At 57.4% G+C, this 55,588-nt stretch carries 49 protein-coding genes and 2 pseudogenes (1 of these 51 only partly in view); 25 read left to right on the plus strand and 26 right to left on the minus strand.

Features of this window, described 5'->3' with window-relative positions; translation table 11 throughout:
• On the plus strand, nucleotides 1–538 hold the 3' portion of the coding sequence (locus K5D32_RS01310; protein ID WP_221593391.1) for a DNA-3-methyladenine glycosylase. Its footprint begins 134 nt before the window's first position; 538 of the gene's 672 nt are visible here — the last part of the coding sequence; the start codon falls outside the window, past its left edge; the stop codon is at nucleotides 536–538.
• 3 nt (nucleotides 539–541) lie between these two features.
• On the plus strand, nucleotides 542–1,858 hold the full coding sequence (locus K5D32_RS01315) for a bifunctional DedA family/phosphatase PAP2 family protein (protein WP_221599048.1): 1,317 nt from the start codon (nucleotides 542–544) through the stop codon (nucleotides 1,856–1,858).
• Between the two features lie 118 nt (nucleotides 1,859–1,976).
• Here K5D32_RS01315 and K5D32_RS01320 read toward each other — a convergent pair whose 3' ends face one another.
• The 3 genes from K5D32_RS01320 to K5D32_RS01330 are packed head-to-tail and all read right to left on the minus strand — an operon-like array spanning nucleotide 1,977 to nucleotide 3,655.
• Nucleotides 1,977–2,567 carry an LON peptidase substrate-binding domain-containing protein gene (locus tag K5D32_RS01320; RefSeq protein ID WP_025261979.1) on the minus strand — a complete coding sequence of 197 codons (591 nt, stop codon included), beginning with the start codon at nucleotides 2,565–2,567 and terminating at the stop codon, nucleotides 1,977–1,979.
• A gap of 12 nt (nucleotides 2,568–2,579) precedes the next feature.
• Complete coding sequence (locus tag K5D32_RS01325; RefSeq protein WP_025261980.1) at nucleotides 2,580–3,296, minus strand: LrgB family protein; 717 nt, start codon at nucleotides 3,294–3,296, stop codon at nucleotides 2,580–2,582.
• Complete coding sequence (locus K5D32_RS01330; RefSeq protein WP_198728023.1) at nucleotides 3,293–3,655, minus strand: CidA/LrgA family protein; 363 nt, start codon at nucleotides 3,653–3,655, stop codon at nucleotides 3,293–3,295. Before K5D32_RS01330 ends, K5D32_RS01325 begins: the two co-directional genes overlap by 4 nt.
• A 205-nt stretch (nucleotides 3,656–3,860) precedes the next feature.
• Here K5D32_RS01330 and K5D32_RS01335 point away from each other — a divergent pair, with 205 nt between their 5' ends.
• The 3 genes from K5D32_RS01335 to K5D32_RS01345 all read left to right on the plus strand — a co-directional run bounded on the left by K5D32_RS01335 (nucleotide 3,861) and on the right by K5D32_RS01345 (nucleotide 6,838).
• A complete protein-coding gene (locus K5D32_RS01335) occupies nucleotides 3,861–4,316 on the plus strand; it encodes a MaoC family dehydratase (protein ID WP_221558498.1) in 456 nt (151 codons plus the stop codon).
• A 128-nt stretch (nucleotides 4,317–4,444) separates the two neighbouring features.
• The gene (locus K5D32_RS01340) at nucleotides 4,445–6,169 is read left to right on the plus strand and encodes a C13 family peptidase (protein ID WP_221558500.1); all 1,725 of its coding nucleotides are present in this window, start codon (nucleotides 4,445–4,447) and stop codon (nucleotides 6,167–6,169) included.
• 27 nt (nucleotides 6,170–6,196) lie between these two features.
• On the plus strand, nucleotides 6,197–6,838 hold the full coding sequence (locus K5D32_RS01345; RefSeq protein WP_221599049.1) for an oxidoreductase: 642 nt from the start codon (nucleotides 6,197–6,199) through the stop codon (nucleotides 6,836–6,838).
• Nucleotides 6,839–6,902: 64 nt separating this feature from the next.
• Here the strand turns inward: K5D32_RS01345 and K5D32_RS01350 are convergent, their stop codons facing one another.
• Genes K5D32_RS01350 through mpl form a run of 3 tightly spaced genes read right to left on the minus strand, consistent with a single transcriptional unit; the run spans nucleotide 6,903 to nucleotide 9,155 of the window.
• On the minus strand, nucleotides 6,903–7,187 hold the full coding sequence (locus K5D32_RS01350; protein ID WP_221576642.1) for a YceK/YidQ family lipoprotein: 285 nt from the start codon (nucleotides 7,185–7,187) through the stop codon (nucleotides 6,903–6,905).
• Entirely contained in the window at nucleotides 7,180–7,809 is a 630-nt protein-coding gene (gene ubiX, locus K5D32_RS01355) for a flavin prenyltransferase UbiX (RefSeq protein WP_025261986.1), read from the minus strand. Before ubiX ends, K5D32_RS01350 begins: the two co-directional genes overlap by 8 nt.
• On the minus strand, nucleotides 7,806–9,155 hold the full coding sequence (gene mpl, locus K5D32_RS01360) for a UDP-N-acetylmuramate:L-alanyl-gamma-D-glutamyl-meso-diaminopimelate ligase (RefSeq protein WP_221599050.1): 1,350 nt from the start codon (nucleotides 9,153–9,155) through the stop codon (nucleotides 7,806–7,808). Before mpl ends, ubiX begins: the two co-directional genes overlap by 4 nt.
• A 192-nt stretch (nucleotides 9,156–9,347) precedes the next feature.
• Between mpl and K5D32_RS01365 the strand changes: the two genes are divergently transcribed.
• The 10 genes and pseudogenes from K5D32_RS01365 to K5D32_RS01410 form a co-directional block, all read left to right on the plus strand.
• Nucleotides 9,348–10,868: an aldehyde dehydrogenase family protein gene (locus K5D32_RS01365; RefSeq protein WP_201007069.1), complete on the plus strand. Its 1,521-nt coding sequence runs from the start codon at nucleotides 9,348–9,350 to the stop codon at nucleotides 10,866–10,868.
• A 231-nt stretch (nucleotides 10,869–11,099) separates the two neighbouring features.
• Entirely contained in the window at nucleotides 11,100–12,494 is a 1,395-nt protein-coding gene (locus K5D32_RS01370) for an ethanolamine ammonia-lyase subunit EutB (protein WP_221599051.1), read from the plus strand.
• Nucleotides 12,491–13,330, plus strand: coding sequence for an ethanolamine ammonia-lyase subunit EutC (gene eutC, locus K5D32_RS01375; protein ID WP_221576645.1), 840 nt, complete (start codon nucleotides 12,491–12,493; stop codon nucleotides 13,328–13,330). The genes K5D32_RS01370 and eutC overlap by 4 nt, the downstream gene beginning before the upstream one ends.
• 84 nt (nucleotides 13,331–13,414) lie before the next feature.
• On the plus strand, nucleotides 13,415–13,867 hold the full coding sequence (locus K5D32_RS01380) for a GNAT family N-acetyltransferase (RefSeq protein WP_221576646.1): 453 nt from the start codon (nucleotides 13,415–13,417) through the stop codon (nucleotides 13,865–13,867).
• Between the two features lie 170 nt (nucleotides 13,868–14,037).
• Entirely contained in the window at nucleotides 14,038–14,685 is a 648-nt protein-coding gene (locus tag K5D32_RS01385; protein ID WP_221576647.1) for a DedA family protein, read from the plus strand.
• Nucleotides 14,686–14,688: 3 nt separating this feature from the next.
• Entirely contained in the window at nucleotides 14,689–15,501 is an 813-nt protein-coding gene (locus tag K5D32_RS01390) for a zinc-dependent peptidase (RefSeq protein ID WP_221599052.1), read from the plus strand.
• 104 nt (nucleotides 15,502–15,605) lie between these two features.
• Nucleotides 15,606–16,133, plus strand: coding sequence for an inorganic diphosphatase (ppa, locus tag K5D32_RS01395; protein ID WP_201007062.1), 528 nt, complete (start codon nucleotides 15,606–15,608; stop codon nucleotides 16,131–16,133).
• Nucleotides 16,134–16,478: 345 nt separating this feature from the next.
• Nucleotides 16,479–17,210 carry an XRE family transcriptional regulator gene (locus K5D32_RS01400; protein ID WP_200994476.1) on the plus strand — a complete coding sequence of 244 codons (732 nt, stop codon included), beginning with the start codon at nucleotides 16,479–16,481 and terminating at the stop codon, nucleotides 17,208–17,210.
• A gap of 385 nt (nucleotides 17,211–17,595) precedes the next feature.
• On the plus strand, nucleotides 17,596–17,841 hold the full coding sequence (locus tag K5D32_RS01405) for a helix-turn-helix domain-containing protein (protein WP_221599080.1): 246 nt from the start codon (nucleotides 17,596–17,598) through the stop codon (nucleotides 17,839–17,841).
• 282 nt (nucleotides 17,842–18,123) lie between these two features.
• Nucleotides 18,124–18,584 (plus strand): annotated as a pseudogene (locus K5D32_RS01410) (transposase); the annotation flags it as partial.
• Between the two features lie 120 nt (nucleotides 18,585–18,704).
• On the opposite strand, the gene K5D32_RS01415 reads toward K5D32_RS01410, so the two are convergent.
• The 7 genes and pseudogenes from K5D32_RS01415 to K5D32_RS01445 all read right to left on the minus strand — a co-directional run bounded on the left by K5D32_RS01415 (nucleotide 18,705) and on the right by K5D32_RS01445 (nucleotide 27,112).
• Complete coding sequence (locus tag K5D32_RS01415) at nucleotides 18,705–19,844, minus strand: SIR2 family protein (protein ID WP_221599053.1); 1,140 nt, start codon at nucleotides 19,842–19,844, stop codon at nucleotides 18,705–18,707.
• The gene (locus tag K5D32_RS01420; RefSeq protein ID WP_221599054.1) at nucleotides 19,841–21,490 is read right to left on the minus strand and encodes a restriction endonuclease subunit S; all 1,650 of its coding nucleotides are present in this window, start codon (nucleotides 21,488–21,490) and stop codon (nucleotides 19,841–19,843) included. The genes K5D32_RS01415 and K5D32_RS01420 overlap by 4 nt, the downstream gene beginning before the upstream one ends.
• Nucleotides 21,487–22,986 (minus strand): class I SAM-dependent DNA methyltransferase, encoded by a 1,500-nt coding sequence (locus tag K5D32_RS01425; RefSeq protein ID WP_221599055.1) that lies wholly within the window; start codon nucleotides 22,984–22,986, stop codon nucleotides 21,487–21,489. The genes K5D32_RS01420 and K5D32_RS01425 overlap by 4 nt, the downstream gene beginning before the upstream one ends.
• A gap of 34 nt (nucleotides 22,987–23,020) precedes the next feature.
• Nucleotides 23,021–25,363, minus strand: coding sequence for an EcoAI/FtnUII family type I restriction enzme subunit R (hsdR, locus tag K5D32_RS01430; RefSeq protein WP_221599056.1), 2,343 nt, complete (start codon nucleotides 25,361–25,363; stop codon nucleotides 23,021–23,023).
• A 378-nt stretch (nucleotides 25,364–25,741) separates the two neighbouring features.
• Nucleotides 25,742–26,077 carry a transcriptional regulator gene (locus K5D32_RS01435; RefSeq protein ID WP_260407084.1) on the minus strand — a complete coding sequence of 112 codons (336 nt, stop codon included), beginning with the start codon at nucleotides 26,075–26,077 and terminating at the stop codon, nucleotides 25,742–25,744.
• A gap of 443 nt (nucleotides 26,078–26,520) precedes the next feature.
• Nucleotides 26,521–26,622: pseudogene (locus tag K5D32_RS01440) on the minus strand (transcriptional regulator); the annotation flags it as partial.
• 118 nt (nucleotides 26,623–26,740) lie between these two features.
• Entirely contained in the window at nucleotides 26,741–27,112 is a 372-nt protein-coding gene (locus K5D32_RS01445) for a hypothetical protein (protein ID WP_260407085.1), read from the minus strand.
• Between the two features lie 135 nt (nucleotides 27,113–27,247).
• Between K5D32_RS01445 and K5D32_RS01450 the strand changes: the two genes are divergently transcribed.
• The gene (locus K5D32_RS01450) at nucleotides 27,248–27,526 is read left to right on the plus strand and encodes a helix-turn-helix domain-containing protein (protein ID WP_122320543.1); all 279 of its coding nucleotides are present in this window, start codon (nucleotides 27,248–27,250) and stop codon (nucleotides 27,524–27,526) included.
• 180 nt (nucleotides 27,527–27,706) lie between these two features.
• Here the strand turns inward: K5D32_RS01450 and K5D32_RS25830 are convergent, their stop codons facing one another.
• Nucleotides 27,707–37,267 carry a calcium-binding protein gene (locus K5D32_RS25830; RefSeq protein WP_260407086.1) on the minus strand — a complete coding sequence of 3,187 codons (9,561 nt, stop codon included), beginning with the start codon at nucleotides 37,265–37,267 and terminating at the stop codon, nucleotides 27,707–27,709.
• 539 nt (nucleotides 37,268–37,806) lie between these two features.
• A complete protein-coding gene (locus K5D32_RS01535) occupies nucleotides 37,807–38,187 on the minus strand; it encodes a hypothetical protein (RefSeq protein ID WP_221599057.1) in 381 nt (126 codons plus the stop codon).
• A gap of 297 nt (nucleotides 38,188–38,484) precedes the next feature.
• On the opposite strand from K5D32_RS01535, the gene K5D32_RS01540 reads away from it, so the two are divergent.
• The gene (locus K5D32_RS01540) at nucleotides 38,485–39,381 is read left to right on the plus strand and encodes an EamA family transporter (protein WP_221599058.1); all 897 of its coding nucleotides are present in this window, start codon (nucleotides 38,485–38,487) and stop codon (nucleotides 39,379–39,381) included.
• Nucleotides 39,382–39,450: 69 nt separating this feature from the next.
• On the plus strand, nucleotides 39,451–40,284 hold the full coding sequence (yghU, locus tag K5D32_RS01545) for a glutathione-dependent disulfide-bond oxidoreductase (protein ID WP_221593373.1): 834 nt from the start codon (nucleotides 39,451–39,453) through the stop codon (nucleotides 40,282–40,284).
• Between the two features lie 129 nt (nucleotides 40,285–40,413).
• Here yghU and K5D32_RS01550 read toward each other — a convergent pair whose 3' ends face one another.
• Nucleotides 40,414–41,412 carry a YhcG family protein gene (locus tag K5D32_RS01550; protein ID WP_260407087.1) on the minus strand — a complete coding sequence of 333 codons (999 nt, stop codon included), beginning with the start codon at nucleotides 41,410–41,412 and terminating at the stop codon, nucleotides 40,414–40,416.
• 191 nt (nucleotides 41,413–41,603) lie between these two features.
• Between K5D32_RS01550 and metC the strand changes: the two genes are divergently transcribed.
• From metC to dxs, 4 genes are all read left to right on the plus strand, one after another.
• Nucleotides 41,604–42,776, plus strand: coding sequence for a cystathionine beta-lyase (gene metC / locus K5D32_RS01555; protein WP_221599060.1), 1,173 nt, complete (start codon nucleotides 41,604–41,606; stop codon nucleotides 42,774–42,776).
• 90 nt (nucleotides 42,777–42,866) lie between these two features.
• Nucleotides 42,867–43,109, plus strand: a complete 243-nt coding sequence (locus tag K5D32_RS01560) for an exodeoxyribonuclease VII small subunit (protein WP_221576660.1) — start codon at nucleotides 42,867–42,869, stop codon at nucleotides 43,107–43,109.
• On the plus strand, nucleotides 43,106–43,993 hold the full coding sequence (locus tag K5D32_RS01565; RefSeq protein ID WP_221599061.1) for a polyprenyl synthetase family protein: 888 nt from the start codon (nucleotides 43,106–43,108) through the stop codon (nucleotides 43,991–43,993). Before K5D32_RS01560 ends, K5D32_RS01565 begins: the two co-directional genes overlap by 4 nt.
• A gap of 149 nt (nucleotides 43,994–44,142) precedes the next feature.
• Entirely contained in the window at nucleotides 44,143–46,035 is a 1,893-nt protein-coding gene (gene dxs / locus K5D32_RS01570; RefSeq protein ID WP_221593370.1) for a 1-deoxy-D-xylulose-5-phosphate synthase, read from the plus strand.
• Nucleotides 46,036–46,092: 57 nt separating this feature from the next.
• Here dxs and K5D32_RS01575 read toward each other — a convergent pair whose 3' ends face one another.
• The 10 genes from K5D32_RS01575 to nrdR form a co-directional block, all read right to left on the minus strand.
• Nucleotides 46,093–46,512, minus strand: coding sequence for an MFS transporter (locus K5D32_RS01575; protein ID WP_221576663.1), 420 nt, complete (start codon nucleotides 46,510–46,512; stop codon nucleotides 46,093–46,095).
• Nucleotides 46,509–47,126 carry a GTP cyclohydrolase II gene (gene ribA, locus K5D32_RS01580; protein ID WP_221576664.1) on the minus strand — a complete coding sequence of 206 codons (618 nt, stop codon included), beginning with the start codon at nucleotides 47,124–47,126 and terminating at the stop codon, nucleotides 46,509–46,511. Before ribA ends, K5D32_RS01575 begins: the two co-directional genes overlap by 4 nt.
• 104 nt (nucleotides 47,127–47,230) lie before the next feature.
• Nucleotides 47,231–47,740 carry a phosphatidylglycerophosphatase A gene (locus K5D32_RS01585; RefSeq protein WP_201006974.1) on the minus strand — a complete coding sequence of 170 codons (510 nt, stop codon included), beginning with the start codon at nucleotides 47,738–47,740 and terminating at the stop codon, nucleotides 47,231–47,233.
• Complete coding sequence (gene thiL, locus K5D32_RS01590) at nucleotides 47,737–48,702, minus strand: thiamine-phosphate kinase (RefSeq protein WP_221599062.1); 966 nt, start codon at nucleotides 48,700–48,702, stop codon at nucleotides 47,737–47,739. Before thiL ends, K5D32_RS01585 begins: the two co-directional genes overlap by 4 nt.
• Before the next feature lie 18 nt (nucleotides 48,703–48,720).
• Nucleotides 48,721–49,218: a transcription antitermination factor NusB gene (gene nusB / locus K5D32_RS01595; protein ID WP_025262013.1), complete on the minus strand. Its 498-nt coding sequence runs from the start codon at nucleotides 49,216–49,218 to the stop codon at nucleotides 48,721–48,723.
• Entirely contained in the window at nucleotides 49,215–49,691 is a 477-nt protein-coding gene (gene ribE, locus K5D32_RS01600; RefSeq protein WP_025262014.1) for a 6,7-dimethyl-8-ribityllumazine synthase, read from the minus strand. The genes nusB and ribE overlap by 4 nt, the downstream gene beginning before the upstream one ends.
• A 130-nt stretch (nucleotides 49,692–49,821) precedes the next feature.
• On the minus strand, nucleotides 49,822–50,913 hold the full coding sequence (ribBA, locus tag K5D32_RS01605) for a bifunctional 3,4-dihydroxy-2-butanone-4-phosphate synthase/GTP cyclohydrolase II (RefSeq protein WP_200994461.1): 1,092 nt from the start codon (nucleotides 50,911–50,913) through the stop codon (nucleotides 49,822–49,824).
• 17 nt (nucleotides 50,914–50,930) lie between these two features.
• On the minus strand, nucleotides 50,931–51,593 hold the full coding sequence (locus K5D32_RS01610) for a riboflavin synthase (RefSeq protein ID WP_198728196.1): 663 nt from the start codon (nucleotides 51,591–51,593) through the stop codon (nucleotides 50,931–50,933).
• Nucleotides 51,594–51,640: 47 nt separating this feature from the next.
• Entirely contained in the window at nucleotides 51,641–52,786 is a 1,146-nt protein-coding gene (ribD, locus tag K5D32_RS01615) for a bifunctional diaminohydroxyphosphoribosylaminopyrimidine deaminase/5-amino-6-(5-phosphoribosylamino)uracil reductase RibD (RefSeq protein WP_221599063.1), read from the minus strand.
• Nucleotides 52,783–53,247, minus strand: coding sequence for a transcriptional regulator NrdR (gene nrdR, locus K5D32_RS01620; protein WP_025262018.1), 465 nt, complete (start codon nucleotides 53,245–53,247; stop codon nucleotides 52,783–52,785). The genes ribD and nrdR overlap by 4 nt, the downstream gene beginning before the upstream one ends.
• 193 nt (nucleotides 53,248–53,440) lie before the next feature.
• Between nrdR and K5D32_RS01625 the strand changes: the two genes are divergently transcribed.
• The 3 genes from K5D32_RS01625 to trxA all read left to right on the plus strand — a co-directional run bounded on the left by K5D32_RS01625 (nucleotide 53,441) and on the right by trxA (nucleotide 55,507).
• Entirely contained in the window at nucleotides 53,441–53,890 is a 450-nt protein-coding gene (locus tag K5D32_RS01625) for a hypothetical protein (protein WP_221556255.1), read from the plus strand.
• Nucleotides 53,887–54,540 carry a methyltransferase gene (locus tag K5D32_RS01630; RefSeq protein WP_221599064.1) on the plus strand — a complete coding sequence of 218 codons (654 nt, stop codon included), beginning with the start codon at nucleotides 53,887–53,889 and terminating at the stop codon, nucleotides 54,538–54,540. Before K5D32_RS01625 ends, K5D32_RS01630 begins: the two co-directional genes overlap by 4 nt.
• Before the next feature lie 94 nt (nucleotides 54,541–54,634).
• Nucleotides 54,635–55,507: a thioredoxin gene (gene trxA / locus K5D32_RS01635; RefSeq protein WP_025262021.1), complete on the plus strand. Its 873-nt coding sequence runs from the start codon at nucleotides 54,635–54,637 to the stop codon at nucleotides 55,505–55,507.
• Nucleotides 55,508–55,588: the final 81 nt, after the last annotated feature.

A 55,588-nucleotide genomic window follows, 5' to 3' on the forward strand; every position in this document is an offset into this window, starting at 1 on the left:
TTACTGCGCCGACAAGGGCAGCCACGCTTCGCTGGGCTACACCGAAAAACGCAAGGCGCTGTTTCTGGACGGTGGGCACATCTACATGTATTACGCCCGTGGCGGGGACTCGCTGAATTTCAGCGCCCACGGACCGGGCAATGCGGTGCTGATCAAGTCCGGTTTTGCCTGGGTCGATGAACTCAGCGATGCCAATGCCCTGGCACAGATGCAACTCAACAACCCGGATGCCAGCGGAGCGCTTCGTTCACAGGAGCGTTTGTGCGCAGGCCAGACCTTGCTGTGCAAGGCCCTAGGCCTGAAAGTCCCGGCCTGGGACGCCAAGCGCTTCGATCCACAAAAGCTGCTGGTCGAAGACGTTGGCCAGACACCGAAGCTCATCGTTCAAACCACACGCCTGGGGATTCCCCATGGCCGCGACGAGCACTTGATGTACCGCTTCGTCGATGCCGAATACGCCCGCTTCTGCACGCGGAACCCACTACGTCGCGGTCAGGTCGAAGGCCGCGACTATTTTCTAATCCCTCAAGGAAACTGATCCATGGGCGAACTGCTCGATGGCATTACCGGCTGGTTGACTGCTAACCCGTCCTGGGTGGCGATAGCGATATTCGTGGTGGCATTCATCGAATGTGTCGCCATTGCCGGGATCGTCGTGCCAGGCACCGTTCTGATGTTCGCCATCGCGGCCCTGGCAGGCAGCGGCATTCTGTCGCTGAGCGAAGTCCTGCTGCTGGGCTTTCTGGGCGGCCTGCTGGGGGATGCGGTGTCGTACTTCATCGGCAAGCACTTCCATCAGAATATCCGCCAGTTGCCGGGCCTGCGTCAGCACCCGGAATGGCTCACGGGAGCAGAAACCTATTTCCATCGCTATGGCATCGCGAGCCTGCTGGTGGGCCGCTTCATCGGCCCGCTGCGCCCGATGCTGCCGATGATTGCCGGCATGTTCGACATGCCCTTCCCGCGCTTTGCCATTGTCAGCATCATCGCCGCCGCCGGCTGGTCGATCGTTTACCTGATGCCTGGCTGGGCTGCGGGGGCCGCCATTCGCCTGCCGTTGCCTGAAGGGTTCTGGAGCGAAGCGGCCTTCGTAGGTGCAGGTCTGGCCATTCTGTTCGGGCTGAGCATCCAGGCCAGCATGCGCAAACAGCGTCATGCGACCAAGGTGATTGCAGGTCTGAGCGTGGTGATGCTGGCGGCCTTGCTGATCGGCTGGCCGTACCTGAACCATTTCGACCAGGGCCTGATGACACTGGTCCAGGAACATCGCAGCGCAACCGCACAGAATATCGTCCTGCTGGTCACCAGCATTGGCGACTTCAAGGCACAACTGCTAGCTGCGGCGCTGCTGATCATTGTCCTGCTGATCGCCCGGCAATGGCGCCATGCAGCCTTCGCACTCGCCACCACACTGGGCACTGCCGTAGCGAACGGCACGCTCAAGGCATTCTTTGGCCGCGCCCGGCCCGAGGTTTTGCTCGACCCGCTGACCACCTACAGCATGCCCAGCGGACACAGTTCGGCGGCATTTGCACTGTTCATGACCCTGGCGGTGCTGGCCGGACGCGGACAACCGATCAGACTGCGCCTGACCTGGCTGCTGCTGGGCGGCGTTCCGGCGCTGGCCATTGCCTTGTCACGGGTTTATCTGGGTGTCCACTGGCCGACGGACATCCTGGCCGGGATGATGCTGGCGTTCTGTATCTGCGCCGCAAGCCTGACCCTGATCCAGCATCAGACGCCACTGCCAGCCATGTCAGCCAAAGTCTGGTGGCTGATCGTGCCAGCCATCACCGGCCTGCTGGGCCTGTTTGCAGTCAATGCATTGGCCCATGCAACGTTGCGGTATCAGTATTGAGGTAGTGGCTTTCGCGAATGAATTAAATGAAGTTTCCGTAGGAGCGAATTCATTCGCGAGGCGTCATTGAAGGCGATAGATTTTTGGGGCGTCTCGCGAATGAATTCGCTCCTACGACTCAGGCTTGCAGGTCACCCTGCATCTCATCGAGCAGTTCCTGGATCGCATCCAGGCGCTCTTCGGGGTCGTCGATTTCCAGCAGTTCGATCTTGTCCTGCTCGGTAAAGGGCAGCAGGTAGGCCAGTTGGTTGGCCAGTGATTGCTGACCACTGGCCTCAAGCCCCATATTCAGGGACGCGACCATCGGGTGCTCTCCCAAGGCTTCGAGCAAGGCGACCAGATCGGCGTCCTCTTCCTGCAACGGCCGCTCCTGTTGCTCGTCCAGCCACTGAATTTCGGCCAGCAACGACTGGTCACGCTGCACAGTGGCGTCGGTCACCCGGAAACGCCGTCCACCGACGACACGAATCCCCAGCAGGCCGTTTTCCTGCTGCTGGAAATCGGTGACCAGCGCTTCACAACCGATCAGCGAATAACCTTCAGGTGCCAGGCCGACTTCGCTGCCATGGGTGATGCACACCACGCCGAAGCCTTCTCCCTGTTTCATGCAGCGGCTAACCATGTCCAGATAGCGTGCCTCGAACAACTGCAGGTCGAGCACGCAACCGGGGAACAGCACAGCATTGAGTGGAAACAGCGGCAACGTCATAAATAAGTACCCTTAAACAGCCAAAGACACGGCCAACGGCAGAAACAATGCCGTTGCAACACCCATCAGACTCATTGCCAGAGCAGCAAACGCGCCCGCCTCTTCACCTTCCTGCAAAGCCAGCGAGGTTCCCACCGCATGGGCGGTAAGCCCCAGCGCCATGCCGCGGGCCGCATGATTGTGCACCCGCGCCAGTGACAGCAGGCCCGGTCCGAAAATGGCACCGAACACACCGGTAATCAAGACGAAAACCGCAGCCAGCGCCGCAACGCCACCGATCTGCTCGGCCACCAGCATGGCAATCGGAGAGGTAACCGACTTGGGCGCCATGGTCATCAGGATCATGTGATCGGCGCCCAGCAGCCAACCCAGGGACAGGCACAGGCCGGTGGCAAAAACACCACCAATCACCAGCGTAGTTAAGGTTGGCCACAACAACTGACGAATCCGCCGCAGATTCAGATAAAGCGGCACTGCCAGCGCCACCGTGGCAGGCCCCAGGAGAATGCCCAGGATCTCGGTGCTTTTGCGGTATTCGGTGTAATCCAGACCACAGCTGAACAGGATGCCGATCACCACCACCATCGAAACCAGCACCGGTTGCAGGAACAGCCAGCGGGTTTTCTCATAAGCGGCCATCGCCAGTTGATAGGCGCCCAGGGTGATGGCGATGCCAAACAGGGGATGATGAATCACCGACATCCAGGCCCCGTGCCAATCCAGGTTCATGGCTGCTCCTGACGGCGCGACTGACGCTCGATGAGTTTCTGCATCAGCCAGCCGACAAAGGTCAGCGAAACGATCAGCGACAAAAAGAGGGTGCCGAAGATGGCCCAGAAGTCTTCGGCAATGGCAGAGGCATAAACCATCACGCCCACCGCAGGCGGCACCAGCAGCAGCGGCAGGTAACGCAACAGGCTGCTGGCTGCGACGCTGATGGGCTCGCTCACTTCACCACGCCAGATCAGGTACACGATCATGAAGACCAGCCCGATGATCGGCCCCGGCAGTATCGACAAGAACAGATGATTGAGCGCCGTCCCCAGCAGTTGGAACAGCACTAGCCACGTCAGACCCCGTAACAGCATGAGAACTCCAGAAAATAAATGAACCCGGTGAATTCACGGCGCCATTATAAACACGCTGCGTTCAACGCTATGGACAGGTATTCGCCTGCAAGGAGTCACTTGACCAACCGGCAACCCTCTGCTGATCTTGTCACTCGCCCGACAGGCAATGTCCCGGAAGGGATCGGGCATCAAGGTGTAAAACCGAAAGATCAAGGAGAGTGACATGCCTTTTGTACCTGCTACAGAGCTCAAGAACTACATCGGCAAGGAACTGGGACGTTCCGAATGGCTGACCATCGACCAGGAACGCATCAATCTGTTCGCTGAAGCCACCGGCGACTTCCAGTTCATTCATGTCGATCCGGTCAAGGCAGCGCAAACTCCTTTTGGCGGCACCATCGCCCACGGCCTGCTATCGCTATCGCTGATCCCCAAACTGATGGGTGATCTGCTGGTCGTGCCCGAAGGCCTGAAGATGGTGGTCAACTATGGCCTGGACAGCGTGCGTTTCGTTCAGCCGGTGAAAGTCGACTCACGGGTGCGCCTGAAAGTGGAACTCACTGACGCCACGGAGAAAAAACCGGGGCAATGGCTGCTCAAGGCCACGGCCACCCTGGAGATCGATGGGCAGGAAAAACCGGCCTTTGTCGCAGAGCCTTTGACCCTGTGCTTTGTGTAATCCTGCTGAAACATGAAACAGTCGTAACAGACTGTTTCACCCCCATTACTCGCTGCGGCATACTCCCACCGGTGTGACACGAACATCTGCTCAAGCAGAGTCACGGACCAACTCTCTTGGGATCTTAAATGCGCGCGCTTGCTCCTCTGGCTTTGACCCTCCTGATCGCTGGCTGCGGCGACAGCGAATCCCTGTTGCCTCCCGATGGCCTGCTGCCCGATGGCGGACGCTACCGTGGCGATCTGGTCAATGGCCGCTTGCAGGGCGAAGGCCGTATCGACTATCCCAATGGCAGTTGGTACGCCGGCCAGTTCGAGAATGGTCTGCGCCACGGCCGCGGCGAATGGCATGCCAGCAACGGCGACATTTACACAGGTCAGTTCGAGCACGGCCTGTTTCAGGGGCAGGGCAAGCTGACCAGCGCTGGCGGGACTTACGTCGGCAGCTTCAAGCTCGGCCGTCGGGATGGCGAAGGCACCTGGCAGGAAAAGGGCACGCTCTACCGAGGTCATTTCAAGGCCGGTCAATACGATGGACCTGGACGTCTGGAGCTGGAAGACGGCAGCCAGTTCCAGGGCCAGTTCGCCCAGGGCAAACCCAACGGCGAAGGCGTGCGCACCGATGCCAGCGGCAACCAGTTCAGCGGCCCGTTCGTCAACGGTCAGCTCCAGGGTAACGGCAGCTTCGCAAGTGCCGATGGCGATCACTACATCGGCGGCTTTCGCAATAACCTGCTCGACGGCGATGGCCGCTACGAGAACAGCGATGGCGATGTCTGGAACGGCCAGTTCAAGGAAGGGGCGCTGACCGGCCAGGGCGAACTGATCGGATCGGACGGCAGCCGCTACAAAGGCCACTTCAACAATTGGCAGTTTTCCGGCGAAGGCCATCTGCAACTGGCTGATGGCAGCCACTACGTCGGCCAGTTCGCCAATGACACCTACCAAGGCCCCGGCGTGCTGACGTCCGCCGACGGTACCGAACTGCGCGGAGTCTGGGCCAACGGCCAGCGGATTCGTGACGCCCAGGGCAAGTTGCTGCCCGATCCACTGGAAGCCGGTCTGCTCGCCCAGGGCCCGTTGCTGGACAAGGCGCTGGCCGCCGTGCCCGCCTCGACACCCGGCCTGGAGCTGTACAGCCTGGTCGTGGCCGGTGACGGCAAGCAGAGCGTGTTCATGCGCGAGGCCGATTACGTCAACAACCTGTTGGCGTCGCGATTTGGCGCTTCAGGGCAAATCAGCCTGGTCAATCATCGCGACCATATGAGCGACCGCCCTCTGGCGACCCGTGAATCCATCAGCCGCGCTGCCCAGACCCTGGCGCAACGCAGCGGCCCGGAAGACCTGGTGTTCATTTACCTGACCAGCCATGGGACTCAGGATCATGAACTGGTGCTCGATCAGCCGCGTCTGTCACTGGCGGACTTGCCTGCCGACGCGCTGGCCGCCGCACTGGCACCGCTTAAAGACCGCGACAAGGTCATCGTGATTTCTTCCTGCTATTCAGGTGGATTCATCCCGGACCTCAAGGACGAGCGCACTCTGGTCATGACGGCTTCGCGAGCGGACCGTGTATCGTTCGGCTGTTCGGAGGAAGCTGACTTCACCTATTTCGGAGATGCACTATTTGCCAGGGCACTGGTCGAAACCGATGACCTGCAACAAGCTTTCAACGATGCCAAAGCGTATGTCGCACAACGTGAAATCGAAGATGATTTCGAGGCTTCAGAACCGCAAATATGGGCACCCAAGGGCGTCCTTGCCCGCTGGCAACTCTTACGCAAGAATCAGGCAGAACGAGCGCTGAATACGACGTTGAACCGCAAGGAAGCGAAGACCTCCACTAGCCGCTAGGCTATTCAGTATCAAGGGAGAAACACTATGTACTTGACGCCGCAACACATCCTGCTTGCAGGGGCAACCGGACTCACAGGCGAACACTTGCTGGATCGCCTGCTCAACGAACCCACCGTCAGCCGCGTGCTGGCCCCTACCCGTCGCCCATTGGCAGGCCACTCCCGCCTGGAAAACCCGGTGGGCGAACTGGACAGCCTTTTACCCACCCTCGGCGGCAAAGTGGATATCGCGTTCTGCTGCCTGGGCACCACCATCAAACAGGCAGGCTCGCAGGAGGCCTTCCGCGCCATCGACCTGAATATGGTACTGACCGTGGCAGAGCGCGCCCGCGAACTGGGTGCGCGGCATTTTCTGGTGATCAGCGCCATCGGCGCCGATGCCCGCTCCAGCGTGTTCTACAACCGCACCAAGGGCGAAATGGAAGAGGCCCTGCGAGCGCAGGACTGGTCGCAACTGACCATCGCCCGCCCGGCCCTGCTGGTAGGCAACCGCACGGAAACCCGCTGGGCCGAACAGCTCGCCGCACCGATTGCCAAATTGCTGCCCGGTAAATACGGCGCCATCGAAGCCTGCAGCCTGGCTCGCGCCATGTGGCGGCTGGCCCTGGAAGAACAGGATGGTGTGCGGATTGTTGAGTCGGATGAGTTGCGTAAATTGGGGAAATAAACGGGGTGTTCGCGAATGAATTCGCTCCTGCGGGGCGTGTAGGAGCGAATTCATTCGCGAAAAATCAGAGCCCTCCCTGGGCTTGATACCCCACTCCCAGCGCCGTCAATATCGACAACGGCAGCAACAAGGTGTCGAGCAATGCGCTGGCGGGTAAATCCAGGGCCGGGTACTCGGGCGCTTCGGCGCCGAAGCGGTCCTTCTCGCAGCAACCGCCTTGCATCGCATACAGATCGAGTCGTGTACCGGCATACACGACAGGCGCGCCCGGCTGGGCCGCATCCAGCGTCCTGACCGTGGCGCAGCCCGTCATGAGCAGCGCGACGGCGATCAGCAGGAGCTTATTCATCACTCCCCATATGATGCTCCCCCCAACGCGGCAACATGTCCTGAGGGATGTTCAACAGGTTGAGGATCCGAGCAACCACGAAATCCACCAGATCGTCGATGGTCTGCGGCTGATGATAGAAGCCCGGAGAGGCAGGCAGAATCACCGCCCCCATGTTCGACAGCTTGAGCATGTTCTCCAGGTGAATACTGGAAAACGGCGCTTCACGTGGCACCAGAATCAACTGCCGGCGCTCCTTCAAGGTGACGTCCGCAGCGCGCTCGATCAGGTTATTGCAGGCTCCGCTGGCAATGGCCGACAGAGATCCGGTCGAACATGGCACCACCACCATCGCACTGGGCGAGCCCGAGCCCGAGGCCACCGGCGACATCCAGTCATCGCGGCCATAAACACGAATCTGCCCGGCAGTCGCGCCAGTGTATTCGGTCAGAAACGCCTGCATCATCGCCGGTTTGGGCGGCAGCCTCACGTCGGTTTCGGTCGCCATCACCAATTGCGCAGCCTTGGAGATCAGGAAGTGGACTTCCCGGTCTTCACGCACCAGACAATCCAGCAGGCGCAAGCCGTACTGGGCGCCCGAGGCACCGGTCATGGCCAGCGTAATGCGCTCCGGGCCACTCATTTCAAGGCCTCGGCCAGTTTGCCGTGCAGGCCGCCAAAGCCGCCGTTGCTCATGATCACCACATGGGTGCCGGGCTGAGCCTGGCTTTTGACTCGCTCGATGATCCCTTCAAGGGAATCGCTGACGATCGACGGCACCGAACATTGCGCAGCGGTCGCGGCCAGATCCCAGCCCAGATTGGCCGGTGCATACCAGACCACCTGATCGGCCTGCTGTACGCTTTCCGGCAGACCATCGCGGTGCGCGCCCAGCTTCATGGAGTTGGAGCGCGGTTCGATAATCGCAATCACCGGCGCATCGCCGACTTTCTTGCGCAGGCCGTCGAGGGTGGTGGCGATGGCCGTCGGGTGGTGAGCGAAGTCGTCATAGATAGTGATGCCGCGAACCTCTGCGACTTTCTCCATGCGGCGCTTCACGCTCTTGAATGCACTCAGCGCCTCGACACCTTGCGCAGGCACTACACCCACATGTCGCGCCGCTGCCAGAGTCGCCATGGCATTGGCCACGTTGTGCTGCCCAGTCATGTCCCACTCGACCACACCCTGCAACTGCCCCTCGAACAGCACTTCAAAACGCGAGCCGTCTTCACTCAACAGACGCGCCTGCCACTGGCCGTTCTGGCCTGTGGTTTGTACTGGCGTCCAGCAACCCATTTCAATGACGCGCTGCAAGGCAGGCTCGGTGGTCGGGTGAATGACCAGCCCTTCGCTCGGGATGGTGCGCACCAGATGGTGGAACTGGCGCTCGATGGCTGGCAGATCCGGGAAGATATCCGCGTGATCGAACTCAAGGTTATTGAGGATCGCAGTACGCGGGCGGTAGTGGACGAACTTGGAGCGCTTGTCGAAGAAGGCGCTGTCGTATTCGTCAGCCTCGACCACGAAGAACGGCGTGCCGCCCAGACGCGCCGACACCGCGAAGTTCTGCGGAATGCCGCCGATCAGGAAACCGGGACTCATGCCCGCATGCTCGAGCACCCAGGCCAGCATGCTGCTGGTGGTGGTCTTGCCATGAGTACCGGCAACCGCCAGCACCCAGCGGCCCTGCAATACATGGTCGGCCAGCCACTGCGGGCCGGAAACATAAGGCAAACCTTTATTCAGCACGTACTCGACGGCCGGGTTACCACGCGACAGCGCATTGCCGACCACCACCAGATCCGGTGCCGGGTCGAGTTGGGCGGGATCATAGCCCTGAGTCAACTCGATACCCTGAGCCTCCAGCTGGGTGCTCATCGGCGGGTAGACGTTGGCGTCGGAGCCCGTGACGCGATGCCCCAGCTCTTTGGCGAGTACCGCCAGCGAGCCCATGAACGTGCCGCAGATACCAAGGATATGAATATGCATGATGACCTCTTATAACATCCGCGCAGGGTAGCTCAGGACCGCTGAAATGGCACCCGGTCTTTGTCCGGTAGTGCGAAAGTCCGTGCCTGAATTTCATTCCCGAACCGGGTATAAATGGCCTACTCTTGGCTACTCTCTGCCACAGGTTTGACCACGCTGAATTCCCCACAACAAGAATCAGGAGACTTCACCATGCGTTACGCACATCCCGGTACCGAAGGCGCTCTCATCAACTTCAAGGAACGCTACGGTAACTACATCGGCGGCGAGTTCGTCGCTCCGGTCAAAGGCCAATACTTCACCAATACCTCGCCGATCACCGGCAAACCCATCGCAGAATTCCCCCGCTCCACCGCCGAGGATATCGACAAGGCGCTGGATGCCGCCCACGCCGCCGCGCCGGGCTGGGGCACGACCTCCGTGCAAGAGCGTTCGCTGACGCTGCTGAAAATTGCAGATCGTATCGAAGCCAACCTCGAAAAACTGGCCATCACCGAAACCTGGGACAACGGCAAGGCGGTTCGTGAAACCCTGAACGCCGACATCCCGCTGGCAGTCGATCATTTCCGCTACTTCGCTGGCGTCCTGCGCGCTCAGGAAGGCAGCGCGGCAGAGATCGACGGCAATACCGTGGCGTATCACATCCACGAGCCGCTGGGCGTGGTCGGCCAGATCATCCCGTGGAACTTCCCGATCCTGATGGCCGCCTGGAAACTCGCGCCAGCCCTGGCAGCCGGCAACTGCGTTGTCCTCAAACCAGCCGAGCAAACGCCACTGGGCATCAGCGTTCTGGTCGAACTGATCGGCGATCTGCTGCCACCCGGCGTGCTGAACATCGTCCAGGGTTATGGCCGCGAAGCCGGTGAAGCGCTGGCCAGCAGCAAGCGCATCGCCAAGATCGCCTTTACCGGCTCGACGCCCGTAGGCTCGCACATCATGAAACTGGCGGCGGACAACATCATTCCGTCCACCGTGGAACTGGGCGGCAAGTCGCCGAACATCTTCTTTGAAGACATCATGAGCGCCGAGCCGGAGTTCATCGAAAAGGCCGCCGAAGGCGTGGTCCTGGCGTTCTTCAACCAGGGCGAAGTCTGCACCTGCCCTTCCCGTGCGCTGGTTCAGGAATCCATTTATCCACAGTTCATGGAAGCGGTGCTGAAAAAGGTCCTGAAGATCAAACGTGGCGACCCGCTGGATACCGACACCATGGTCGGCGCACAGGCCTCGCAGCAGCAGTTCGACAAGATTCTCTCGTACCTTGAAATTGCACAGTCCGAAGGTGCCGAGCTGCTGACCGGTGGCAAGGTGGAAAAACTGGAAGGCGATCTGGCGACCGGCTACTACATCCAGCCGACGCTGCTCAAAGGCAACAACAAGATGCGCGTTTTCCAGGAAGAAATCTTCGGCCCGGTGGTCAGCGTCACGACCTTCAAGGACGAAGCCGAAGCCCTGGCCATCGCCAACGACACCGAGTTCGGCCTGGGTGCCGGCGTATGGACCCGCGACATCAACCGCGCTTACCGCGTGGGCCGTGCAATCAAGGCCGGTCGTGTCTGGACCAACTGCTACCACCTGTATCCGGCGCATGCGGCGTTCGGTGGTTACAAGAAGTCCGGCGTAGGCCGCGAAACCCATAAAGTGGCGCTTGAGCATTATCAGCAGACCAAAAACCTGCTGGTGAGCTACGACACCAATCCGTTGGGCTTCTTCTGATTGGTAGCTCGCGCCAACGCACCAACGCCGGGCATTCTCCCGAATCCCGGCGCTCCATCTTGAAGCAACACCCGCAAGATCCTCCAGTCACACCCCGCAAATTCGCACTTCCATTCACTATGGAGTATTAATTGCTTACATCGCTTCCCACAGTCGCTTGAACCGGAACGTCACCGGTTTGACCGAAAGACTACGTCCGACGCCAACGGCGGGACGTCATGGAGAATCTGTATGGCAAGCTTTTCCCAGGCTATCGGTGCGCTGACGTACCGTTTCGACAGCCTCAAGGACGTGATGGCAAAAGCCAGTCCTGCCCGTTCCGGCGATTTTCTGGCCGGGGTTGCAGCGCAAAACGATGGTGAGCGAGTCGCCGCACAAATGGCGCTGGCCAATATTCCCCTCAAGCACTTCCTTGAAGAAGCGCTGATCCCCTACGAAAAAGACGAAGTCACCCGCCTGATCATCGACACCCACGACAAACAGGCCTTTGCGCCCGTGAGCCATCTGACCGTGGGCGGTTTTCGTGACTGGCTGCTCAGCGACAAGGCCGACGAAACCAGCCTTCGCGCCCTGGCTCCCGGCCTCACACCGGAGATGGCCGCAGCGGTCTCGAAAATCATGCGCGTGCAGGACCTGGTGCTGGTGGCGCAGAAGATTCGCGTCGTGACGCGCTTTCGCAACACCGTCGGCCTGCGCGGTCGGCTGTCGACACGCCTACAGCCCAATCATCCGACCGACGAGCCGTCAGGCATTGCGGCCAGCGTGCTCGACGGCCTGCTGTACGGCAACGGCGACGCCATGATCGGCATCAACCCGGCCACCGACAGCACTTCGTCCATCGTTGCGCTGCTGGAAATGCTGGATGCGATCATTCAGCGTTATGAAATCCCGACTCAATCCTGCGTGCTGACTCACGTCACCACGTCCATTGAAGTGATCAATCGCGGCGTACCGGTCGATCTGGTTTTCCAGTCCATCACCGGCACCGAGGCCGCCAACGCCAGCTTCGGGATCAACCTGAAACTGCTGCAGGAAGGTTATGAAGCAGGCCTAAGCCTCAATCGCGGGACGCTCGGGCAAAACCTGATGTATTTCGAGACCGGGCAAGGCAGCGCTCTGTCGGCCAACGCCCACCATGGCGTCGACCAGCAGACCTGCGAAACCCGCGCTTACGCCGTGGCCCGACATTTCAATCCGTTTCTGGTCAACACCGTAGTGGGCTTCATTGGCCCGGAATACCTGTACAACGGCAAGCAGATCATCCGCGCCGGGCTCGAAGACCACTTCTGCGGCAAGCTGCTGGGCGTGCCCATGGGCTGTGACATCTGCTACACCAACCACGCCGAAGCCGACCAGGACGACATGGACACGCTGCTGACCCTGCTGGGCGTGGCGGGGATCAACTTCATCATGGGCATTCCCGGCTCGGACGACATCATGCTCAATTACCAGACCACCTCGTTCCACGATGCGCTCTATGCGCGGCAAAGCCTGGGCCTGCGCCCGGCGCCCGAATACGAGGCCTGGCTGGAAAAAATGGGCATCTTCACCCAGACCGATGGCCATGTGCGCTTTGGCGACAGCCTGCCACCGGCCTTTCGCCACGCCTTGGCGCATCTGGCATGAGTGAGCCTTCCATGACCGACGACACACTCCCCAACCCATGGCTGGAATTGCGCCGCCTGACCCCGGCACGTATTGCCCTGGGTCGTACCGGCACCAGCCTGCCGACCAACGCCCAATTGGACTTCCAGTTCGCCCATGCCCAGGCCCGGGATGCGGTGCACTTGCCCTTCGATCATGCAGGGCTGAGCGCACAACTGGCAGAAAAAGGCCGTGAAACCCTGCTGCTGCACAGCGCCGCCGCAGACCGTCACAGCTATTTGCAACGCCCGGACCTGGGGCGACGCCTGAACGAAGACTCGGCCCGGCAATTACAGGATTACGCTGCCGCCCATCCCGGCGGCGTCGATCTGGCCATCGTGGTTGCCGATGGTCTGTCATCCCTGGCCGTTCATCGCCATACCGTCCCGTTTCTGGCGCGCATGGAAGAACAGGCCGCAGCAGAAGGCTGGACGCTGTCTCCAGTGGTTCTGGTAGAGCAAGGCCGTGTCGCCATCGCCGACGAAATCGGTGAGTTGCTGGGCGCGAAGATGGTGGTGATCCTGATCGGCGAACGCCCGGGCCTCAGTTCCCCGGACAGTCTGGGTCTATATTTTACCTATGCGCCCAAGGTTGGCCTGAACGACGCCCATCGCAACTGCATCTCCAATGTGAGACTGGAAGGCCTGAGTTACGCAATGGCGGCTCATCGCTTGCTTTATCTGATGCGTGAAGCCTGCCGGCGACAGGTTTCGGGGGTGAACCTCAAGGATGAAGCCGAATTGAAGACTGTGGAATCGGATGACGCAGCCGATAACAAGGGTAACTTCCTGCTCGCAGGCCCGGTTGAGCCGCTTTAGATTGCGCTTTCTAAAGCCAGTCGGCAGCATCGAACCGTCGCCCGAGCACACTGCATTCGCCCATAGTGAAGTTGAGGCCCAATCATGCGGATCATAAAAGCAACTCTTGAACACCTGGACCTGCTCTGCCCGCTGTTCATCAAATATCGCGAATTTTATGGCGAGTTGCCCTTCCCGGATTCGTCACGCGACTTTCTGGAAAAGCGTCTGCGCCGCGATGAGTCCGTGATCTACCTGGCACTGGCCAAGGATGACGACACTAAAGTGCTGGGCTTCTGCCAGCTCTACCCAAGCTTCTCGTCGCTGTCGCTCAAGCGCGTGTGGATTCTCAACGACATCTACGTGGCCGAAGACTCCCGCCGTCAACTGGTCGCAGACCATCTGATGAAGCATGCCAAACAGATGGCCAAGGAAACCCATGCCGTGCGCATGCGCGTGTCCACCAGCAGCGACAACGAAGTGGCGCACAAGGTGTATGAGTCCATTGGCTTCAAGGAAGATACCCAGTTCAAGAACTACGTGTTGCCGATTAGCTGATTTCTGCGTCTTTTTTGTTCGCGACTGAAGTCGCTCCTACACATTTCGTAGGAGCGACTTCAGTCGCGAAAAACCTGTTGCCATGCTTATCCCTCTATAATGCCGCCCGTAGCGCTCAGTAGTTTCTTCCGCACGCGCCCTGCTCCAAGGGTCTGGCCTCAGGTATACCAATGGAATTCAACCCCCTCGACCTCATCCTGCACCTCGATGTGTACCTCGACTTTCTGGTAGAAAATTACGGCACCTGGATCTACGCCATCCTGTTTCTGGTGATTTTCTGTGAGACCGGGCTGGTGATCATGCCCTTCCTGCCAGGCGACTCGCTGCTGTTCATCGCAGGCGCAGTAGCAGCCGGTGGCGGCATGGACCCGGTTCTGCTGGGAGGGCTTCTGATGCTGGCAGCCATACTGGGCGACAGCACCAACTACATCATAGGGCGAACCGCCGGAGAAAGGCTGTTTCGCAATCCCGACTCGAAAATCTTCCGCCGCGACTACCTGATCCGCACTCAGGAGTTCTACAACCGCCATGGCGGCAAGACCGTGACGCTGGCTCGCTTTCTGCCGATCATTCGTACCTTCGCGCCCTTCGTCGCCGGCGTTGGCCGGATGAACTACCTGCGCTTCCTGGGCTTCAGCGTGCTGGGCTCGATCCTGTGGGTCGGCAGTCTGGTTACGCTGGGGGTCTATTTCGGCAATGTGCCTTTTATCAAGCAAAACCTGACGCTGCTGGTGCTGGTGATCATTCTAATCTCCCTGATCCCCATGATCATCGGCCTGATCCGCAGTCGCACAGGCCGCTCGGCAGACGCACGCTGAGCCATGTGGTCTTTCAGCAACTGGCGCAGGCAGCGCACGCTGGCCAAAAACCCCGTCGCCCCAGAAATGTGGGCACGGGTGCGCCAGCGGCTGCCGATTCTGGATGGTTTGAGCGACGCGCAGGATCAAGCTCTGCGCGAGGCCAGCGTGCTGTTTCTACAAGCCAAGCACCTGACGGCATTACCGGGCGTAGAGCTGGACGATGAACAGCGGCTGTTTCTTGCGGCCCAGGCCCAGTTGCCGCTGCTCAACCTCGGCGATCTGAACTGGTATCAGGGTTTTCATGAAATCGTCCTGTACCCCGGCGACTTCATCAGCCCACAGCGACACCGCGATGCCAGCGGGATCGAACATGAATGGGATGGCGAACACAGCGGCGAGGCCTGGCAACAAGGCCCGGTGATTCTGGCGTGGCCGGGCGTACTGTCCAGCGGCGACTGGGATGCCTATAATCTGGTCATCCACGAACTGGCACACAAGCTCGACATGCTCAATGGCGATGCCAACGGCCTGCCACCGCTGCATGCCGACATGCGGATCATCGAGTGGGCAAGGGTCATGCAAACCGCCTACGACGATCTCAACCGGCAACTGGACAACGACCCGGACATCGAAACCGTCATCGACCCCTACGCCGCCGAAGACCCGGCAGAGTTTTTCGCCGTGACCAGCGAATACTTCTTCAGCGCACCCGACCTGCTGCACAGCAGCTATCCCGAGGTCTACGAGCAACTGAAGGCCTTTTACCGCCAGGATACCCTGGCACGCCTCGAGGCCCTGCAAAAGGGCGACACGGCGTCTCAAAGCCAGCACTGATCCAACGCGATGCGTGTCAACGCCCACAGAATATGCCTATAATCCGGCCCACTTTTTGGCGTTAGTGCCAATATCTGTCTGGTCAACTACGGGGGCAAAACCCAATGAGCTACAGCAAGATTCCGGCTGGTAAAGACCTGCCGAACGACATCTACGTCGCTATCGAAATCCCGGCCAACCACGCGCCGATCAAATACGAAATCGACAAAGAGTCCGATTGCCTGTTCGTTGACCGTTTCATGGCCACCCCGATGTTCTACCCGGCCAACTACGGTTTCATCCCTAACACCCTGGCTGACGACGGTGATCCCCTCGACGTGCTGGTTGTTACTCCTTACCCGGTTGCTCCAGGTTCGGTCATCCGCGCTCGCCCGGTCGGCATCCTGAACATGACCGACGACGGCGGCGGCGATGCCAAGGTTATCGCTGTACCACACGACAAGCTGTCCCAGCTGTACGTCGACGTGAAAGAGTACACCGACCTGCCAGCCCTGCTGCTGGAGCAGATCAAGCACTTCTTCGAGAACTACAAGGATCTCGAAAAAGGCAAATGGGTGAAGATCGAAGGTTGGGGCAATGCTGACGCAGCCCGCGCCGAGATCCTGAAATCGGTTGCAGCCTACAAAGGCTGATCACCCGGTTCGCCGTTTCGGAACACCTGACAGGGTGTTCCGGACACCCTCTGCAAAACGCGTCGCCCTCCTCGCTCCTCCCGCCTCGCAAATCCTCCAGAACATCATCAATAAACAAACGTATAAAAATACATCCGTCATTTAAAACGCGATAAACAAAGCGTGAACCCGGCACAACCGGTTTAAAACAGAACACGGCGTTTATTTAAAATAAACCGATTGCGGAACATGCCTACACAACAACTGTTGCACCTGTAGGTCGCTAACCGTAGGTAATAAGGGAACAGCAGTATTTGAACACCCCGTTCATTTAAACGGATTCGCGACCGCCGTAAACTCGGCTTCATGAATACATCAGGTGATCGACTACGCATCCTCCTGCGGGAGTGCCATCTTTCTGCGACGGACTTTGCAGCCAACCGCAAAGTCACGCCCCAGCACGTGAACAACTGGTTCAAACGCGGCGTACCCATGGCGCGGCTGGAAGAAGTGGCTGAACTACTGACCGTCAACCCCCGCTGGCTGCGCACCGGCGAAGGCCCCAAACACCCGACAGACTCCGCCAACGAGAACAATGGCGGCGACACCCCGATTACGCTTCACCAGGGCAGAAGCCTGCTGCGCGGCGATGTGGAAATTCAGATCTACAAGGAAATCGAATCCACCAACAGCATTGGCAAGACCGTACTGGCCGAAGCGCCCGGACAAAAAATACGTTTGCCCATGCACGTGCTGCAAACCATGAACATCGACCCCAAGAACACCATGTGCGTCGCCATGATCGGCAACAGCATGGCCGACAAGATCCAGGACGGCTCACTGCTGGGCGTCAACCGCGACCTGACCCAAGTCATCGACGGCGAAATGTACGCCCTCGAACACGGCGGAATCCTGCGCGTCAGATACCTCTACCGCCTGCCAAACGGCGGCCTGCGCCTGCGCAGCCACAACAACAGCGAATACCCCGACGAACTCTTCAGCGCCGAAGAAATCGAGCGGGAAAACATCCGCATCCTGGGCTGGATATTCTGGTGGTCCACCCTCAACAGCCGCCGAAACGCCATGCTGCTGCGCTAAACCGGGACAGCCACGTATGAGAAAGTGTTTCAAGACTGGGCATCGGAGGAAAACATCAGTATCCTAACGCCACCATTCGGCACAGACCGCCCAGCGCGACCCGTGCCACACAAGGCGAACGACACGTTCGGTTTGTTACCTTTTTAGCATCCCTTGCGGTTGCACCTGTTGAAGGCGATTGCGGTTTACCAAAAATAAACCAAGACCGTCCCCGAGAAGCCGGCCACAAGCCGGCTTTTTATTTGCCTGCGAAAAGTCAGACACCTGCTCCGGGCAGCGAAAGCCCAAGAGTATGCGCGTCTTGAAAAGCGGAGCAGAGAAATCGCTTTGGGTTAATCCCGAATCAGGTTATTCAGGTTGCCGGACCATCAAACGGCACACCTACGTGAAAACCATCCACAACACCCGCTACCAAGCCCTGCTCCAGCTTTTACTGGAGGCACGCGAAGCAGCCGGTCTGACTCAAAAGGAACTGGCAACCCGACTCGGTCGCCCGCAATCCTTCGTCTCGAAAACCGAGAATGCCGAGCGCAGGCTGGATGTGATTGAGTTTTTGGAGGTGTGTGAGGGGATTGGGGTGGATCCGTATGGGGTGCTTCGGGGGGTGGAGGGTGCGGCCACCTTGGTTTGAGCGAGCAAAAGGGCAGGATCAAGCAGTTAAAGTCTTACACGACAGCATCTGGCGATAATTTCGAGGTGTTTGACAAGGTCCACTGACAAATGCTCAAAGTGTCCTCAGTCCTAGGACAAAGGACAGTTGTGAACTGAGAGCCTCGGAAGAGGCTCAGACGTCCTGCTGCTACTCAAATTGATCTGCCAACTGAAGCGCGAAAGCGAAACGGCAGAGCTGATCAAGCCCTCATAAAGTGCTCACGCCACGCTACGTCGCCTGAGCCGGTATAATCCAAGGCATACCGGGCGGGCCGATGTAGCCCTGAACCTGATCAACAAGCTGTACGGCGTCGAGCGCGAACTCAAGAACGTCAGCGATGAACAACGGTTTATCGGTCGTCAGGAGAAAAACCTGCCGATCCTGGCCCAACTGAAAAGCTGGCTGGATAAAACCCATTCTCAGGTGACGCCGCAAAGTGCATTAGGCAAGGCTGTGCATTATCTGGCAAACAACTGGAGCCGGCTGGAGTGCTATGTCGAAGCGGGTTATTTACCGATTGATAACAACCCGGCAGAGCGTGCAATAAAGCCGTTTGTCATCGGGCGCAAGGCCTGGCTGTTCAGAGATACCGTCAACGGTGCCAGCGCCAGTGCGAAGATTTATAGCGTGGTCGAAACCTGGAGCGGTTACCCCACGCTCAATCGGTAGCCGATTACGAAGCGTTGTTGCCCTGGAATTGCTCACCGGAGATGCCACGGTAAACCGTTAACCCATCGTTGGTCAGGTGGAGTTTATGAAGCGGTTACGCCGAAGCAGCATACGCATTTGGCTAGTTTCAAAGGTGAGCACTGCTCCTGTAAAAAACAGCGGTAGTTAAAGCTTTACAAAGCTGCCTTTCTGTAATTTAGCTCATTTCTCATGCAGCGAAGGATAGTCTCCACCTGCTCATGCTTTGCTTTTGGATACCAAATGGCAGTAATGCCTAGCCTTGCCAACTCGCTATTGCGTGCGATCAAGCTCTTGAGATCATCCGGCATTTGCTCGATACAAAAGTGCTGTGGAAAAGAATAATCACCAGCCTGTGCTTTAACCTCTCGGAATACTTGAATGGTTCGGTCATTATTTAAACTACATCCAACAAATAGCAAGCTGTTGTTTGTAAAATAATAGCGAAGCATCTTTGGTATGGCACGTTCTAAGTCTAATTCAGCTTCGCCATAAGCTTGATCATATTGCAGTTTTCCGAGAATGCACCGAGCAGGGTTTTTGATGTCCCCATGCATTTTGATAATGGTAATTTTGTTAGGGTCAGGAGCTTCCATGGCAGTAACCCCGTTGATCACCTGAACTTCAGAGTCCGACCCGGTATCAAAAACTTGTTCAAGCAACTTGTCGTAATTTGTAGTGATCAGGGTGTCTTTGAACATTCCGGAGATGAGCAATGTAATATATTGGATGCTTCCGCGCTTCCCAAATACGTCACGAATTTCCTGTGCAAACACGTCTCGTCCATGCACCTGTTCAATATGTGCAATTATTTGCTCAAATTCACCTTGTGCTAGCCATGCTTCTATTTGTTTTCCACCAATACCCGCCGTTCGACCCTGCTGACGCAAATGATTGGCCCAAGTAGGGAAACCGCCACCGACTGAAATGCCGGCGCCGACAAACGGCACCACCATTTCTTCTGCAAGGCGATCAATCAACTGGTTAAAACGTTGTTCGTTTCGTTCATACCAATGCAGTCCGTCCTCGGGCCCAAAAGATTCGATCAGGTATTCCCTGCTCAGCGCCTCATGGCGCCTGACAAGGCGATAGGCTCTCAAAGCCTGTTCATAAGCTTCTTTGTCTCCGGCATAGAAGGCTTTACTGGGGCTGGACAGTCCTACCGTGCTGAGTTTTTCAAGCAATGGTAAATCAAGGTCAACCTCGCCCTGATTGATCCAGTCGTTAAAATCCTCAAATAGATCGAAGACGGTGTGCCCATCCTGCTGACACCAGCTTTCCTTAGCGACCATCATGGGAACCTCTTCAATGCCTGCTCTGTAATTGCATCTGCCAAATGCAACTGAGTGGTCTGCGCGTCGCTAAGGCAGGCCTTGAGCTGCTCACACAGCGCCATCAGCTTATTGACTTCAGAAACAGTTTGCTCTTGTACATCGATCGGCGGAACGACTATTTGGATAGTCTCAACAATATTTTTGCTGATTTTTGGCATTGTTCCAGATGCTCCTGACATTCTTTCCCACATGTGTTTCCTTGCCTGTGGGGAACAAAGCCATATGGATACATACTCTGGAGAAATACCCGCCGCTACCCGCAATTTCATCATTAAGTCAGGGTAAATTACATTATCAATAGAGTTTTTAATTAGTATGCTTGAGCCAACAAAAGCATGCGAATTCCCCCTTTGAAGAAGAATATCGCCAGCCTTTAACCAGAGGTGGGAGTCTTTAGGGATCTCATCTTCAAAAAATTTGGTTTGAGATAGATCTAAAACTCCATAGCTGGTAGCTCCTAGCTTTAGTACTTTTTGCCCGGTTTCAATTTGGGATTCGTTTGGTGAGAAGCCATTCTTTGGTCCAAATGAAAGGAAATTTTTGAGTAGCCCTTTTTTTGAGTTTTCGGGCAATTCAACAATTAGCCCATTAACGGCCATAAACAGAATAGTTTCTTGGAGCTGGATGATGCTGTCTTCAGTAGTGAAAAGAGTATCGAAATTGGTGGTAATATGTTGCCAAATTTTGGAGAACTGCGCGTGATCAAGCGCGCTGCTTAGGGTCGTCATCAGCATTTTCACGAGTGTTTGGTGAGCGCCGAGGCTGGAGTCAATTTTTTGTTCCAACTGATCACACAACGCTATCATCTCGTCAACTTTGGCAGCGATGCGGTTTTGCTCCAGCACAGGTGCAATCGGCACTACTAACTCAGAAAATTTTGCAGATGATATGCCTCCAATAATACCGGTCATGGCAGAAGAGAATTGAGTAAAAAATGTTGGCGTTAAGTATGCTGACAAAATAAATTTTGAATTTATATCTCCAAGCGGTTCATTGGCAAACAGCTTGTTTCCAAAGCAAATGTCTCTATCTGTGATGCCACACTTTTTACCTGCACTACCGCCTTCAGCACATATGAGGACAGCATTCTTCTTTGCAACTTTAAAACCTGCTTCCTCTGTCGGTATACAGACTCCGTTGTGATAATCGAGTATTTCGAACCCATAGCCAACGTCTTTTGTAGCTATAAATGGTAACCCGTCGACATTTGTGTATTTATTTTCTTTAATAGTGGCATTTACGCTATTGCCATTGAATATATTCCCTATAGTACCCAGACGGGACCACTCCCATCCCATTGGTAGCTCAAATGGCTTTTCCTCGTCGCTAATCGGAGGTAGCGCTCTTCCCTTTTTGATCCTTCCTTCTTTCACCAGCCTGGATTTCTCCGTCGCAATCTTCCTTAACAGCTCGCTTGCAGGTTCGTCGCTCGGATCTTGGGGTACCAGCAGACCGCGAACCGCCAGCTCCAAAATAAGTTCCCGCAGCTTTCTAATACCATATAGTTCAAATTTTTTTGAGGAACCACGCCCCGAGGAGGATTTGCGCCTGATGACGGATGTCCACAGATCAAGATGGTTCATCACTAGTTGTTCGACGGCACTCATACTTGCTTGGCTCCATTGAGTGCATTGGCAAGGTTGGCCTTCAGTTGATCGCGAAGGCTTTGGATCTCCTCTTGTTGTGTTTGATATTGCTCAAGCAGTTCTTCAGGATCATGACTGATTTGCTCGCCAACATGGGGATTTTTGATATCCAAGTTGAAGTTGCGAGCAGCGATGTCGTCGATGCTCACCTTCCACGCCTGAGGAGTTTCGATGCGTGTGCTGAAGCCGTCAGCCTCATTGCCCCACCAAGTGCGCTCGGTTTCAAATTCTTCAAACTGCATTGGGCGGGTTTTATTGTAGCTGCTCACACCCTCTGGGTAGGGGTGATCGTAAAACCAAACCTCTTTGGTGGCCGGCCATTCGTTTTCCGGTTTTTTGGTAAAAAACAAGATGTTGGTTTTAATGCTGGTGTAGGGATTGAAAACACCATTGGGCAAACGCACGATAGTATGCAAGTGGCATTGCTCCAGCAGCATTTGTTTCAGGCGAGTTTTCACTCCTTCGCCAAACAAAAAACCGTCAGGCAGTACTACTGCAGCACGTCCGTTTTTTTTCAGTAACTTGACTACTAACGCCATGAAAAGGTCTGCGGTTTCGCGCGTTCGCAGCGTGGCGGGGAATTGGTTTTCCACCCCGTCTTCTTCCATTCCGCCAAATGGAGGGTTAGTAACAATGATGTTTACCCGATCGGCCTCGCCGTAATCCTTATAGGCGCGCCGGCTGAGCATATTGTCGTGCTCTATTTGGGTGGGCGTGTCGATACCGTGGAGGATCATGTTGGTGGTGCAGAGCATGTGCGGCAGCGCTTTTTTCTCTACGCCGTGAATGCTAGTGACCAGTTCGATCTCGTCCTTGCTGTTTTTGACGTAATTGACGCGTTTGTGGCCAATGGTGCAGGCCAGAAAGCCGCCGGTACCGCAGGCAGGGTCCAAAACACTTTCATCTAGCTGGGGGTCCACCCGGTCCACAATGAACTTGGTTACGGCGCGAGGAGTGTAGAATTCCCCCGCATTGCCCGCGCTTTGCAGATCCTTGAGGATCTGTTCGTAAATGCTGCCGAAGGTGTGGCGGTCTTGCGTATTATTGAAGTTGATCTCGCAGATCTTATTGATAACCTGCCGCATCAGGGTGCCCGACTTCATGTAGTTGTAGGCATCTTCGAACACATTGCGTATCACCAACGCACGCGCGCCGGTGTCGCCACTGAGCTTGAGCTTGGTCTTCAAAGTTGGGAAGAGCTGCTGATTCACAAAGTCGTTGAGCTCATCGCCCGTCATGCCCTCTGGATCAGCCGCCCAGTTACGCCATCGTAAGTACTCTGGTATCGGAGATTGGTAGTGGTCTTCCAGCAGCTCGATCTCGCCTTCGCGGTCATCATAGATTTTCAAGAAGAACATCCAAACCAGTTGGCTGATGCGCTGGGCGTCTCCATCGACGCCCACATCCTTACGCATGATGTCCTGGATGGATTTGATGATGCTGCTGACGTTACTCATTGAAATTCCTGGGCCTACTAGGGGGCTATCTGAATCAGTTGGCTTGCGTAAACAGTTCGCTTTCCAGCGCCTGCACGGCATGCTCGTAATTGGCTTTGCCGCCAAAAAAACCGTTTATGATTTCCACGGCCGTGCCCATCCTGTTGAAGGGTGCTAGCTTGAGCACGCTGTTGTTCTCAATGCTGGCGATGCCTTCGTCGGCATACTTGTCCAGCAGGGCTTCCAGCACGGCGCGGGCCTGCTCGCCATAATGGGTGAAGTAATTGCGTTTTTTGACATTGTTGGCCCGCTCATGGCGGGTAAGAGGAGGCTGGTCAAAGGCAATGTGGCAAATCAAGTCGAAGTCGCCGTAATCTTTACCAACATCATGCGCTAGTTTGGGCAGTTCAATACCGTATTCGGCTAGCGCCTCGATGATGGCGGTTTTCTTTTTTGCGCTGGTCCATTTCTGCAAAAAATCATCCAGTGACGCGAACTCTTTGCGGATGTTTTTGCGGCTATAGTCGCGATAGCTTTCCATGACCATCTTGCCGTCTTCGCCGAGGTATTCCACGCGCTCAGAGAGGATGCGTACTTCTACGCCGCTGACGTGGACTTTCTTAACCCCCTCGTTCTCCTCGCCATCCTCAGCGTCGCCATCATCGTCAGCCTTGGGATCCGGTGGCACCGGATCGTCATCATCTTCGGGTTCGTATATCACCACAGGTTCACCATCAAATTCTGGATCCTTGAACAGCTCGGTAGCCCGTTTAAAATCCATGATGATGAAAAAGTACTTGTTCTGAGACTCTTCAATGCGCGTGCCACGGCCTACGATTTGCTTGAAGGTGGTCATGGAGTTGACGGATTTGTCGAGCACGATCAGCTTGCAAGTTTTAGTGTCCACGCCCGTCGTGAGCAATTCCGAGGTTGTAGCAATCACCGGGTATTTGCTTTCGGGGTCAATAAAGTTGTCCAGCTCGGCCTTACCTTCCACGCTATCGCCGGTGATGCGCATGACGTATTTACTGTTTTCTTTCGCCAGTGCACCAGCTGCATTGACGATGGCCTTACGCATGCGCTCGGCATGGTCGATGTCTTCGCAGAAGATGATGGTTTTCTGGTAGGGATCGGTGGCATCCAGTAGTTTCATCACTCGCTCGGCCACCAGCTTGGTACGCTTGTTCAGTACCAGTATGCGGTCCATGTCCACCTGGCTGTATTCGCGCTGCTCGATTGCGTTGCCTAGGTCATCCTTCATGCCGAGCGGTGGTGTCCAGCCGTGAATATCCTTGTCGATATCGATTCGAACTACTTTGTAAGGGGCAAGAAATCCATCCTGAATGCCCTGCTTCAGCGAGTAGGTATAAATGGGCTCACCAAAGTAGGTGATGTTGGAGGCATACTTGGTTTCCTTTGGCGTAGCGGTGAGGCCCAGCTGGATGGCACTGTCAAAGTACTCAAGGATTTCCTTCCACGCGGAATCATCGTTGGCACTACCACGGTGACACTCGTCAATCACGATCAGGTCAAAGAAGTCGCGCGAGACAGTTTTGAAAATTTTGTCTTCTTCATCCGGGCCGGTAAGCGCCTGATACAAGCCTAGATAAACCTCATAAGACGGGTCTATCTTACGGTTTTTAATTTTGGTCATCACCGAGCCGAAAGGCTTGAAATCGTTTACCAAGGTTTGGTCGACCAGGATGTTGCGGTCTACTAGAAAAAGGATGCGCCGAACTTTTTTGGCTTTCCACAGGCGCCAGATAATCTGGAAGGTGGTATAGGTCTTGCCGGTGCCGGTGGCCATGACGAGTAATAGGCGCTTCTGTCCCTGGGCTACCTTTTCAACCACACGGTTGATGGCCTCGGCCTGATAGTAGCGGGGCTCCTTGTTGGAGCCATCGTCGTAATAGGGTTCAGTAACCAGTGTTTCCTGTTCGTCTAGGATACCTCGGAAGCGCTTGTAGCGCTGCCACAGCTCATCCGGGGAGGGAAAGGCCTCCAGCGTAAATTCGGTTTCAATGTCTTCGCCAGGGGCGGCAGTCTTATCGTGGCAGGCAAAGCCGTCACCATTAGAGCTGAAGGCGCATGGCACTTCGAGGATATCGGCATAACCCAGGGCCTGCTGAAGACCATGGCTGACGGTATAGTTGTTTTCTTTGGCTTCGACCACCGCCACCGGCACGCCCTTTTCCTTTTGCAGGACGTAATCGGCAAACTTCTTTTTCTTCTTGTTGCGTGATGACAGGTTCCCGCGTACCACAACCGGACCAGGGGTGAGTGTGACTTCACGGCGGATCTGTGTCATTTCATCCCAGCCGGCCTTCACCAGTGCCGGAGTGATGAATTTAGCCTTAATGTCGGCCTCGCTTAACTCTTTCTTTTCCTTGCTAATCATTGCGTCCTCGCTGCGATTAGCAGCACTCATGTGCCTGAATACGGCCATTTTCCAACGTTAGGAAATTTTAACCAGTTGTGTTCGTCAACCACCAGCGGCAATTGCCTTGATCAAGGGCTTTAACCTCTTTGGCAAGCTAGGTGATGGATGTCTGCCTAGTTTTGCAGCGCGGGATTCAATGTCCTGACTAGTGCTTTGTCTGCTCATCCCATAGGTGCCGTAGTTGCTACTAGCCGACCAACCAAGCAGTTTGTGCTTGTCCTAGATCACCTCGGTCATAGATCAATTTGAATGAAATCTACCGCATCATTAATTACATGAAGTGGTACGAAAAACCACTCTCTCGCTTCTAACGGATACCAAAACGCTCTTCGATTGTCAGATCTGACCTTTACGCCCCACTCCCCCCAAATACTGACTCCGCTTCACTCTCACCGGACAAAGCTCAAGACCAAACGGCTTGAACACAGCATTCATCGACTTGATAGTCTGATTACCTTCTTCGTGCTCAATGTGTGCCAGGGTACGAATCGAGATTTTGCACATTATTGCAAAGGTGCGCTGATCCATCATGGCCACCATTGTTCGAAGCATCACCACGGCCTGGCCCATGGAGATTTCGCCATGTCCCAGCTTGCTCTCAATGGAGCGAATGAGCTCTTCCCGTGTCATTGCACTGAGGTCCAGGCCACTCATAGCGACATTTGAACTCATAGAGTCCTCCAGGATTGCATCCTGTCTTTGAGGTTAGCCAGCGGGATGCAGGGGTGGATCCAGATCAGGGCTGGAAGATCTTCAGGGAGGTGAAGAAAGAGCTGGGCGTCCTCCCTGCTCGTGCGCATAGAACACGCTCAAAGGAAACCTCCCGTCGAACCTCGAAAGACGAGATGAAAAGCATCACTCCACTGGCCTTCATCGTGGATCTGGATTGTGAGCTGCATATCGCGCACCTGCAATATAGTGCAGAAGATAATAGGTCAGAGGCTAAAAATGTGCAATTTATTGCAGAAAATCGAACTCTCCCACCTATAAAAGTGCACTATATTGCAGATCCAGTGATAGGTGCCGAAGGCTTATCAGCAGTTCAAACTAACCCGTCCGCTAAACCACGACATGACCAACGTTACGCAGCCTGCAAGTCACGCAGTGCCTCAGGGTGCCGACAACTTTACCTGGGGCGAGCGCGCAGCCTTACCAGCTTTCATTTCGCGTACTGCAACCAGCAGGTCTTTCTGAAACTGCTCCAGCTCATGGTCCATGACTGTTCTCCTCTTTGAATTGATTCAGGAAGGCGATCGGCAGGCAGCACGCTTGCATATTGCATATATCTCAATGAAGCGATTACCCAGAAACTGTGGCAGATAATCTTCTATTGGCTTATGAAAAATCCACTCGCTCCGCCTCATCCACCCCAAGCCGCCTCCGCCGCGCCACCAACGCCCGCCGAAACGAAATATCCGCATACTCCATAAACAGCCGCGCCAAGTGATTCAGCCCCTCCTCTTCGCCTTCACTACCCACAACAAAATCAAAACCCAGCGCACGCTTGTTCTGCTCGGGCAGCTCTTCCCAACTGTTCATCAGGTAGGCGTACATCGCGCTGACGACTTGTTGCCGGGTCATGGTTTCGTGCATTGGCCGAGCCCGCCTATCAGGTAGACGGCGTTGCTGGAAGCCGCATTTGGGGCAGAGGGTTTGCGAAGGTGAAATACGGGACGCCCTGAAAATCTGTGTTTTTTTACGATTCATTGAATAGCTCCGATCTGCACGCCGTTGCGTGTCCTCGTCCCTTTAGAAATTCATTCGCCAAAACGAATGCTATAGCGTGTAGTGCCATAGCGTGCATTCAAGCGAAATCCCTTTCTTTTGTAAAGGGGCTGGGCGATGGAACTGAGCAAAGCAGTAGGCGCTGCGCTGAAAGAAGCCAGAGAAGCCAAAGGCCTCACTCAAGAGGATTTCGTAGGTGTAAGCGGGCGCTCATATCTGTCTGAAATCGAGCGAGGGCTGAAAAGTCCGACGCTTGAGAAGCTGGATCAGCTCGCCACCAGAATCGGGATTCATCCTCTGGAGCTTTTGATCTCGTGTTATGCAATACAGGCATCAGTTAGCCAGCAGGAGATGCTGGATCTATTGAGTAAGCGATTACTGGAAGGGAATAAGTAACTGCCATCTGGATGATGCGTACCTGAGTCGGATGCACACAATCTCTCATCTCGAGAAACCGGGATGCCAAACACAGACTCGATGTGATTATGTGTCGAAGATTTGAAGCCGATCCGGCTTCGCAGACAGGACCGCTGAAACCAATAGCAACCGCGCCCAAAGGCGCGGCTGCTTCCACCCTTACTGCCAGTTAGCCGCAATCACAGCATTCAACGAGGCTTGGTAGTTTTCCGACAGCTTCACTTCTCCCGGTGCAGGAGGCGCGAAAGCCGCCATGGCTTGTACCATCTGGTCAACCTGACTGGCCATCAGGACCTTGCCGTCCGCCGTGCGGAATTGCTCGATCTGTTGGGCCTTCTCCCAAGTGCCCTCGCCCCAGAATGACCATTTGGATACCGTCACCTTGTCGCTCGTGCCGATGACGCCGACTTCCAGGTCCCAGCCATTCTTGCTGAACCACAGTTGGTCGGCCGCAATACCGCTACCGAACTGCAGCACATCCGTGTTGGCATCCGGGTCAAAGTCGTCGATGACGTCCTGGCCACCGCCGCGCTCGAACTGATAGAGGTCGTTGCCACGGTCGCCATACAGCCGGTCATTGCCCGTGCCACCGATGAGGGTGTCCGCGCCTGCGCCGCCGTTCAGTTCATCATCCCCGGCACCGCCCGACAGCACGTCGTTGCCGCCCAGACCATAGAGCTTGTCGTTGCCTGCAAGGCCACTGAGCGAATCGGCCACAGCATCATCGCCATAAAGCGCGTCATTGCCCTGGGTGGACGTGCCGTTGCTCATGGTCTTGATGGTGCTGGCATTCCAGGTGGTCCCGTCAGCGAACTGGATCTGTTCGATCAGGTTCGCGCTATTGGAGAACCATCCGGAAACCGTCAGCCTGTCGCTGGTGCCGGCAATGCCGACATACAGGTCGTTCAGGCTACGGGTGAGCTGGATATCGGCAGGTTTGAGGCCTTCCGCAAGCTTGATCACGTCCAGGTTGCCGGCCGTATTGTCGTAGTCGCTTATCCAGTCCTGCCCGGCACCGCGATAGAACAGGTAGGTGTCGTTGCCTGCATCGCCATACAGGCTGTCATCACCGGCACCGCCATCGAGGATGTCCGCTCCTGCTCCGCCATAGAGCTTGTCCTTGCCAGCGCCACCGTTGAGGGTGTCGTTGCCTGACAAGCCGTAAAGGCTGTCGTCACCGCCCAGACCGCTGAGGACATCGGCAACAGACTCTTCGCCTTGCAGGGTGTCGTTGCCTTCACTCGCCACGCCTTTGACCATGGCTTTGAGGGCCGTCGCATCCCAGACGGTGCCGTCCACGAACTGGACTTGCTCGATCTGCGAGTCGGTGGAGTAGAACCAGTCGCGAACGGTGATCTTGTCCGAAGTGCCGATGATCGCCAGTTCGAGGTTGTCGCCCACGCGCGAAGCCTTGATATCGCCCGGGCTGATACCTGGTGCCAGCTTGATCACATCGATATTGCCGGAGGTCCAGTCACGGTCGTAGATCTGGTCCTGGCCACCGCCCCGCTGGAACAGGTAGATGTCGTTGCCCGAGCCACCATACAGCGTGTCGTTGCCTGCTCCGCCATCCAGCGTATCGACACCCGTTCCGCCATCGAGCATGTCATCGCCAGCACCGCCAATGAGCACATCGTTACCGGCCTGGCCGTACAACTGATCATTGCCGCCAAGCCCGTCGATCTGCTCGCCCGTCTCGTCGCCGTAAATCGTATCGGCCGCTTCGCTGGCCACGACCACCGACAGGCGCTTGAGGTCCGCAACAGACCAGACGGTCCCGTCCGCGAACTCGAAGCGCTCCACCTGATAGTTGGAGCTGGTGTAGTCGTAGATTTTCATCCAGTCGTTCGTGCCCTTGATGGAGAGCACGATATCCGTCCTGTCACGCTTGACGATGACATCGCCAGGAGTGATGCCTGCCGCGACTTTGATGGTGTCGACATTGCCCGTGGTGGAGTCGAACTCGTTGATGGTGTCCTGACCCATGCCGCGATAGAAGAGGTAGGTATCATCGCCGCGAGATCCGCTCAGGGAATCGGTGCCGGCACCGCCATCGAGAATGTCATTGCCATCGCCACCATCGAGGTAGTCGTTACCGGCTCCGCCATTGAGGGTGTCGTTGCCGCTTTCGCCGTACAGCGAGTCGTTGCTAGCCCCGCCGTTAAGCTGATCATTGCCAGCATCACCGTACAGTTTGTCGTCGCCATTGAGCCCATCCAGTACATCGGCCCCAACGTCGCCATACAGGGTATCGGCTGCATCACTGGCCACTCCACGGGTCATGGCCTTGAGGGTATCGACATCCCAAACCGTGCCATCGGCAAATTCGACACGCTCTACCTGGTAGTTGATGCTGTTGAAGAAGGTGATCGACATTTTATCTGTCGTTCCCTTGATCGAGAGATGCAGGTAGTTGCCGTCACGATTCAGAATCACATCGGCCGGAGCGATATCGGCCGCGACCTTGATGGTGTCGACATTACCCACAGTCCAGTCGAAATCAGTAATGGTGTCCTGCCCCATGCCGCGGTAGAAACGATAGGTGTCATTGCCGAAATCGCCCGACAGCCTGTCGTTACCGGCACCGCCATCCAGAATGTCGTTACCGTCGCCGCCGTAGAGCCAGTCGGCACCATCGCCGCCGTTCAGTACGTCGTTGCCAGCCCTGCCGTACAGGGTGTCGTCCCCACCCAACCCATTGATGGTTTCGGCCTGTGCATCGCCAGTCAGGTAATCACCACTCTGGGTACCGTTGATCAGGCCGGTCTGCGCGCCGACCACGATGTCGAACACATCACTGACCGTTGCTCCCGCACGGTCCACGGCCGAAACCTTGACCGAGACGGTTCCCTGGCTTCCAGGCGTGCCGCTGAAGGTGCGAGTGGCCGTATCGAACGTCAGCCAGGCTGGCAACGCCTGACCGTCGGCAGACTGCGCGGTAATGCTCAATGTGTCACCAGCATCAACATCAGTGAAGGTCGCTGCCGGTAGGGCAAAGTTCAGGAGTGTGCCTGCGGTTGCAGCCTGATCGACAATGGCCTTGGCCAGGACCGGCGCATCGTTGGTATTGCTGATCCGTACGTCAAAACTGTCGCTGACGGACAGGCCAGCCTTGTCGGTCGCCGTGACGCGAATCGACAGGTTACCGACGCCGCTGTTGTCTGGCGTGCCGCGGAAGGTACGGGTGGCAGCATCGAAACTCAGCCAGGCGGGCAGAGGTTTGCCATCAGCCAGGGTTGCGCTCAGCTTCAGGGCGTCACCGCTGTCCGCATCGACAAAGGCGTTGTTCGCCAGTGTCAGGACAAAGCCGCTGTCTTCTGCCACGTTCTGATCGGCAATCGCCTGTGCGATGGTCGGTGCACGGTTGGCCTGGGTCGCCAGCGTGGCGGTGTTCCAGACCGTGCCATTGGCGAACTCGATGCGCTCGATGCTGTGACCACGGGCAGCGGTCCAGCCGGAGATGATCTGCTGACCATCATTCAGGCGCAGCACCATCCCTTGCGCGGAGTGATCGACAGCGACGTCGCTTGCGTTGATACCCGCTTCAAACACGATGGTGTCAACGCCACCACTGGCATCCAGGTCTTCGTTGATCAAGTCCTGACCATGACCGACGCCGAACACGTAGCGGTCATTGCCTTTGCCACCCTGCAGGAAGTCATCGCCCGCACCGCCGTACAGGCGGTTGTCATGTTCGTTGCCGAACAGTTCGTTGGCCTGCGCGTTACCCGTTGCATTCAGGGCGGAACCGGACAAGGTCAGGATCTCGACATTCGCCGCCAGGCTGTAGTCGACCGTGGAAATGACCTTGTCATTACCCGCGTCGGCATCCTCTATGACCACATCGCCGGCGTTATCGACAAAGTAGGTGTCATTGCCCAGGCCACCGATCATCAGGTCTGCGCCCTGGGCGCCGTCGAGACGGTTATCGCCGATATTGCCGCGCAGGATGTTGTCGACGCTGTTGCCCGTGGCGTTGATGCTGGCGCTGCCGGTCAGGTTCAGGTTTTCCAGGTTGCTGGCCAGTGTGAAGGAAACCGAGGCATTGACTGTGTCCGTGCCCTGACCTTGGGACTCGACGACCCGGTCGGAACCGTCATCAACCACATAGGTGTCGTCACCCAGGCCGCCGATCAGCACATCGGAACCACCGGCACCGTCCAGCACGTTGTTGGCGCTGTTGCCCACAATGCGGTTGGCCAGTTCATTGCCGGTGCCATTGATCGCCGCAGTCCCCAGCAATTGCAGGGATTCGACTTCATTGGCCAGGGTATGGCTGACACTGGATTTGACCAGGTCATAGCCACCGCCCACCACTTCCTTGATCACGTCACCGACATTGTCGACGATATAGGTGTCGTCGCCTGTCCGTCCTTCAAGCACATCCGCACCAGCACCGCCATCGAGGGTATTGCCGCCGGCGTCGCCGATCAGCAGATCGTTGGCAGCCGTGCCGCTAAGCAGCACTTTGGGCTGTGCAACGGCCTGACCAAAAATGAAATTGGCAGCGGACAGTTGATTGGCGGTGACGCCTTTGAGGGTCAGGTATTGAGTGCCGCTGGCCATCGCGCCCAGCCAGACTCTCAGGTACTGCTCGCCATCCACCGTCACGGAACTGAAGTTCAGCTCGGCAAAGCTGTGTACCGCTCGGATCTGTGACAGGTCGATTTTCTCGGCTGGATTGGCCACCTCGAAATCGTCGATCAGGTTGGCCATGATGCCTTGCGAAGCACTCGCCTTGAGGTCTTCGACCACGACAAAACGATCATTCCCGGCACCGCCCGCCACCGAGGCTCCGGTGTGCGAGGCTGCACCGCCGAGGTTGATGTTCGGTGACAGCAATGTGGTGGTCGCGTAGTCAGCGATGCCTTGATCGCCTTCCAGGTAGAGGACATCGTTACCGGCATCGCCGCCGAGATAATCCAGCCCGGCACCGCCGTAGAGCACGTCATCGCCTGCACCGCCACGCACCACGTCATTGCCTTCGCCACCGTTCAGGGTGTCGTTGCCGCCGACACTCGAAGACGTGGAGCTTTCGCCGACCAGCACATCATCACCCAGACCACCGGTGATCACATCGGCTCCCGTGCCGCCGAAGACGCGCTCGCCGCCCTCATTGGCCCAGTACAGAACGCCATTGGTCGTGTCCGGCAGAATCCGCTCGGTCACGGTGCCATCAAGCCCGAAACCAAAGCCGGAGTAACGCTCCAGACGGCTCAGGCTCACGCCTTCCGGTACATGCACGAAGCTGCTCAGGGTCAGGCCCTGGGACTGCACATTTTTAAGTACCAGAACTTGCCCATCATCCAGCGTCAACCGGGTGTCCGCACCTTGCTGGCTGATGCCCATCGTCGAATACACATCAGGGCCGAAACCGGACAGAACGATTCGGTCGGTGCCGATGACGAAGTCGGTCAGGGTATCGACGTCGCCCGCGTTCTTGTCGATCACAAAATAGTCGGTATCGGCGCCGCCGGTCAGGGTGTCATTGCCCTGCCCTGCGATCAGCGTATCGATACCTGCACCGCCCGACAGCAGATCGTCGCCACGCCCACCCGAGAGATGGTTATCCGCAGCGTTACCGGTCAGCGAGTCACCAAACTCGCCGCCGATGAGGTTTTCGATCTGGCCAGGGTTAGAGATGGTCAACTGGGCACCGGCCAGGGTCGCCTGACCTTTGGAAAGGTCGATGACGCTGGCGCTGGCAATCGCTGCGGCATTGATCGTGTCTACGCCGCCATCGGTATCGTTGAGCACATTGCGTCCGCCTGCAGCGGCCAACTGTGCATACTCATTGGTATACACATATTGGTCATCGGACGTACCGTCCTTGCCGTAAACGTTCATGCTCCAGCTGTTGAGTGTGCCGGTGTCGCCGGTAACCGTATCGATGACTTGCAGCGTCCAGTTGCCCTGGGCCGTTTCACCACGCAGAAGCGCCGTGTCGAAAACGTAATTCAGGGTCGAGCTGCCCGCGAAGTCGGCATTGCCACGATCGCTCGCCGCACTGCCCGGCGCCTTGCCCGGACGGTTCATGAGAATGGATTCCGTACCGGACGGCGAGATCAGCTTGAGAATCAGGTCACCCGGACGGGAATGCGTCAGGCTGACTTTGACTTCAACATGCTCGACAGAAATACCGGCGTTACCCAAGGTCAGGGAATGGCTGATTCCTGCGCCCTGTCCATCAGTGATTGCGCGGTTGAGGGTGCCGGAGTCCAGAGGCTGGTTCAGGCTGAATTCATTAGCGAAGGTCTGCTGGGTATTCCAGGTTTCGGCCAGACGAACCGCCGCGCGGGCATCGACTTCGCCATAACCATAATCGTGGCTGACGTGCATGCCGCCGCCGTTCCAGTTCTGGCTTCCGTTTTCCTGCCACGAGGTATCAGGGTCGGCTACCTTGCGAGCCGAAAGCGCCAGGATCTGCTGGACGTCGCGATACCCCAGCTCAGGGTTGGCTTCGAGCATCAGTGCCACGATGCCGGAGACGATCGGCGCGGCAAAACTGGTGCCTTGCGAAACGCTGGTGTCGGCACCGAACGTGGAGCCATTGTCGTTCTGCACCAGACGCGAAGTGGAGGTCACATTCGAACCCGGCGCACTGACCAGAATGCTGGCGCCCGGGCTGGAAAACGGCTTGCCGCCAAACTGGAGAGCTCCCAGGTCGGTGGTGGCATTGATCGCGCCGACAATGATACTGCTGCGGCTGTTGGAGACGTTCGAGTAGTTGGTGTTCCCGCCTTTCTGCCGATCGTTACCGCCTCCTGTGACAATCACGGTCCCCAGCCCGTCACGCCCCTCTTGCAGGGCCTGACGATGTGGCGTCGGCAGCAGTCCCAGTTCGGCCGGGGAAAACTTCAGGTCGAAGGGAATGCTACTGCCCCAACTGTTGTTCACCACGTCATATTCGTGCATGTGGGACATGGTGCTGAAGTCGTCTTTATTGACCCAGTAACCGGCAACCGTGGCGTCATAAGCCACGCCCACACTGCCTTCGCCATTGCGGGAGGCGACCATCACACCGGCCACCAGAGTGGCGTGATCGCTGAAGACGCCGCCGCTGCCCTCGCCCGCCATCTGCCCCGGCGTGGCATTGGCCAGCCAGTTCTTGTCGATGTTGTCTTTCAGGTCGGCATGACGGTAATCGAGCACTTCCTTGGTCGTGCCGAAAGGGCTGGTGGTTTCGATCTGGGCAATTCTGACGCCCTTGCCGGTGTAATCCTTCCAGACCGGAAGAATATTGGCCTGGGACAGATACCATTGATCGGTCACCAGCGGATCGTCGGGCAGGTCCGAGGTCTTGAGGTAAACCGCAGCACGCATCGTCGCGCTTTCGCCGGTCCCCATGCTGATGACCGTACCGGCCTCATTGCCCTTGGCGTCGGCAACGGTGTACTTGAAGCCCATGATGCCGGTAAAGGTTGCATCCGGCGTGAACAGCACATCGCCCGCCTGGGTCACACTGGCCGTACCGCCCACGACATCGAACAATCCGGTGATGTGCAGCGCATCATGCTGCCAGTCGATGTCGTTCTGCAGCAGTTGTTCCTTGCCGATCAGATGCGCACTGGTACGCTCGAAAGCAGCACCGGCCTTGTCGTTGCTCAGGACATCCTTGACCAGCAGAGGATTCTCGATGCCTTCGCTGGTGGTGCTCGGGATCTCGACCAGCTTGAGATTCTTGAAGTTGACCTTTTCGATGTTCTGCAGGAAATCGGTACCGTCGCGCCCGGCCACGGTGTCGCTGATCCAGACACCTTCTGCCGTTCGTGTCAGACGGTAGTCGGCAAAGTCGCCGGACAGTTCGATGACGTCCAGGCCGTCACCGCCATCAATCACATCATCGCCCGCACCACCGATCAGTACATCGTCACCGGCACCGCCGTTGAGCGTATCGTCATCAAGGCCACCATCGATAAAGTCGTTGCCCAGGCCACCATGAATCTGGTCCTGTCCACGGTGACCACGCAGCACATCATTACCGGCACCACCGCTGATAAAGTCGTCGCCATCCTCACCGGACAAGGCATCGTTGGCAGAGCCACCCACCAAGACATCGTCACCGTTGCCACCGCGCATGTAGACCGTGCTTTGCCCGTCGGCGATAAACACGTCATTGCCTCTGCCGCCCTGAGCGATCTCGATCTCAGCCGTGGTCAGGTTGAGAACAACACCTTGATCGCCGATCACCTGAACGATATCGGTACCCGCACCGCCATGGATATTGGTTGCATCGTCATCAGCGTCGATCAGCAGCACGTCATCCCCGGCACCGGCCTGGAAGCTATCGCTGCCCTGCCCACCTGAGAGCCAGTTGTTCTTGCTGTCGCCCAGCAGAGTATCGTTACCTGATGAACCACTGGCATTGCTGACGCCCTTTTGCGCCACATCAATGGTTTCACCGGTCACAGAAGAGGACGCATAGGCACTCACGGGTGCCACCTCTCCACCGCCCTGAGTCGAAACAATCGTTCCATTACCACTGGCACTGAAGGTGTGGCCATTAGGGTTTGCCAGGAAATTGGCTGCAATCGCTTCCTTACTGACGCCATTCTGGATGAACGTGCCACGGGCCAACACTTCGTTGCCATCGCGTACTTCGCCGTTCTGCAGAGTATTGGCAAGGTTGATACGGGTGATACCAAGCTCGTTCAGCGAGCGAACTTCATCGGCCTCGCCAGCATCGACCGCCCCATTACCGTTGCTATCCACCCAGCTTTTGCCGTCATGGTTAGCATCGACCCAAACCTTGACACTGGACCAGGCGTCATCGCGATTATCAAAAACACTGTCACCATTGCTGTCCAGACTGGCAAGCGCAGCAAAACCATTGGCAAAACGTTTTTCCCCTGCATTTCCGGCAGTCCCTGCGGCTCCGCCAAAGTATTCGGAAAGGGTCTCGCTGATATTGTCGATCTTGCCGTTATTGTTGCGGTCGACCACGACAATCCCGTCTTGAGCACTGACCCAGCCGGTTTCTTCCAGACTGCCGCCATCGTTGTCGACATCAAAAAGCACAGGCTGGCTGACATAATCAGTCAGCCGGACACCATCGCCATTAAGATCGAGTACCAGAGGGTCCGTCGGAAGGGTCAGACGTGACAAGGCATTGCCCGAGTTCAGCCAGGCGCCCGCCTGCCCCGAAACACTGTCGAATGACAGACCGCTACTGGCACTTTTCAGGCTGAAATCGAATACGTCCTTGACCGTGTTGCCGTTACCAGGCCGATAGCTGTCGGCAAGAATCTGCGTCGCAGCGGCAGCGAAGGTGTTGTTGACCCACGAATCCTGTATCTGATTGATGTTCAAACTGCTCGGGTTGTAAGTGATCGCCCAACCACCGCCACTGCGCACAAGCCCATCCGCTACTTGTGCCGCAAACCGGTCATGGTCCGTTGCGTCTTTCTCGAGTGTCAGGCCCGCGTTGAAGATATCGAGATTGAAATCGTTAATGCTGGGGGGCTTGGTAGGGATACCTACATAGGCCTTGATCTGATCGACGTTCTCAAGGTAAACCTCACCACCACTGACGCCTCCGCCTGGCTTGGGTGCATATTGACCATCCGGGGTCTCGGCGAAAAACTTGTCAGCCCTCTCGCTCGCCCATTCCTTACCGTTGTTGTAATACGTGATCAGAATGGCGTCTTTGGTGTCCTGATCATAAATACTCCAGGCAGCAGCGGCCTTGGTAGAGTAAAACTCTTGGCCCTCTTGAAGCATCAAGGCTGCAAACTTCAAACTCAGGTTATTACCTTCGTTAGAAAGATCACTGACCAATTTCTTATAATCATTTGTATACCCCTTCAACCCCAGAGGGTCCGAGTTTGGATCTAAATTATTGCCATTATATTTATTCAACAGCTGAATGGCTGTCAATACCTTGACATTTCCAGGCCCAACATCATTAAGTACCGGATTATCCCATTTGATTTCAAGCTTTTGACGGGCACCTGCTGTTACGACATCCTTAAGGATACTCTGACTGCCAATAACACTCTCATAGTTTTGTTTGAGTTCTTCATGACTGTAGCTGGTTACTCGCACGGTTTGAACCCAGTCTACGACTCCAAGCGACTCGTACTCCTCACCAATAGCACCTAACAGACCTTGAGCAGTTACCCCCGGAACGCCAAGCGCATTGGCGACCTCCTTAGCTTTATCGGCTTGGCTTTTTATATAATCCAGCGTTGACTTACTAAATGCCATTACACAATCCCTTATGAATAAACAGATCAGCTAAAAAGGTGATGACGACTCGCTCATGAAGAACCATATCCAAAAACAAGAACTACCACCATAAATAAGACATGCGAAATGACCGAGATTATGGATACCCACAACCCTGCCCTTTTCAAAATACTTGCGTTACCCCACCACCCGACAAAAGCCAAAGCGCCCCCAAGCCATCCGGCCTGCGAAAACGCAAAGACATATATAAGGGAAGTCGCAAAATTCAAGCTACCACCGCTGGCATAAACCCAAGCGATGTAACAAAACGCAGAAAGCGGAATACTGCAGCTCCAGATAAATAAAGAACCTGAATTTCCAGACTTGGACTTTATGGCTATAAGACCTGAAACTAAAAGCCCTAGATAAATATACTCATCCAGGTTTCTGAGAAAATATTTCAGCTCATCCATTAGCGCCCCCACTCCCTGCGTTTACAACCACTGACCTTTAGCTGCCGCTCAAAAGCAACTAGCGCCTTCCTCCGTCATCGTCGAAAAGGGTCGTTACTTTGCTGACTGGCACTATAGAGGCACTAAGCCAGCAAATGTATAGATTCCGATACATTACTTCAAGCCAAGTTTTTGCTCACCAAACAGGCAAATAGACCACTTTTCAGGCATAAATCTCTCTGACTGCCACAAGACCGGCAGGTCAGAGTGCATTAACCTGACGCTGTAGATGACTCATACGACCAGGAAGTCCCCCCCATGAAACTCCACCACCTGCTCCTCGCCATCCTGATCACCGCGATCTGGGGCCTCAATTTCTCGGTCATCAAACTGGGCCTGACCTCTGTGGACCCGTTCATTCTGGCGGGGCTGCGTTTTGCGCTTTGTGCACTGCCAGCAATCTTTTTCATTCCCAAGCCTGATGTCGCGTGGCGTTACATCATCGGTTACGGGCTGATCTTCGGCATAGGCCTGTGGGGTGTCGTCAATCTGGGGATCAAGTCCGGGCTGTCGGCAGGGATTGCTTCGCTGGTTTTGCAGTTCAGCGCGTTCTTCACGATTCTGCTGGGTGCCTGGGTGTTCAAGGAGACGGTCACGCGCTACCAACTGGCCGGGATTGGTGTCGCGCTGTGCGGGCTGTTGAGCATTATTTTTATCGTGGATGGCTCGGTCACGGCGACCGGGCTGATTCTGGTGCTGTTGGGTGCAGCGGCCTGGAGTGTCGCAAACATCATCAATAAAAAGGCCGGGACCAAGCAGGTATTTGCCTTTCTGGTCTGGTCCAGCGCCTTTTCGCCGATTCCGCTGTTCCTTCTGGATTACATCGTCAATGGCACCAGCGGTTACGCCACATTGATCAATGAGCTCGACCATCGTGCTGTCTTGTCGATTCTGTTTCAGGTTTACCCCAACACCTTGTTCGGTTACTGGGTCTGGAATTCATTGCTCAATCAATACCCGGTTTCCACGGTTGCTCCGTTGTCGCTGCTGGTGCCTATCTTCGGGATTCTGGGCTCGGTGGTGATTTTTGATGAAAGCCTGTCGCTGATAAAACTCCTTGCCGTGATTCTTATCGTGTCGGGTCTGGCTGTTGGTCTGTATGGTCAACGTATCAGTAACGCCTTGTTCGCTCGCTTCAGTCGCCCTCTGGCTTGATTGATCGTGATGAACAACAGGCAGCACCATCGGTCGAATTGATCGCCCTCAACATTGCGAGGTTCCCCTATGAGCAATACCCCTTACACGCCGCCAAAGGTATGGCAGCCAGCTTCGTCCGGCGGTGCCTTCGCCAATATCAACCGCCCCACTGCCGGCCCGACCCATGACAAGGAACTGCCAGTAGGCAAGCACCCGTTGCAACTCTATTCACTGGCAACGCCCAACGGGGTGAAGGTCACTATCCTGCTGGAAGAGTTATTGGCGCTTGGGCACAGCGGTGCCGAATATGACGCCTGGCTGATCAAGATTTCGGAAGGCGATCAGTTTTCCAGCGGTTTTGTCGAGGTCAATCCCAATTCCAAGATCCCTGCGCTGCTGGATCGCAGCCAGGAGACGCCGGTGCGGGTGTTCGAGTCCGGCTCGATCCTCCTTTATCTGGCGGAGAAGTTTTCCAGCTTCCTGCCCACCGATCACGCAGGCCGCACTGAAACCCTGAACTGGCTGTTCTGGCAGATGGGAGCTGCGCCATATCTGGGCGGCGGGTTCGGGCATTTCTATGCCTACGCTCCCGAGAAGAACGAGTACGCCATCAACCGTTTCGCGATGGAAGCCAAGCGTCAGCTTGATGTGCTGGATCGTCGCTTGGGCGAGAGCCGTTATCTGGCCGGTGACACTTACACCATCGCCGACATCGCCGTATGGCCATGGTATGGCGCGCTGGTGCAGAACAGTGTTTATTCCGCGGCAGAGTTTCTGTCGGTGCATGAATACCCGAACCTGCTTCGCTGGACCGAAGAGATCGCCGCACGCCCTGCCGTGATACGCGGCAAGACGGTTAATCGCGTATGGGGAGATGCATCGGATCAGGTTCCAGAGCGGCATCAGGCGTCTGACTTGTAGAAGCGAATTTATTCGCGAGACGTCATTGAAAACGATAGGTTTTCTTTGGATGTACGGACGTATCGCGGATAAATCCGCTCCTGCATTTTTAATGCTGATCAGTTGTGTTTGTGCCTCAACTGATCGGCATTACCGCTCCAGAGTGTCCAGCTCATCAGACAAGGCCGCTTCGATCTGGGCAATACTCGGCAGGCTTTGTGTCAATGTTTCTGGCAAGTCTCGCAGTAACTGATATTCCGCGACGCCCATTGGTTTGCCGAAGCCGGATAAAGCGTAATCAGCTACCAGGCGGTTGTGTTGTCGGCACAACAACAGGCCGATGGTGGGCTTATCATCGTCCGCCTTGATCTGCGCATCGACAGCTGCCAGATAAAAGCTCAGTTGCCCGGCGTGTTCAGGCTTGAATGAGGTGGCCTTGAGTTCTACCACCACATAGCACTTGAGCCGCGTGTGGTAGAACAGCAAGTCGATGAAGAACTCGTCACCGCCCACTTCCAGCCGGAACTGGCGCCCTACAAATGCAAAACCGGCCCCCAATTCCATCAGGAAACGGGTGATGTGCTGAATCAGCCCATTCTCGATTTCTCGCTCCCGGGCGTCATTGCCCAGGCCAAGAAAATCGAACAGATACGGATCCTTCAACACCTGCCGTGCAAGAGCGGAATCATCGGATGACAGGTGCATATCGAAGTTGGAGACAGCCCCGCCCTGACGCAAGTGCAAGCTGCTCTTGATATTGGCTTCCAGAGTGCTGCGCGACCAGCCATGCTGGACGGCTTGCGCCGCGTACCACTCTCGATCTGCTGTGTTATTCAGCTTGGTCAGCAGGGTTACGATATGGAACCAGGGCAATTGGGCAGCAGGCTGCTGCCCAAATTGACAATCAGGACAATGAAGCGCGAAAAACGCCATGTACTTGAGGTTCCGGCTTGAAAAACCGCGAATGTCAGGAAACGCATCTGAAAGATCAGATGCAAGCCGTTCGATGATCTTCGCGCCCCAGCCACGCTGCGTTTGCCGTTCCCGGATATCCAGCCCCATACGATGATAAAGCATCACCAGCTCACTATTGACCGCCAGAGCCGCACGCTGCCGCGCCCGCTTGATGTCACCCTTGAGCGACGCCAACCAATCGCTATATCCCTCAGGCTGAACAGACGTCGTACTATTACCCACAAATCACCTCTTCTATCGCTCAAATACAAGAGGCAGCGCATGATAATCACCCGTGACGTCAGGCTGTATGCAGGATGCTTCTGAATCGCGTGTCCCCTGCGTAGCAAGCTGAAATTCTTTTATCCAGTAGTTCGGAGCCGGCAATGCCCCAAGACAAAGACCCACTCGCCCAGACTGCGCTATCCCAACATGGCCGTAGCGCCAGCAGCGGGCCGGGCATAGCGGTGAATCCGCCAGTGGTGCGCATGAGCACGGTGTTGTTCGACAGCCTGCAAAGCCTGCGTGAAGCGGAGGCTCGGACTGCCGGGCCGGATCGCTCGCTGACGTATGCGGCCAACGGCAACCCGACGGCCTTTGCATTGCAGGACCTGGTTTCCGAACTGGAAGGTGCCCACGGCACTTGTCTGTACTCCACAGGCCTGGCCGCAGCGGCGCAGATGTTTCAGGCCTTTGTGCGCCCTGGTCAGCATGTGCTGATCACCGAGGCGGTATACGGCCCGGTTCGGCGGCTGGTCAGGACATGGATGACGGCCTTCAATATCGAGTTCGATTACTACGCCGCCGACGGCAGTAACGTGGAGTCGCTGATCAAGCCCAATACGCGCATGATCTACGCCGAAGTCCCGGGATCGCTGACTTTCGATATGTGTGATCTGCCCGCCCTGTCGCGACTGTGCAAAGCACGCAATCTGCTACTGGCTGTGGATAACTCCTGGGGTTCGGGGGTGCTTTTCAAGCCGCTGGAACTGGGCGCGGACATTTCGTTGATGGCCCTGACCAAATATATCGCCGGGCACTCGGACGTGATGATGGGCAGCATCAGCACCACCGAAGAACACTGGAAAACCCTCAAGACCATGAACACCGCCGTGGGCAACACGGTGAGCCCCGACGATGCCTACCTTGTGTTGCGCGGTGCCCGAAGCCTTGCGGCACGCATGAAGATGCACGAGCACAATGCCCTGCAAGTCGCACAATGGCTGCATGGCCACGAGCAGGTCGGTCGTGTCCTGCATCTGGCACTGCCGAGCGATCCGGGCCATGCCCTCTGGAAACGGGATTTCCATGGCTGCAACGGCTTACTGAGCTTCGAGTTCAAGACCGCCGACCGTCAGGTGCTGGACCGTTTTACCGGAGCCTTGAAGCTGTTTGGTGTCGGTTACTCATGGGGCGGCTTTGAAAGCCTGGTGTCGGAGGTGGATCACTATGGTGCCCGGGAACAGGGTCTGCCGATGCTGCGCCTGCAAATCGGTCTGGAAAACCCGGATGATCTGATCGAAGACCTGAAGGCCGGATTTGCAGCCGCCCTGAACTGAAGGCCAGCCACTCTGCCCCTTCAAGCGTTTGCCCCGCGGCCCCGGCTCTGCTAGTGTCGCGGCGGTTTAATCTTCACCGGGAATGCCGCCATGGCCCGCAAGAAAGCTGCACTGGATTTCGAACAATCCCTTACCGATCTGCAAACGCTGGTTGAGCGTCTGGAGAATGGTGAGCTGTCGTTGGAAGACTCATTGACCGCTTTCGAGCAAGGCGTGCGCCTGACACGTGACTGCCAGAATGCCCTGGCCCAGGCCGAGCAGAAGGTGCAAGTGTTGCTGGAGCGCGATGGCGAGCTGGCCGAAGAGCCCTTCGAAGCGGAACAACCCGAATGATCGCGAGCTATCAGGCCCAAAGCCAGGCTCGCGTCAACGCGGCACTTGATGGTCTGTTTGAAGCGCCGAGCCCGGAGCTGACCCGGCTTTATGCCGCCATGCGCTACAGCGTGATGAACGGTGGCAAGCGGGTACGTCCGTTGCTGGCTTATGCAGCCTGCGAAGCGTTGGGCGGTGTCGCCGAGGATGCCAATGGCGCGGCCTGTGCGGTCGAGCTGATCCATGCCTATTCACTGGTGCATGATGATCTGCCGGCCATGGACGATGACGACCTGCGTCGCGGTCAGCCCACCACCCATAAAGCCTTTGATGAAGCCTGTGCGATCCTCGCGGGCGACGGCCTGCAAAGCCTGGCGTTCACCGCTCTGCTCGATCCGCGCCTGAACTCACGTGATGCCGAAACCCGCTTGCAGATGGTCAGCACCCTGGCCGTGGCCGCTGGCCCGGCGGGCATGGTGGGCGGGCAAGCCATTGATCTGGGTTCGGTCGGTCTGAAACTCGATCAGGCGGCACTGGCATTCATGCACCGACACAAGACCGGCGCACTGATCGAAGCCAGCGTCAAACTCGGCGCACTGGCCAGCGGTCATGCCGATCAGGCCAGACTCGATGCCTTGCAGGTTTATGCCCGGGCCATTGGTCTGGCCTTCCAGGTGCAGGACGACATTCTTGACGTTGAAAGCGATACCGCGACCCTGGGCAAACGCCAGGGCGCCGACATTGCCCGCGACAAACCGACCTACCCCGCGCTGCTTGGCCTTGAACCTGCCAAACTCTATGCACTGGAGCTTCGCGATCAGGCGCTGAACGCGCTGCAACCTTTCGACGCCGCCGCAGAGCCTTTGCGGGAGCTGGCGCGTTACATCGTCGAACGCCGCAACTGATACAGACAACCGAACGTCAGACACGATGAATCAAGCGTGCCAAATCAGGTCTGATTTTTCATACCCGCGTATCTGCAGGATGCACTTCATGGGCAGCTTGCGATGCATAAGGTAAACTGCCGCCTCTTTTACTTATAACGATTCGCCTGATGCCCACGACGTTCAAAGAGATTCCCCGCGAGCGCCCGGTTACGCCGTTGCTCGACCGTGCAGATACACCGGCCGGCCTGCGCCGCCTGGGTGAAGCCGAGCTGGAAACCCTGGCCGATGAACTGCGCCTGGAGTTGCTCTATTCCGTTGGCCAGACCGGCGGGCATTTCGGTGCAGGCCTTGGCGTCATCGAACTGACCATCGCCCTGCATTACGTGTTCGATACCCCGGATGACCGTCTGGTCTGGGATGTCGGTCATCAGGCCTATCCGCACAAGATCCTTACCGGCCGCCGCCAGCGCATGACCACTCTGCGCCAGAAGGACGGCATTGCCGCGTTCCCGCGTCGCAGCGAGAGCGAGTACGACACCTTTGGCGTCGGGCACTCCAGCACCTCCATCAGTGCTGCGCTGGGCATGGCGATTGCCGCCCGTCTGCAAGGCAGCGACCGTAAGTCCATCGCGGTCATCGGCGACGGCGCCCTGACCGCAGGCATGGCTTTCGAGGCGCTGAACCACGCGCCGGAAGTTGCCGCTGACATGCTGGTGATCCTCAACGACAACGACATGTCGATCTCACGCAATGTCGGCGGGCTGTCGAACTATCTGGCCAAGATTCTTTCCAGCCGTACCTACACCAGCATGCGCGAAGGCAGCAAAAAAGTGCTTTCCCGTCTGCCCGGCGCCTGGGAAATTGCCCGGCGCACCGAAGAGTACGCCAAAGGCATGCTGGTCCCCGGCACGCTGTTTGAAGAACTGGGCTGGAATTACATCGGCCCTATCGATGGCCACGACCTGCCGACCCTGATCGCCACCTTGCGTAACATGCGTGACCTCAAAGGCCCGCAGTTCCTGCATGTCGTGACCAAGAAAGGCAAAGGCTTCGCGCCAGCCGAAGTCGATCCTATCGGCTATCACGCCATCACCAAGCTCGACCCGCTGAATGCTCCCGCCGCGCCGAAAAAAGCCAGCGGGCCCAAGTATTCGGGCGTGTTCGGTCAGTGGATCTGTGACATGGCCAAGGCCGATTCACGGCTGGTGGGCATTACCCCGGCCATGAAAGAAGGCTCCGATCTGGTGGAGTTCAGCGAGCGTTTCCCGAGTCGCTACTTCGACGTGGCGATTGCCGAACAACACGCGGTGACCCTCGCTGCCGGCATGGCCTGTGAAGGCAGCAAGCCGGTGGTCGCGATCTACTCCACCTTCCTGCAGCGCGGTTATGACCAACTGGTGCATGACGTGGCGGTGCAGAACCTCGACGTGCTGTTCGCCATCGACCGCGCCGGTCTGGTGGGTGAAGACGGCCCGACTCACGCTGGCAGCTTCGATCTGTCTTACCTGCGCTGCATTCCCGGCATGCTGGTGATGACGCCGAGCGATGAAAACGAGCTGCGCCAGATGCTCAACACCGGTTACCTGTATGTCGGCCCGGCCGCTGTGCGCTACCCGCGTGGCACTGGCCCGAATGCAGTGATCGATAACGGCCTGCAACCCATCGAAATCGGCAAAGGCGTGGTGCGTCGTCAAGGCAAGCGCGTTGCCATGCTGGTGTTCGGCGTGCAACTGGCCGATGCGCTGGAAGTCGCGGAAAAAATCGATGCCACGGTGATCGACATGCGTTTCGTCAAACCGCTGGACGAAGCCCTGATCCGGGAAACGGCAGCCGGCCATGATTTGCTGGTCACCATCGAAGAAAACGCCATTATGGGTGGCGCGGGCGCGGCGGTCAGCGAGTTCCTGGCTCGGGAGAATATCCTCAAGTCAGTGCTGCATCTCGGCTTGCCGGACATCTATGTCGAACATGCCAAGCCAGCACAGATGCTGGCCGAGTGTGGACTGGATGCCGAAGGTATTGAAGCAGCAATCAATGCACGGTTGGCGTTGATCGGCTGAACCTGAACCGGCAAAAGCAAAAAGGCGCTCAGTGAGCGCCTTTTTTGTACCTGAGATTTATCCCAGTTGCGGCGGGATGCGGTACAGGTAAAACAGCGCCACAGTGGAAAGCGCGAGCAGAAACACGGGCACCGGCTCAAGCCCGATGAACAAGGCCCCAGCCGCCACCCAGGCCGGAATCCCGGCGAACAGAAAGGCAATGCGGCGAGTCGCAGCAAGCTTGAGCCAAGCGGCGGTTTCCTCAGGTGTATCGAGTGCCGCCTGAGTGGCAATCAAGGCACGCTTGAAAGCGCCGAAAGGCTTGAGGCTAAGGAACATCGACGCGACACCGGCGATGAACAACGGCATTGCCAGTACATGAATCAGGACTTCGCCCGCATCCAGAAAGATGCAAACCACCAACAATGGCGCAAGACTCAGACCCAGTTGCTGCCACCAGGCCAGCGCCATCCGTCTGCGCACATTGTTGCGATTCACGCCGGATCGACCTCACTCTGGTGCTCATTGCCCATCATGTGGCCCAGCTTGCCGGCCTTGGTCGCCAGGTAGAGTTTGTTATGCGGGTTATGACCGGTGTGCAGCGGCACACGCTCGGCAACCTTGATACCCATGTCGGTCAAGGCTTTGACCTTGCGCGGGTTGTTGGTCATCAAGCGCAGAGAACCGACCTTCAGGTGTTGCAGCATCGGCAGGCAGATCGCGTAATCACGCTGATCGGCCGCGAAGCCCAGACGCTCGTTGGCTTCAACAGTGTCTGCACCGCCGTCCTGCAATTCGTAGGCGCGGATCTTGTTCATCAGGCCGATGCCGCGACCTTCCTGACGCAGATACAGCAGCACACCGCGACCTTCAGTGGCAATGGCGCGCAAGGCAGCTTCAAGTTGCGAGCCGCAGTCGCACCGCTGGCTGAACAGGGCATCGCCGGTCAGGCATTCGGAATGCACCCGCCCAAGAACAGGAGCGCCATCGGCAATATCACCCAGGCTCAGAACCACGTGCTCGCGCCCGGTTTCCTGCTCGAAAAAGCCGTTCATGGTGAATTCTGCAAAAGGGGTAGGCAGCTTGGAGGCAGCAACAAATACGACGGGCACCGTGTGCTCCTGGTAGTAGAAGACTGAGAATTCGCAAGGTCCGATTGTAACAGCACGTTCCTGGGGACGCTTAGGCTGAATTCTTACTCATTAATATCAAAAAGCTAGATCAGACCCCAGGCCCAGACCAGTCCCTGCATGGAAAACCAGGCAAACACACCGGCCAGCACATCATCGATCATGATGCCGAAGCCTCCGTGAACATGCCGGTCCAGCCAGCGAATGGGCCATGGCTTGAGGATGTCGAAAAAGCGGAACACCAGAAAACCCACCAGCAACCATGCCCAGCCTTCGGGCACCAGCCAGAGGGTGATCCACATCCCGACCATTTCGTCCCAGACGATGCCTTCGTGGTCGTGTACGCCCAGATCGTCCGCCACCTTGCCGCACAGCCAGAAGCCAAACAGCATGGTGACGCCCAGCATGAGCCAGTAACCCCAGCCCGGCAGCATTTGCCACAAGGGAATGAATGGCACGGCAACGATCGAACCCCAGGTTCCGGGAGCCTTGGGCAACGTGCCCGAACCAAAACCGAAGGCGAGAAAATGCCAGGGGTTGGTCCAGACCGAAGGTGGTACAAACTCGGCTGGAACCTGTTCGGGGTTGTTTTTCACGCTTCACTCCGGAAATGCTGATAGCCCAGCGCGGCAGGCGTGATGTCTTGCCCATCGGCATCCAGCAAGGCAACGCCCTGCCCTTCGACCACTCGCCCGATCACATGCACCGGCCAGCCTGCATCGAGCAGACCAGACAGTTGCTCGGGCGGCAGCGTGAAGGCCAGCAGATAATCATCGCCACCACTGAGCGCCGCCTGCTGTGCAGCAGGCAGATCAAACAACTGTAGCAAGGGCGCAGACATTGGCAGCTTGTCCCGCTCGACCAGCAGGCGCACAGCCGACGACCGGGCAATGTGCCCACAGTCCGCGAGCAAGCCATCGGAAATATCCAGCGCAGCCGTAGCCTTGCCACGCAACGCTTGCCCCAGCGCCAGTTGCGGCTGTGGCGACCAGTAACGAGCAAGCAAGGGTTCGGCAATCGAAGGCTCGGCGCTGCGCTGATTCAGCACCAGCGGCAAGGCTGCCGCCGCATCGCCCAAGGCTCCACCGACACACAGCAAATCGCCTTCACGGGCACCGCTGCGAGTCAGGGCCTGACCGGCAGGCACCGCACCGAACACTGTCAGCGTCAGGCTCAGCGGCCCACGGGTAGTATCGCCTCCCACCAGGCGCAACGAGCAACCCTGCGCCATCAGGTTCAAACCTTCGGCAAAGGCCTGTAACCAGTCGGCTTCGACCTGAGGCAAGGTAAGGGCAAGTGTGAAGGCCACAGGGCGGGCACCCATGGCAGCCAGATCGCTGGCAGAAACCGCCAGGGCGCGCTGGCCAAGCAGAAAGGGATCGCAGACGTCGGGAAAATGCACCCCGGCAACCAGCGTATCGGTGGAAATCGCCAACTGCTCGCCGGGCGGTAACGCCAGCAGCGCGCAGTCGTCGCCGATGCCAAGTGCAACGCCTTCGCCGTCCTGCGCACAGGGCGCGGCAGCGAAGTAATTGCGGATCAGCTCGAATTCACCCATGTGAAGTCCAGGCGCCAATCAGCGCTTGTGGGCCTTCACTTCAGCTTCGCGCAGACGCGGCGCCAGCTTGTCCAGCACGCCATTGACGAACTTATGGCCGTCAGTGGAGCCGTAGACTTTTGCCAGCTCGATGCCTTCGTTGATCACAACGCGATAAGGCACGTCGATGCGCTTGAGCAGTTCGAACGTGGACAGGCGCAATACCGCCAGCTCAACCGGGTCCAGCTCTTCGACGGTCAGGTCAAGGCAAGGCTTGAGTGCGACATCGATTTCGGTCTTGTTGGTGGCAACACCATGCAGCAACTCGCGGAAGTAAGCGCTGTCGACGTTACTGAAATCGTTGTCGACGCGGAACTGCGCTTCGATTTCGTTCAACGAATGACCTGCCATGTGCCACTGGTACAGCGCCTGGGTCGCGAGCTGACGCGCTTCGCGACGTTTGGCGCTCTTGCCTTTGGCTGCCTCGGGAGACTGGGCGTCACGCGGGTTGAACTGATCGCTATCGTCGGAAATCACTTGGCCTCCAACTGCGACAGCAGACTGACCATTTCAATGGCAGACAGTGCAGCTTCAGCGCCTTTGTTACCGGCCTTGGTGCCGGAACGCTCGATGGCTTGCTCGATGGAGTCGACAGTCAGTACGCCGAAAGCGACTGGAATGCCTGCGTCCATGGAAACCTGAGCCAGGCCTTTGACGCATTCGCCAGCCACGTATTCAAAGTGCGGAGTACCACCACGGATCACTGCGCCCAGGGCGACGATGGCCGAGAACTCTTTGCGTTGGGCAACTTTCTGCACAACCAGAGGAATCTCGAAAGCACCCGGCGCACGGATGATGGTGATGTCGCTTTCGCTCACGCCATGGCGAACCAGCGCATCGACAGCGCCGCTCACCAGACTTTCCACGACGAAGCTGTTGAAACGGCCAACTACCAAGGCATAGCGGCCTTGTGGGGCGATGAAGGTACCTTCGATGGTCTTCAAGGTCATTGGGGTGAGTCTCGTATTAAAGAGCAAGCCCGCCTTGGGGCGGACTGTCAGGGATTGTAGGCCACGAATCGGAACTGCCAGGCCGGAACATGCAAAACACAAGCGTCAGCACACAACGACCTGCCGGTATTTATTCGGAGGGCACGTATTCTACAACTTCCAGATCGAAACCGGATATCGCATTGAACTTCATTGGTGAACTCATCAGGCGCATTTTGCGCACGCCGAGGTCACGAAGGATCTGGGAACCGGCGCCAACCGTGCTGTATGTGGTCGGTGTCTTGATGACCTGTTGCCCGGCTTTTTCCCGGATATGGGCCAGCAGAACATCGCCATCGAGCGGGTGACCGAGCAACAGAACCACACCGCTGCCCGCCTCGGAAACCGCAGACATCGCGGCCCGCAGGCTCCAGCGGCCCGGTTGCTTGACCATCAGCAGGTCGCGCAGCGGGTCCATGTTGTGTACACGAACCAGGGTCGGTTCTTCTGCACAGATATTGCCCAGGGTCAGCGCCAGGTGGACATCACCCTCGACGGAGTCGCGGTAGGTCACCAGATTGAAATGACCCAGCTCGCTGTCCATTGGCTGCTCGGCAATCCGCTGAACGGTACGTTCGTGGATCATCCGATAGTGAATCAGGTCGGCAATGGTGCCGATCTTGATGTCGTGCTCAAGGGCAAAGGCTTCGAGCTCGGCACGACGGGACATGGTGCCGTCGTCGTTCATCACTTCGCAGATCACGCCGCTCGGCTCGAAACCGGCCATGCGCGCCAGATCGCATGCTGCTTCCGTGTGACCGGCACGGGACAGGGTTCCGCCAGCCTGGGCCATCAACGGGAAGATATGGCCTGGGCTGACGATATCTTCAGCCTTGGCATCCTTTGCAGCAGCCGCCTGCACGGTACGGGCACGGTCAGCAGCAGAAATGCCGGTGGTCACGCCTTCGGCCGCTTCGATGGAGACGGTGAACTTGGTGCCGAAACCGGAACCGTTACGCGGCGCCATCAGCGGCAGCTTGAGGGTTTCACAACGCTCGCGGGTCATGGGCATGCAAATCAGGCCACGGGCGTACTTAGCCATGAAGTTGATGTGTTCGGCTTTGACGCATTCGGCGGCCATGATCAGGTCGCCTTCGTTCTCGCGGTCTTCATCATCCATCAGGATGACCATCTTGCCCTGGCGGATGTCTTCAACCAGTTCTTCGATCGTGTTGAGCGCCACTCGGCACCCCCTTCAATTCAGGATTTGAGGTAGCCGTTCTCGGCCAGAAAGCTTTCGGTGATCCCGCCATGGCCTGGCTCGGCAGCCTTGTCACCCAACAGCAGACGCTCCAGATAGCGCGCCAGCAGATCCACCTCGAGATTGACCTTACGGCCCGGGCGGTAGTCGGCCATGATGGTCTCGACCAGGGTGTGCGGCACGATGGTCAGCTCGAATTCAGCGCCATTGACCGAGTTGACGGTCAGGCTGGTGCCATCGACGGTGATCGAACCTTTATGAGCGATGTACTTGGCCAGTTCGCGGGGAGCGCGCACGCGAAACTGGATCGCACGGGCATTGTCTTCACGGGAGACGATTTCACCCACGCCATCGACATGGCCGCTGACCAGATGGCCACCCAGACGCGAAGTCGGGGTCAGGGCTTTTTCCAGGTTGACCCGGCTGCCGGTCTTGAGGTCGACAAACGCGGTAACGGTCAGGGTTTCACGACTGACGTCAGCCCAGAAACCATCACCCGGCAATTCAACGGCGGTCAGGCAGACGCCGTTGACCGCGATGCTGTCGCCCAGTTTGACGTCACTCAAGTCGAGCTTGCCGGTTTCCACGTAAACGCGGACATCGCCGCCTTTGGGAGTCAGGGCGCGGATGCTGCCGATGGATTCGATAATGCCGGTAAACATGGGTCCTCCGGGAGAACAAGGGCTGCGCGCTAAGCGAAAGCCGGGAATTATACGCCCTGAGCCATAACAGGGAGAGCGATGACTCGCCAGTCATTGCCGACTGCGCGCATTTCTACAATCTTCAGCTCCAGGGCTTCGCTCATTTGTGCCAGCGGCAGGTCGAGCAGCGGGCGGGCCGTGGAGCCCATGAACTTGCCCGCGATGAAAATCTGATATTCGTCGACTAGCCCCAGGCGTGTGAAAGCACCGGCCAGACGCGGCCCCGCTTCGACCAGCACGTCATTGACGCCACGCGCCGCCAGCTCGACCAGCAACTTGCGCAGGTCAACATGGCCATCGTTGTTGGCCAGGGCCAGCATTTCGTGGCCTTCATCGTGATAGCGGCTACGTGCCGACGCGGCGGCGCGGGTCGCAACCAGAGCGCTGCCAGCCTTGAAGAACGGTGCATCCAGCGGCACTCGCAGACGACTGTCGATCAAGACCCGCAAGGGCGGGCGCGTGGCGGCCAGGGCACTCAGTTCTGCATTCAGGCCCAGCTCGTCGGGGCGCACAGTCAGCCGCGCCTTGTCGGCCAGTACAGTATCGGCACCCGTCAGCACCACACTCGACTGCGCTCGCAGCCGTTGCACGGCGGAACGGGCTTCAGGGCCGGTAATCCACTGACTTTCACCGCTGCTCATGGCCGTACGACCATCCAGGCTCATGGCCAGTTTGACCCGCACATAAGGCAGGCCTTTTTCCATTCGCTTGAGGAAGCCCTTGTTCAGCGCACGGGCTTCGGCCTCCAGCACGCCGCACTGAACCGCGATGCCCGCGCCCATCAAACGCAGCAGGCCGCGCCCGGCGACTTCAGGGTTCGGGTCCTGCATGGCAGCGACAACACGAGCAACACCGATATTGATCAGCGCATCGGCACAAGGCGGCGTGCGACCATGGTGGCTGCAAGGTTCAAGGGTGACGTAAGCGGTTGCGCCACGGGCCTTGTCGCCCGCCTGACGCAAGGCATGCACTTCGGCATGGGGTTCGCCTGCACGTGCATGCCAGCCCTCGCCCACGATCTGGCCGTCACGCACGATCACGCAGCCGACACGGGGATTGGGATGAGCGGAATAGATGCCTTTGCGCGCCAGTTCCAGCGCACGGGCCATGTAATGAATGTCCAGAGCTCCTTGCTCAGTCAACGCTGTACTCATTCTTTACCCGGCTCACGAGCAAGACGCTCGATTTCCTCACGAAACTCGTTGAGATCCTGGAAGCGTCGATAGACCGAAGCAAAGCGGATATAGGCCACTTCATCGAGTTTTTGCAGCTCGGTCATGACCAGCTCACCCACCACCAGGGATTTGACTTCACGCTCGCCGGTGGCGCGCAGCTTGTGCTTGATGTGTACAAGGGCCGCCTCAAGACGCTCGACGCTCACGGGGCGTTTTTCAAGAGCCCGCTGCATGCCGGCCCGCAGCTTTTCTTCGTCGAAGGGCTGTCGGCTACCGTCCTGTTTGATCAGGCGGGGCAGGACCAGCTCGGCGGTTTCAAAGGTCGTGAAACGCTCGCCGCAAGCCAGGCACTCGCGACGGCGACGTACCTGTTCGCCTTCGGCAACAAGGCGTGAGTCGATGACTTTGGTGTCATTGGCACCGCAGAAGGGACAGTGCATGGTGGCAGGCAACAATAAATGGGGAGCGCCATGGTAGCGCATCCCGCCGTCAAGACAAGACTCCGGCACTGCCCGCGAGCTGTTAATAACGCATAAAAATGCATCCAGGCGATGTGAAACTGCCTGCATTCGGTAATACTGCATCACGGTCTTTTTACAGGCCCTTTGTATTTTGTTTTTGTTGGAGCCGTTCATGACGCTACGCCCCTTTGTCTTGCTCGGGCTCATCGGCCTGCTGAGCGCTTGCAGCAGCACCGAAGCCCCACAACCGGCTCCCGCCAAACCCGTGGCGACAGCCCCCAAGGTTCCGGCAGGTCCAGGCCCGCTGCTGCCTCATCAACGGGAGCTGAGCGGGCAACTGTTGGGCGTGCCGGCCGGTGCGGAAGTCGAACTGGCGGTATTGGTGATCGACGAACGTGGCCGCCCGCAGAAACTGCTGACCAATACCAAACTGCAAGGCAACGGCCAGTCGCTGCCCTTCCAGTTGCGCTTCAACCCCGAAGCCTTCCCGGTTGGCCAGCGGGTTGAATTGCGCGGACGCGCCAGCAAATCAGGCCAGTTGATCCTCCATCTGCCTTCGTTGCGCATCGAACAGCCCACCACTCAAGCTTTGGGACAGTTGCAATTCGTCAGCGCGCCATGAGTGCGCCGCCCGCCCTTCAGCAGTCGCTGAGCCAGTTGCTCGGCGACGCTCGACTGGTCGCTACCGCGTTACCGGGCACCGAGCTGAAACTGTGGCTGATCGATGCCGACAATATGGACCGCGCGTTCAGCCCCGACGAAACACGCCGCATTCTGGATGAACCGCCTTACTGGAGTTTCTGCTGGGCCAGCGGCCTGGCACTGGCGCGCTTTCTGGCCGAACACCCACATTGGGTAGCGGGCAAGCGTGTCCTGGATTTCGGTGCAGGCTCCGGCGTGGCTGGCATTGCAGCAGCCAAGGCCGGGGCCGCCGAAGTGGTCGCATGCGACCTGGACCCGCTGGCGTTGGCGGCCTGCCGGGCCAATGCCGGACTCAATGATGTGCAACTCGGTTACTCGGCAGACTTCTTTGCCGAAGCCGATCGTTTCGACCTGATTCTGGTTGCGGATGTCTTGTATGACCGCGCCAACCTGCCGTTGCTGGATCGGTTTCTCAGCCGTGGCCACGAGGCACTGGTTGCGGACTCACGGGTCCGCGACTTCAGGCATGTCGCCTATCAACGCCTGGCTATGCTGCATGCCCATACCCTTCCGGACCTGGCAGAGCCCCACGAATTTCGCGACGTCAGCCTGTATCACGCCCGACGCTGAAGCGTCACCGCAGGTCTTGCCCTGATACTCGCCGCTTTCAGCAATGCCTTGAGGCCTTTATAGTTGGCGGCATTCAGATTTTGCGAGACACGCAATGAGCCAGGACACTTCTTATATCTTCGAGACAACCGCAGCGAACTTCGACCAGTTGGTGATCGACAAGTCATTCGATCAGCCTGTGCTGGTGGATTTCTGGGCCGAGTGGTGTGCGCCTTGCAAAGTGCTGATGCCGTTGCTGGAACAGATCACGGCGAGCTATCAGGGTGAATTGCTGCTGGCCAAGGTCAACTGCGATATCGAACAGGAAATCGTCGCCCGCTTTGGTATTCGCAGCCTGCCGACCGTGGTGCTGTTCAAGGACGGCCAGCCGGTGGATGGTTTTGCCGGGGCACAGCCCGAGTCGGAAATCCGCAAGATCCTCGAACAGCATGTGGTCATGCCGCCTCCGCCAGCAGCCGATCCGCTGCAACAGGCTCAGGCGCTGTTCGCCGAAAGCCGTTTCTCTGATGCCGAAGCAGTGCTCAAAGTGCTGCTGGGTGAAGACAACACCAATGCCTCGGCACTGATTCTGTATGCACGTTGCCTGGCTGAACGTGGCGAGTTGGGCGAAGCACGCACCGTGCTGGATGCGGTCAAGAGCGACGCCCACAAGGCCGAACTCGCGGGCGCGAAGGCGCAACTGACGTTCCTGGCCGAAGCCGCCACGCTGCCGGATGCTGCAGAGCTGAAAACCCGTCTGGCGCAGAATCCGCTGGATGATGAAGCGTCACATCAACTGGCCGTCCAGCAATTGTCCCGCCAGCAATATGAGGCGGCGCTGGAAGGCTTGCTCAAGCTGTTCATTCGCAACCGCAATTACGCCGAAGGCCTGCCGCACAAAACGTTGCTGCAGGTGTTCGACCTGCTGGGCAATGACCATCCGCTGGTCACGACCTACCGTCGCAAGTTGTTTGCAGCGTTGTATTAAAGCTACATTTTCGTCGGGGGGGGGAGGGGCGCCGACTCCATCCGTCCCCGGCCAGGGCCCCCCCCCCCACATTCTTCAAAT

The sequence above is a fragment of the Pseudomonas cichorii genome, assembly GCF_019719005.1.
Taxonomy (GTDB): Bacteria; Pseudomonadota; Gammaproteobacteria; order Pseudomonadales; family Pseudomonadaceae; genus Aquipseudomonas; species Aquipseudomonas cichorii_E.

Coding starts and splice junctions, on each gene's coding strand:
- metC (WP_221599060.1), top strand. CDS start 41,604: ATGCCCCAAGACAAAGACCCACTCGCCCAGACTGCGCTATCCCAACAT.
- K5D32_RS01340 (WP_221558500.1), top strand. CDS start 4,445: ATGCGCGCGCTTGCTCCTCTGGCTTTGACCCTCCTGATCGCTGGCTGC.
- K5D32_RS01625 (WP_221556255.1), top strand. CDS start 53,441: ATGACGCTACGCCCCTTTGTCTTGCTCGGGCTCATCGGCCTGCTGAGC.
- ppa (WP_201007062.1), top strand. CDS start 15,606: ATGAGCTACAGCAAGATTCCGGCTGGTAAAGACCTGCCGAACGACATC.
- K5D32_RS01320 (WP_025261979.1), bottom strand. CDS start 2,567: ATGACGTTGCCGCTGTTTCCACTCAATGCTGTGCTGTTCCCCGGTTGC.
- K5D32_RS01630 (WP_221599064.1), top strand. CDS start 53,887: ATGAGTGCGCCGCCCGCCCTTCAGCAGTCGCTGAGCCAGTTGCTCGGC.
- K5D32_RS01450 (WP_122320543.1), top strand. CDS start 27,248: ATGGAACTGAGCAAAGCAGTAGGCGCTGCGCTGAAAGAAGCCAGAGAA.
- K5D32_RS01415 (WP_221599053.1), bottom strand. CDS start 19,844: ATGATGGTCGCTAAGGAAAGCTGGTGTCAGCAGGATGGGCACACCGTC.
- K5D32_RS01330 (WP_198728023.1), bottom strand. CDS start 3,655: ATGCTGTTACGGGGTCTGACGTGGCTAGTGCTGTTCCAACTGCTGGGG.
- K5D32_RS01420 (WP_221599054.1), bottom strand. CDS start 21,490: ATGAGTGCCGTCGAACAACTAGTGATGAACCATCTTGATCTGTGGACA.
- K5D32_RS01335 (WP_221558498.1), top strand. CDS start 3,861: ATGCCTTTTGTACCTGCTACAGAGCTCAAGAACTACATCGGCAAGGAA.
- ribE (WP_025262014.1), bottom strand. CDS start 49,691: ATGACCTTGAAGACCATCGAAGGTACCTTCATCGCCCCACAAGGCCGC.
- nrdR (WP_025262018.1), bottom strand. CDS start 53,247: ATGCACTGTCCCTTCTGCGGTGCCAATGACACCAAAGTCATCGACTCA.
- K5D32_RS01535 (WP_221599057.1), bottom strand. CDS start 38,187: ATGGATGAGCTGAAATATTTTCTCAGAAACCTGGATGAGTATATTTAT.
- K5D32_RS01345 (WP_221599049.1), top strand. CDS start 6,197: ATGTACTTGACGCCGCAACACATCCTGCTTGCAGGGGCAACCGGACTC.
- thiL (WP_221599062.1), bottom strand. CDS start 48,702: ATGGGTGAATTCGAGCTGATCCGCAATTACTTCGCTGCCGCGCCCTGT.
- K5D32_RS01610 (WP_198728196.1), bottom strand. CDS start 51,593: ATGTTTACCGGCATTATCGAATCCATCGGCAGCATCCGCGCCCTGACT.
- K5D32_RS01560 (WP_221576660.1), top strand. CDS start 42,867: ATGGCCCGCAAGAAAGCTGCACTGGATTTCGAACAATCCCTTACCGAT.
- ubiX (WP_025261986.1), bottom strand. CDS start 7,809: ATGAGTGGCCCGGAGCGCATTACGCTGGCCATGACCGGTGCCTCGGGC.
- ribD (WP_221599063.1), bottom strand. CDS start 52,786: ATGAGTACAGCGTTGACTGAGCAAGGAGCTCTGGACATTCATTACATG.
- eutC (WP_221576645.1), top strand. CDS start 12,491: ATGAGTGAGCCTTCCATGACCGACGACACACTCCCCAACCCATGGCTG.
- yghU (WP_221593373.1), top strand. CDS start 39,451: ATGAGCAATACCCCTTACACGCCGCCAAAGGTATGGCAGCCAGCTTCG.
- K5D32_RS01390 (WP_221599052.1), top strand. CDS start 14,689: ATGTGGTCTTTCAGCAACTGGCGCAGGCAGCGCACGCTGGCCAAAAAC.
- hsdR (WP_221599056.1), bottom strand. CDS start 25,363: ATGATTAGCAAGGAAAAGAAAGAGTTAAGCGAGGCCGACATTAAGGCT.
- trxA (WP_025262021.1), top strand. CDS start 54,635: ATGAGCCAGGACACTTCTTATATCTTCGAGACAACCGCAGCGAACTTC.
- K5D32_RS01365 (WP_201007069.1), top strand. CDS start 9,348: ATGCGTTACGCACATCCCGGTACCGAAGGCGCTCTCATCAACTTCAAG.
- K5D32_RS01350 (WP_221576642.1), bottom strand. CDS start 7,187: ATGAATAAGCTCCTGCTGATCGCCGTCGCGCTGCTCATGACGGGCTGC.
- mpl (WP_221599050.1), bottom strand. CDS start 9,155: ATGCATATTCATATCCTTGGTATCTGCGGCACGTTCATGGGCTCGCTG.
- K5D32_RS25830 (WP_260407086.1), bottom strand. CDS start 37,267: ATGCTTCAAGAGGGCCAAGAGTTTTACTCTACCAAGGCCGCTGCTGCC.
- K5D32_RS01565 (WP_221599061.1), top strand. CDS start 43,106: ATGATCGCGAGCTATCAGGCCCAAAGCCAGGCTCGCGTCAACGCGGCA.
- dxs (WP_221593370.1), top strand. CDS start 44,143: ATGCCCACGACGTTCAAAGAGATTCCCCGCGAGCGCCCGGTTACGCCG.
- K5D32_RS01380 (WP_221576646.1), top strand. CDS start 13,415: ATGCGGATCATAAAAGCAACTCTTGAACACCTGGACCTGCTCTGCCCG.
- K5D32_RS01400 (WP_200994476.1), top strand. CDS start 16,479: ATGAATACATCAGGTGATCGACTACGCATCCTCCTGCGGGAGTGCCAT.
- K5D32_RS01385 (WP_221576647.1), top strand. CDS start 14,038: ATGGAATTCAACCCCCTCGACCTCATCCTGCACCTCGATGTGTACCTC.
- K5D32_RS01425 (WP_221599055.1), bottom strand. CDS start 22,986: ATGAGTAACGTCAGCAGCATCATCAAATCCATCCAGGACATCATGCGT.
- K5D32_RS01445 (WP_260407085.1), bottom strand. CDS start 27,112: ATGAATCGTAAAAAAACACAGATTTTCAGGGCGTCCCGTATTTCACCT.
- K5D32_RS01540 (WP_221599058.1), top strand. CDS start 38,485: ATGAAACTCCACCACCTGCTCCTCGCCATCCTGATCACCGCGATCTGG.
- K5D32_RS01370 (WP_221599051.1), top strand. CDS start 11,100: ATGGCAAGCTTTTCCCAGGCTATCGGTGCGCTGACGTACCGTTTCGAC.
- K5D32_RS01325 (WP_025261980.1), bottom strand. CDS start 3,296: ATGAACCTGGATTGGCACGGGGCCTGGATGTCGGTGATTCATCATCCC.
- K5D32_RS01315 (WP_221599048.1), top strand. CDS start 542: ATGGGCGAACTGCTCGATGGCATTACCGGCTGGTTGACTGCTAACCCG.
- K5D32_RS01435 (WP_260407084.1), bottom strand. CDS start 26,077: ATGAGTTCAAATGTCGCTATGAGTGGCCTGGACCTCAGTGCAATGACA.